Source organism: uncultured Aquimarina sp. (assembly GCF_947500065.1).
Lineage (GTDB): Bacteria > Bacteroidota > Bacteroidia > Flavobacteriales > Flavobacteriaceae > Aquimarina.
The window spans coordinates 1-52361 of the sequence record NZ_CANMQT010000019.1; the positions used below are offsets into that span (position 1 = coordinate 1).

Genomic DNA, 52361 nt, shown 5'->3' on the forward strand with positions numbered 1-52361 from the left:
GTTTACTTTTCTTCCTTTTCTCTTTCTAAAATTAATCCTTTTTATTTATTTGCTAATCTAAAGGAGCGGAGTCGAGACCTATCGAGCTAACTAGTAAGCAACCTCTCGACTCCGCTCGAGGTAACAGGAAAAAATTAAAAGCCCTCACCTTAGTCCTCTCCCAGAGGGAGAGGAAACGATACTATTCACTTGATTAATTAAAAGTATATTTTACAACAATCCTAAATCCTTTACGATTGCTACTAAATGGGTAGTGTTTTTAGCTTTGAAATCATCAAAAAGTTTACTGACTCTTTTGTCAATGGTGCTTTCGCTATTAGGAGAGATTTTTTGTTTTTTTAATTTCTGTACGATCTCTTTTTTGGTAAACCCAAGAGCCAGCTCTTCTAAAAGCATGATATCAAAATCATCGAGATTGATGATGTTATCTTGATTAGCATCTTTTACTTCTGGAGGAAGTACGGTATTTCCTTTGTATACTCCTTGTATGCAGTCTACTAATTCTTTTATGGCATGTTGACCTTTACATACATAGCCATTTATATTGAGTTTTTGGAATAACATATTTATTTTATCAGGTCGGCTTTCTTGAGAGTATACGATCACGTTGATATCGGGTTGTATGTTTCGAATATCCTGAATGAGTTCAATACCAGAAGTTCTGGTTTGTACTTTATGATTTTCTTTAAAAGAAAGATCTGTGATTAGCAACTCAAACGGTTCTTCATCCTGATGTGCTTTTCTAAATTTTAAATACGCATCATCACAATACTGAGCTTCGTGAATGTTGTAAATTCCAACTTCATCGTTCAGTACTTTTACAATACCTTGATTGGCGATTTCATAATCCTCTGCTACCAATACTTTTGTAAACATATTTGATCCTTTTTAACACGGGATTTTAATCTCAGCTTTAAAGCCTTTGTCTATTTCTGAGTCAAAGATAATGGTTCCGTTAATAGCTTGAATACGCTTTTCCGTATTGCGGAGTCCATTTTTTGATTTTATATCATCTTTTTGGATACCCACACCATTGTCGGAGTACTTTATGATCATTTTGTTCTTTTCATTTTTGAACACAACCGCTACCAGATCTGCTTGACTATGTTTCTGCATATTGGTCATGAGTTCTTGTAACACTCTGTAGATGGTGATTTTTAGATTTTTGTCTACGGTATCCCAGCTAATTTTTTCTAGACCTCTAAGAATGAGTTTGATATTGTTTTTGGTGTAATTGGTTAACATATCCGTCAATTCTTCTAGATAGGTTTCATCTACCTCGAATTCACTATTTTCTCTAGAGATGTCTCTAGCTTTGGTATAGGCGATATTAAGTTTCTTGGTGATTTGTGGATCGTGTGGATCATGCTGATACTGCATCATCACCTGAAAAATATCATTTCCTAACTCATCGTGTAATCGTTTAGAAATCCGAGTTTCTGTTTCATAAGCCGCTTGGAATTCTACAATTTTGTTTTGCTGCGCCAGATATCGATTACGTTGCCTAGAAAAGTAAATCAGAAACCCAATAAATGTAACTAGTAATAATAGTCCAAGAAGGTAGATAGTGTTTTGGTTTTGGACCTCGACGATTTCTTTATTTTTCTGTTCATTTTCTTTTTGTAAGTTGTCACTTTCGAAACGTATTCTGGCAAATTTATCTCTAAAAAGATTGTCTCTTTTAGTAAGGCTATCGCTTAACTTAATATATTTCATGGCATATTCCCTACCTTCCTCGGGTGGAGAAACTTGTGTGAGCAATTGATAGGATCTGAGTAATTCTATATTTTCATAGGTTGCCCTAGCGGCTAATCTTGCTTTTTCAGCAAAAACTCTAGATAAACTATCGTTTCCTTTAGATAGGTAGTATTCTGCTAGATGAAGAGAATTTGTGGAAAGACCGACGACATCGTTTATACTATCCCGTATTTTGTATGCTTTATTAAATAGATGTAAAGCACTATCATTATTTTTTTCTGAAAGAAACTTCACGTAGCCTAAATTATCAATATAGCGAGCGTATCTCTTAGGTTTGTCTCGTAAAAAATCTTTGTATGATAAGGCTTTATTGTAGTATTCTTTAGCTTTAATATATTCTTTTTGAGATTTATAAGCTGTACCTATATTATTATAGGAAATGACTTTGTAAAGTGTGTCTCTATCAGTGTTTTCGGCATATTCCATAGCTTTAAAGTGATACTTTATTGCATCGTCCAGTAGCTCTAACTGTTTGGCTATCATTCCTAAATTGCTATAAGATAAAGGTATATAGGTTGTATTGCCTGCTACTTTGAATTGCTGAATAGCTTGTATTGTTAGGTCTTCACTATTGCTATAATCTTTTACTTTTCTGGATAATTTTGCTAAATCTAATAATGTTCTACCATGGTCAAATGCGTATTCAAGTGGATCAACACTTTTATTTTTGTCTAAGCTTTTATATATTTTAGCAGCTTTATAAAAATATTTATACGTACTATCCAGCTTTTTATTTCTATATGGTATAGCTTTATAACCATAGGATCTTGCCATTCCAACCGAATCAAATAAAGATTCTGATAACTTTAAAGCTTTTTTATTTACATTTTTTAATTGTTCATAATTGTTTAAATAATAATATGCTTTTGCTATTTCCAGCAACTTATCAACTTTAATTAAGGAATCATCAAATGTGTTAACAAGCTCTAAGGCTTTTGTCAGGTCTAGTTCACGTTCTTGATTAGTTAATGTTTTAATTCCAGCTTTAGTTATTAGACTATCAACTATATTAGGTGTTGAGGTTTTATTTTTTATGATTTTTTTATCTTCATTACAATTGATAAAAATACCAAAAACACATATAAATAAAGTCTTCCACTTTAAAAGCCTCATATAGGAATTATTTAAGTATCTAAATTAAAGATTATCTAGGATAAGTATAAAAAAGGAGGGACTTATTTTATAAAATTCCCTCCTCAAATTATTATAATGATATTTAGATAGTATTAGTGATTGATTTAATTATTATCAAATCCAAATCGTTAAGCACCTACTTCCTCATCATCATCTTCAGTAAAACCTAAAGTTTCAACTTCTTCGACTCCAAGCTCTTCATTGACAGAAGGTGGGTCGCAAGAAACGAAGTTTAGACTTAATAAGACGGTTAATAGTAAAAATTTTAAAGTTTTCATGTCGTTAGTTGTTTGATATTCCAATTGTTGGGGTACGCCCATAGGTTGCAACCCCAGCTGGTATGTGCCCACATACCTAGTACCTATGGGAAATGATCGGTTAGTTCGGGAAAGTGATCCTCGTACAGTCGTGATACCCTACTTTCCCTTTTTTGGGTAGCAGCGAGCTGTGGTTTGGATTGTATGCAGATCAGTTTGTCTTCGACTACGCTCAGACGCCACTTCGACTATGCTCAGACGCCACTTCGACAACACTTCGACAAGCTCAGTGTGACATCTCAGTGTGACATCTCAGACTAACAGTTTAGATCTGCTCGATATAAGCAGACGTACAAAACATGTTTTGTAGCTGTTTTTCAATAAGCATCATAGAAAATAATGACTGGTAATACTCGATAAGTAGTTATTGTACTCTGACAATAAGTGATTGATTAAGTAGCTAGTTGTTTTAAAAAGTTTTTAGAGTTCCTTCTCCTTGGACGACAACGCCACTGCGATGGGCGAGATGACGCTTAGGAGTTAGGATGAAGGCATTAAAGCCCTCACCTTAATCCTCTCCCAAAGGAGAGGAAACTATTACTTTGATAAAATTGTAACTAATTTTTGGCTTTCACCATCACTCTTTACAGCTTACAAAATCTAAACTATATGAGAAGTATAGCTGTCTGTTACTAGCACTTCACAAATGTTCATGCTAATTAATTTCAGCGCTTTTTCCAGTGCTATGTTACCGTTTACAGTTGGCATTTTTCCTGGAGTAGAATTAACAACCGAAGTGTGTAACCCTAATCCGTAGAAGCCTGCAAATGCATCGGCTAACAGATAATTTCTGGTCTCCTGCTCCTTTTTAGAAAATTGATTAAACTTCATTGTTGTATTTTTTTAATTGTTAATTGAATGATACGCTATACAAAAACCTTGCTATGCGTATTCGAAATCTTTATTTGTTTATTATTTATAGTACAAATGTCTGGGATCAGTACGCATTCTTTTTGCGTAGTTGAAATTATTTATTATTTTTTCCAAAATTTTTAAAATGGCTTCTAATAAAAATGCATTAATCCGGTATAAAACGATTGATCAATGTCTTCGTAATAAGTTTAAACAGTGGGTTTTAGATGATCTTATTGAAGCTTGTTCTGATGCTTTATATGAATATGAAGGAAAAGATGTATATGTAAGTAAAAGAACCGTGCAGTTGGATATCCAGATGATGCGTAGTGATAAATTGGGCTATAATGCGCCGATAGAAGTGTATCAGCGTAAATATTATCGATATGCAGAAGAGGATTACAGTATTATGAATATTCCGGTGACGGATCATGATATTAAAATCATGAATGAATCCATACAGATATTGAGACAGTTTAAGGATTTTTCTCTTTTTAAGGAGATGAATGGTGTATTAGAGCGGTTAGAAGATTCTGTATATGCAACTCAGAAAGATAATATCCCGATTATTCATCTTGAAAAAAATGAACAACTAAAGGGTTTAGAGCATATTGATACCTTATATCATGCCATACAAAACAAACAGGTATTGAAGATTACGTATAAATCTTTTAAGGCAAGAGATGAAACAGAAATTACTATTCATCCTCAGTTATTGAAAGAATTTAATAACCGATGGTTTTTATTGGCTATAGGACATAAACGGAAGTTGCTGACCACTTTTGCATTGGATAGAATCGTTAGTATCCACAATTCTGATGAAAGTATTTCATATATAGATCAGCATATTGATGGAGATGTGTATTATAAAGATGTAGTAGGAGTTACCGTTTCAGAAAATGTAACACCTGAGTTGATATTATTTAGAGTTGATAGTCAGAATGCACCTTATGTAACCACAAAACCATTTCATACTTCACAAGAGGTTGTATCACAGGATGAAAGAAGTGCTACGTTTAGTATTAGGGTTCAAATGAATTTTGAGTTAGAACGATTGATTCTTGGTTTTGGAGATAGTATAGAAGTGTTACAACCAGAACGTTTACGCTCCAGAATCCATAGAAAATTAAAAAGAGCTTTAGGAAAGTATGAATAGTTAGAAGTGGTTTAAATAAAGGTAAGAATCTGAGTTCATAGTAAATAAATCAGTATGACTACTATGAATTTTCTTAGTTCTATTCTGGTTTAGATTTCCTGATAAAAAAGTACTATAAAATGAAAAGTAGCATAAAGATTGATCAATTTATAATCTGATTAAAATCATAATTGGAGTTGATTTATATATAGGTTGGTGTCATTGTTAATGAATAATTTTGACCCATTCTAACATATAAATTCATATAAAAATGAAACTTAAAACTTTTAAAACCCTAACAATTTTAACGCTAAGTATTGCAGTAACCTCCTGTAATATTGATCAAAACGAACAGATAGGAGATCAGGATATAAAAAGAGTTTCTGAAAATGACGAAATGACACTAGGATATAAATTTAAAAATCGTTCTCCTTCATCTGATTGTAATTTTGAATATGAAGGCTTCCAAGGTCCTGAGTTCTGGGGAGACCTTTGTAATGGCGATTGGGTAGACTGTAATGGGAATTCACAATCTCCAATTGATATTGTAACAGGCGTTGTTCATGAAAACGACAATCTTAATAATATCAATATGAATTATACAACTAGTGCTACTGAAATTTTTAATAACGGGCATACGATTCAGTTTGATTATGAGGCCGGAAGTTCTGCTTCGTTAAACAATATTGATTATAATCTATTACAATTTCATTTTCATACAGGTAGTGAGCATACCATAGATGGTAAAAGATATCCTATGGAGATGCATTTAGTACATCAGGATCCTGTTACAAAATTGCTAGCGGTGATCGGAGTTTTCTTTAAAGAAGGAAAAGAAAATGAAGTGCTAGCTCAATTTATGAATAATCTTCCTCAACAAAAAGGGGATTATTATAAGAATACTGAAGAATACCATATTGTAGATATATTACCAAATGAAATGGAGTTCTATACCTACAATGGATCATTGACAACTCCTGCTTGTTCAGAAATTGTAACTTGGTATGTATTGAAGAAACCTGTTCAGGCGTCTCATAATCAGCTAAAAAGGTTTAAAGAGATCATGCATGAAAATTATAGACCTACTCAGCCACTAAACGGGAGAATTGTAAGTAAGGCTGATGATTAATTAAGAATTTCTTAATTTAATTTTTTAGACCATGAATGCCCCAAAAGATAGGAGTTGTCGTTTGACAGCTCCTTTTTTTTGAAAATAATTTAAGACTAGAGGGTAGGGAGTTTTGGAGCATAGCGGTTATATGCTTTGAAACACAAACCTATACTCATCTTATTATGATTAATACACTTTTTTCTCAAAACCGATACTCTTTTTTTAATATTGATATTTTTAAAGAATTCCCAAGTGATATTTCATCTTTGATAGAAGAAAATAAAATTCAGTTGAGATTAAAAAAAGGCCAGATATTATTTCACGAAGACACTATTCCAAATGGAGTATACATATTAAAAATTGGGAAACTAAAAAAATATACGAAAGGGTTAAATGGTAAAGAACATATCTTTTATCTGATGAAAGAAAATGAAATTTTGGGTCATCATACCATATTATGTGATGAAAAATATTCTCATTCTGCAGCATGTTTAACGGACTGTCTATTGTATTTGCTTCCCAAAGATTTTTTTCTTTCCATTATTAAAAATAATAATGCAATAGCATATTGTTTCCTAAAGAACATAAGTCATGAATTTGGCGTATTTATTAATAATTCTAAAATTTTAGCGCAATATAATGTGAGAGAAAGAACAGCATTGTCTATTATAAAATTGCACGAGTTTTTTGATACTAATATTCAATTATCAAGAAAAGATCATAGCAATATAGTAGGCACATCTGTGGAATCTTTAATCAGAGTGTTACATGATTTTAAAGAAGAAGCAATTATAGAAATTAATAAGAATATCATTTCTATCATAAACATGGATAAACTAATAAAAGCTACTAATTTTTCATAACTCTCAGTAATTAGAAAACATAACACAATTATACAAAAGTGATGAAATAGTCTTGTTTTTAATTGGTTTAATAGTTGATAAAAAAACTTTTGAAAGAGCCCGTTTTACTCAATATTTTATTATATGAGTAGTGTTTACTTGCTAAATATCAATATAATAGTTGATATATATCAATCATTGGTTTGACAAATACCCAAATCTAGATACTTCAAATTTAATTATTTTTGAAGTGCTTAACACAAATCTACATAATTATGGAATTAAGGAAGAACCTATTGCTTTTCTTTACGTTGCTTTTTATAACGATAGCATGGAGTAATACCGACAAATACCGTCTTACCTGGAGAGAAGATCCATCAACTACTATGGTGATAGGATGGAATCAGATAAGTGGTAGTAATGCTGTAGTTCATTTTGGTGCGCAAGACTTTGGGACTGATTATAACTTATATCCATCCAGTAAAACTGTGGATAGGACTGTTAGCCGTAAAGGGATGAATAATAATTACGCCAGATTAACCGGTTTACAGCCTGATACCGCATATTATTTTGTAATCAGAGATAGCGAAGGTGTTTCTGAAAGATTTTGGTTTATGACTGCACCCAATGATCCCACTACAAGATTATCAATTGTTGCAGGCGGAGATTCCAGAAATAATCGTACGCCCAGGCAAAATGCAAATAGATTGGTGGCTAAATTAAGACCACACGCAGTGTTATTTGGTGGAGATATGACAGATGATTCTACAAGTTCTCAATGGCAAAATTGGTTTAATGACTGGCAATTAACTATTGGTTCTGATGGGAGAATGATTCCTGTTGTAGCCGCAAGAGGGAACCATGAAAGCTCTAACGATATTAGAGATTTATTTGATATCCCAACAGCAGCTGGAGGAGAATTTTATGCCTTAAGTTTTGGAGGAAATCTAATAAGAACTTATACTTTAAATACTGAGGTTACTCCTGGAGGTACGCAGGGAACGTGGCTAGCAAATGATCTGGCTGCGAATTCAGAAAATCATATTTGGGCAGTGGCACAATATCACAGAGCAACCAGGCCTCATCAATCAGGTAAATCAGAACAGAACGACCAGTACGAAGCTTGGTCAAAACCATTCTATACTCATGCTGTACAGTTAGTAATGGAAAGCGACTCTCATGTAGTGAAACGTACCTGGCCAATCAAGCCATCTACTGATTCTGGAAACGATGAAGGTTTTATAAGAGTAGATACTGATCCTAATAGAGCAATATATGTCGGAGAAGGATGTTGGGGCGCTCCTATAAGAAGTGCAAATGATTCTAAAAGCTGGACAAGAGCGGCCGGGTCATTCAACCAGTTTAAATGGTTATGGATAGATCAGAGTAAAATAGAACTTAGAACTGTTAAAGTGGATAATGCCAGTAGTGTCGGTCAACTAAGTGATAATAACTTGTTTACATTACCATCTAATATTGATCTATGGAACCCATCAGGAGGAACTGTGGTTACCATAGATAATCCACATGGCGGAGGTGTCTTGAGTGTAACAGATGTAGATGCGCCAGCTAGATTTACAGTATATCCAAATCCAATACAATCTGGCGCACTAACCATTTCCAATCTTAATTCGAAAGAAGTAGTAGGATCAAAGGTGATCATTAGAGATATACTTGGAAAAGTTATTAATGAAGTAGTTATTACACCCGAAATAACTACATATAATATCGATAATTTAAAATCAGGTATTTACTTTATCAATATTGAAACTAAAAAAGGTAAAGTAACTCAAAGATTTATTAAGACATAATCTTTTAGGTATTTGTTGATAGATTACCCCAGAAAAATTTTCGAATTTTTAGGCTGCTTGGAAATGTATTTCAAGTGGCTTTTTTTATGTGCTTTCTTTATTAAAAATTTACATTGTAAAGAAATGATAATGATCAACGAATTTGTTGATTATTATCATTATTTGACTTGATCAATACGGGGATTTAAATCATAACAAGTGAGTATTTTTGGAATACAATCTAACACAAATAAATATAAACTAATCACAAACTCATGAAATCAAAACTCCTTGCTTCTTATTGTTTTTATCAGTAAAGGATTTTAAACATATTGATACAAATCAATTATGTAACCCTCATTTGTAATATTACTTTGCGTTTTAAAGCCTATTAATCAAAACAGGTTGTTCTCATTTATACTTAAAAATGAAAGTAGGTTAACGTTTTATTTTTTATTTATAAATGGATTTAACCTTCCTTTCTTATTTAGGAAGAGAACAACTATTTTCTAAAGATTGTAAGCGATAGTGTATTAAAAACTAATTACTCTAACGTTTTAAAATTAAAAAATAACTAATCCCCAAGACTACTAAAAATTCAGAAAATACTATAAATAAAACTACAACTTGATATAAATCAAAACGATAATTGATAAATGTCAAGACTTATATTGATAGATATCAAATCCAGATACTTATAATCGATTTTTTTGAAAGATTTAAAGTGTTAACTTATTGAAAATGAGTACTTAACATTAGTTTCTGATAAAAGTAATAATCAACTAGGGGCAATCAAGTTTTTATACGTCTTAATTAATAGGTACCATATCATTTTAATTATTAACCAACTTATAAATATGAAAACTCAAAAAACCTAAAACAAAAAAAACAAAATTACATTTCCTCGACCCCAATGTCATTTCAGACATAAAAGATTTTCTTATTAAAATCTTAAAACCAATTTTCTAACACAAAAATTTAATACTTAAAACTCAACTTATGAATTCAAGAAAGAACTTATTCTTTCTAGTCACTGTTTTGTTGTTTTCGATATTCGTAAACGCACGAAATAATAAAGACGGAGAGAATTTAAAAATGACACCTGGTACTACTAATATTATTACCAATGTTAAATTACTGGAGCAATCAGCTCCATTGTCTACAGTAGGAATAACAACTGTAGGAGATCGAACTATTGCAAATACCAACCGAAGAGCAATGCCATATACCATGACAGAGAATGGAGTATTGCAAAGTATTGCTGTACATATTACTGCAGGTGGTGGTGATATGCAACTAGGAGTATACTCTGATAATAACGGAGTACCAGGACCTAAATTAGGACAAACAGCAGAAACAACTGCCAACTCCAGTGCAGGATGGCAAACCATTGCTCTAGAAAGTCCAGTTGTCGTAAATAATGGACAAAAAATATGGTTGGCTTGGATTTTTTCTGGTGGTGGGACTAGTATTTCTTACATCGTTGGAGGAGGCTTGGAAAATGGAAGGTATAGTGCTTCTGGAACAAGCTGGTCTGTAGGTGGTGATAATATGCCTACAAACATAGGTAACGGATCACAAGGTGATTGGAGTTATTCTATATATGCAAACTATTCTACAGGTCAAGGCCCTACCACTTTTACACTAACAACCAATACAGTAGGTCAAGGTGCTGTAAACGGTGGAGGGATCTATAATGAAGGAAGTTCTGTTAGCATTACAGCGATACCTGTCTCTGGCTGGCAATTCGATGGATGGAGTGGAGCACTCTCTGGATCCACTAATCCTGATACAGTGGTTCTTAATGCAGATAAAAGTGTAACAGCTACTTTTAGCGAAATTGTTGATAATGAAGCACCATCTGTTCCTTCTGGACTTACTGCTTCTAGTACCACATCTAACAGTACTAATTTATCTTGGATAGCTTCTACCGATAATATCGGAGTAAGTGGATATGATATTTCCCAAAATGGAACTGTAATTGGAACATCTACTGCTGCTAACTTTAATGTTACAGGACTTTCTGCAGAAACTACATATAGCTTTGCAGTAAGAGCTAAGGATGCTTCAGGAAATATATCTAGTAATAGTGCTTCAATAAATGTAACAACAATAGCTATTCCTACTCAATTGTTTACCGTAGGAATTACAACCATAGGAACCAGTACATCTACTCACGCTGACCGAAGAGCAATGCCTTATACTATGCCCGAAAATGGAACACTGCAAAGCATTGCTATCCATGTTGTAGGAGGTTCTGGAGATATACAACTAGGCGTCTATGCTGATAATAATGGAGTGCCTAGTAACAAACTAGGACAAACTACTGTAACATCTGTTAACACAACCACAGGTTGGCAGACTATTGCTTTAGAAAATCCTATTACTATTAGTAACGGCGATACTATATGGCTAGCTTGGATGCTTTCAACCAATCCAGGTGTTGCTTATGTTACCGGAAGCCCTGGAAGGTATAGTGCTGCAGGAACAACTTGGTCCACAAGTGGAAATAATATACCCTCAAGTTATGGAAGCGGAAGTCAGGCGAATTTTAGATATTCTATATATGCCAATTATACACAATTTGTTGATACACAGGCTCCTTCTGCGCCTGCCAATTTAACTTCTTCAAATGTAAGAAACACTTCAGTAGATTTAAGTTGGAACGCTTCTACGGATGATATTGGTGTTTCAGGATATGATGTATATCAAGGCAATACAATTATTGGTACACCTACAACTGCTAGTTATAGTGTGAATGGTCTTACGGCAAATACAGGATATAGTTTTAGTGTAAGAGCCAAAGATGCTGCTGGTAATGTTTCTGCCAATAGTAGTGTAATTAATGTTACCACTACTAATGTTGCAGAATATACATTGACTATCAATACAGTAGGTCAGGGAACCGTAAGCGGTGGCGGAAGTTACAATAATGGAGAAACAGCTACCGTTACAGCAACTGCTGCTGCAGGTTGGGAATTTACAGGATGGTCTGGTGCCTTATCTGGAACTGTAAACCCATCATCTGTGACTATGAACGCTAACAAATCTGTAACGGCAACATTTACAGAGGCTATTGTAATTAGTACTTCTACAGAGAAGTATCGTTTGACCTGGAGAACAGACCCTTCTACAACTATGGTTATAGGATGGAATCAAGTACGAGGAACAAACCCTGTGGTACATTATGGAACTACTGATTTTGGGTCTAGCTCAAGTTCATACCCTTTAAGTAAAACTGTCGACAGAACAGTTTCTAGTAAAGGGATGAATAATAATTATGCTAGATTAACAGGGCTTCAACCCGATACAGCATACTATTTTGTAATTAGAGATAGTGAAGGCGTTTCAGAACGGTATTGGTTTAAGACAGCACCTAATGATCCTACAACGAGATTATCAATTGTTGCCGGAGGAGATTCTAGAAATAATCGTACCCCAAGACAGAATGCCAATAGACTAGTTGCTAAGATTAGACCTCATGTGGTACTGTTTGGAGGAGATATGACGAGTTCTAGTAATAGCTCACAATGGCAAAACTGGTTTAATGATTGGCAGTTAACTATTGGATCTGACGGAAGAATGATTCCTGTTGTTGCAGCGAGAGGAAACCATGAGAGCTCTAACGATATTAGAGATTTATTTGACATCCCAACGGGAGCAGGAGGAGAGTACTATGCCCTTAGTTTTGGTGGAAATCTAATGAGAACGTATACCTTAAATACTGAGGTTACTCCAGCTGGTACACAAGGTACTTGGTTAGCCAATGATCTGGCAGCTAATTCAGCTAGTCATACATGGGCAGTTGCTCAGTACCATAGATCGACCCGACCACATGAGCCAGGTAAATCTGAACAAAATGATCAATATGAGGCGTGGTCAAAACCATTTTATACACATGCTGTACAATTGGTAATGGAGAGTGATTCTCACGTAGTGAAACGTACTTGGCCAATCAAACCCTCTACAGATACCGGAAGTGATGAAGGTTTTGTAAGGGTTGATAACGATCCTAAACGAGCGGTATATGTTGGAGAAGGATGTTGGGGTGCTCCTTTAAGAGGTGCTTCAGATACAAAAAACTGGACTAGAGCCGCAGGATCATTTAACCAGTTTAAATGGTTATGGGTTGATCAAAACCAAATCATAATGAGAACGATCAAAGTTGATAATGCAAGTAGTGTTGGTCAGGTGAATGATAACAATTTATTTTCTCTGCCTTCAAATATTGATGTATGGAATCCAGCCGGAGGTAGTGTTGTTACTATTGATAATCCTCATAGCTTGGTAGTGCGTAGTAACGTAACTACTAGTAATATTAAAAGTTCTGAATTTGATTTGAATGTTCATCCTAATCCAGTTAAATCAGGACTGTTACATATTACATATCCTAGTCATACTACAGGGCAAGAGTCAAAAGCAATCATTAGAGATATGTTTGGTAGATTGGTGGATCAAATTACTCTTAGATCAAAGACCGAAACGTATAAAATAGATAAACTAAACACAGGAGTATATTTTGTTTGCATTAAGGAAGGAAAACGTAAAATAAGTATAAAGTTCATTAAGAAATAGAGCTTTAATTTTTAAAACTGCTTGGAATCTATTCCAGACAGTTTTTCATACTAACTTTCGTAAAATCTCAGAATTTAATTTTATTCATATAAAATATATTTCTCTTACCCTTATTTATTGTTTTCTGTATTTCTCACTATACACAACAGTAATGATTGAGAGAATGTAGAGCAAACAATTATCTTTTTAATGAATAAATTATTCGATGTTTTGCTTTAGCAATCTCGAGTATAATTTAAAACCCAAAGGTTTTCCTAAAGTTAAATATTTTTTCTTCTAAATCTCTTGATGACTTGCATTAAAGCAATTTACTAAAACCAAAAAATATGTATCACTATAAAAATAATAACAAGCCAAAATTAAGTAGCCTGTTTCTTGTTGTTCTAGGTTGTTTCCTAGTATTTCAAAGTTATGCTCAAGATGTTAATGATAGGACTTATATTAAACAACGTACTAATATAAAAGCTTTAAAAGAAATAGAAAGTAAAGCTACTATTTTAGAGAAGCAAATTCTTGTTAAAGTAGAGTCCTTAAAAACTTCTTATAAAAAGAATTCGAAAGGGCAAATGGTTAATTCAAAAGGATTAATTATAAACAGTCAAGGACAGGCTATAAATAAAGAAGGCCAAGTAGGTGTTCCTACAGGAATTGATGAGAATGGAAACCTGGTTTATTCATTTGATAGTAATGTTGATGCAGCAACCTCAGGTCGTACAAATCGAATCTGGCAAGGTGGATTATCTGGACTTAATTTATCCGGTGCGGGTATAGAAATTGGTGTATGGGAAAGCGGATATGCCAGAGCAACGCATAGGGAATTCGACGGTGCGGGTGGATCGAACAGAGTGTCAAATGCTGGTGATGGAGGATCAAACACAAGTCATGCAGCTCATACGGCCGGAACTTTAATTGCTAGTGGTGTTGATCCTTCAGCCCGAGGAATGGCTTCCGGTGCAACCGTAAAAAATTACACAGCTTCTGGTTGGATAGGGGAAGTAGCATCCTTTGCAGCAGCAGGAGGTATCTTAGGAAATAATTCGAATAGTAACAAGGATACTTCATCAGGAACTTATGTCACTATATCGAGAGATGTTGATGATGTGCTTTATAATGCACCATTTTATTTACATTGTAAAGCAGCCGCAAACCAAGGCAATACTTATGGCATAATTAAAGCAGGTACTTTGGCAAAAAATGTTTTTACCGTAGCAAATGCTAGCGATGTTCCAAATTATACTGGACCATCTTCTGTAAGTGTATGGACAAGTAGTTCTTATGGTCCTACTAATGATTGGAGGATTAAACCCGATATCATTAATAATGGTCGTAATGTATATTCTTGTGATAGTGGTAGTGATACAGATTATGGTACAAAAACAGGTACTTCAATGTCTACACCGGCAACTGCAGGTACCATAGCATTACTACAAGAGCATTATAAAAATTTAAATGGTGTATATATGAGAGCGGCCACGGCAAAAGCTTTAATAATAGATACTGCTGATGAGGTAGGTGCAAATGATGGTCCTGATTTTAGTGCAGGTTGGGGATTAGTTAATGCTGAACGTGCAGCTCAAGTGATTAGTAATAATGGCAGTTCATCTATTATGGATGAACTAACTTTAAATAATGGAGGTACATATACTAAAACAGTCACTTCGGATGGGTCAAATCCTCTGGCATTAACGATCGCTTGGCAGGATCCCGCAGGTACGGTACAATCATCATCATCATCAACCCCTGTGTTGGTAAATGATTTGGATGTTAGAGTAACAGGAAATGGTACTACCTATTCGCCATGGGTAATGGTTCCTAATGCAAACTTCAATAATTATACAGATCCAGCTCAAAGAGGCGATAACTTTAGAGATAATGTAGAAAAAATAGATGCTGTTTTGGCCGCAGGAACTTATACCATAACAGTAACTCATAAAGGATCATTAACTAATGGTTCTCAAGATTTTTCTTTGATAGCTAATGGAGTGAATGCTAATGTAGTTCCTGATAATGAGGTGCCCAGTACACCAGCGAATTTGACGGCTTCTAATACAACATCAAGTAGTACAGACTTGTCTTGGACAGCTTCTACAGATAATATAGGTGTTAGTGCTTATGAAATATTTCAAAATGGGACTAGTATAGGGACATCTCCTACTAACAATTTTAGTATCACTGGACTTACTGCCGAAACTACTTATAGTTTTACTGTGAATGCTAAGGATGCCGCTGGTAATGTGTCTGGAGATAGTACTGCAATAAATATAACGACAACAGCTCCACCCGCTTGTGCAGGAATTACAAGTTTTCCATATACTGAAAGCTTTGAATCTGGTGTTGGTGTTTGGATACAGGAAACCGACGACGATTTTGACTGGATTGTAGATAGTGGAGGAACTCCTTCAAATAATACAGGGCCAACAGCCGCTAATGACGGTACGAATTACATCTACACGGAAGCCACTGGAAATGGTACAGGATTCCCCAACAAAATAGCATTGCTTACAAGTCCTTGTATTGATCTTACCAATCAACCAAACCCTGAACTCAATTTTGATTATCATATGTTTGGTGCCGCGATGGGGACTTTGGAGATAAGGATATCTACGGATAACGGAGTTAACTGGGGAACCATCTGGAGTCTATCAGGTGATCAGGGAAATAACTGGAATTCTCAAACTGTAAGTTTAGTAGCCTATAGTGGTAACGTGATAAAATTACAAATAAAAGGAACTACAGGTGATAATTTTACAAGTGATATGACAATAGACAACCTTAGTATCATTTCATCAGTTCCAGATAATGAGGCACCAAGTGCTCCAACAAATCTGATCGCTTCTAATACCACATCTAACAGTACTAATTTATCATGGACAGCTTCTACAGATAATGTAGCTGTAACTATATACGAAGTATTTCGGGACGGAATTAGTATAGGAACATCTGCTAGCACTAACTTTAATGTTACAGGACTTTCTGCTGAAACAATATATAGCTTTGTAGTAAGAGCCAAAGACACAGCAGGTAATGTATCGGGTAATAGTACTGTAATAAATGTAACAACAACTGCTATTCCAACCCAATTGTTTACAGTGGGAACTATAACTATAGGAGATAGAAATATAGCCACAACTAATCGAAGAGCAATGCCATATATTATGCCAGAGAATGGGGTGTTACAAAGTATGGTTATACATCTTGCTGCTAGTGGTGGCGATATGCAATTAGGGGTGTATTCTGATAATAATGGAGAGCCAGGTGCTAAATTGGGACAGACCTCGGAAGTAACGGCAGATTCATCTGCAGGATGGCAAACTGTTTCTTTAGAAAGCCCTATCAATGTTAATAACGGAGAGAGAATATGGTTAGCTTGGATTTTTTCCGGAAATACCACTAGTATTTCATACGTAACTGGAGGAGGATTAACTAATGGAAGATATAGTGCTAGTGGAACGAGCTGGTCTACCAGTGGTAATAATATGCCTACAAATATGGGTAGCGGATCTCAAGCCGATTTTAACTATTCTATATATGCTAACTATACACCTACCAATTTAACTTCTTCTAATGTAAGCAATGATGCTTCTACAGATGATAATGATACTTTAGGATTTGATTTGAGCGTTCATCCTAATCCAGTTAAATCAGGGTTGTTATACATTACTTATCCTAATTATGACAAAGTACAAGAATCAAAAGCAATTATTAGAGATATGTTTGGAAGCGTAGTGGGGCAAATTACTCTTAGATCAAAAACTGAAATTTATAGTATAGATAAACTAAGCGCAGGAGTTTATTTTGTTAGTATTAAGGATAGAAAAGGTAAAATAAGTAGTATAAAGTTCATTAAGCAATAGAGCTTTAGTTTTTAGTTATTTTAAACTGCCTGGAATAGATTTCAGGCAGTTTTTTAGATTTAATTTGAGATGTTTTATAATGATTTTTTAAATTAAATAGTTTGTGTTTTTTTCTTAACAGAAAGTCTTTCCCATAGACGTATTTCTGGTCGATCAGCAATCATTATAAATAAAGGAATTAATGCATGCGGAAGTCTAATAAGCATTTCCCAGGTCCATTGACTGAAAGTATTTCCTAGAAACTCAATATGAAAATGTCCTACCAAACGAGCTATAGCAGTTAGTCCTCCCCAGATAAATGCATAAATTAATGCCGCATATGATATTCTAGGAATAAAAATAGCGATAGCTACTACAAAATCTAGAATCCCTGCTATTTTAAGCATTAAGTGTGCACTAGGTTCGGTAATAGGTAGTGTATTTAATGTCATATCTATAAATGTCCCTGGTCTAGGGTAGTATCCTATAGCGTATAAGCCATGACAACTAAAGGTAAGTGCTATAGCAATTAGAGCAATTAATCGTATCTTTTTAAACTCAGTAGCTGTGAACATAACCATATAAAGTAATACAGGACTGATAAATTGAATAGTATATTCAAAAAACTGGCCTACGTGAAAAAACTTCTCTTTACAATATAAAAGTGCCAGAATAAAAAGGCCTATACTTCCTCCTAGTAAAAACAATTTACCAAGTTTTTTCATATTAGGTTTTATGAATAAGGTAGCTATGGCACAAAAAAGGTAAAACAAACCAATTATTTTGATAGAAAAAGAAATTGAACTGGCCGCAGAGAGACTAGTTACATAGTCATTCCAGCTAACTCCAAAAATATTTTCGACAACACCTTTTAGAATGCTTTCATCCCACAAAAGAGCTCTATACGGTGCATCCCATACGATATGCTGATAGGCTCTTCCTAAAAAAATCAGGAAAGTAGACGTCTTTAAAATTAAGATTAATTTTTGCTGTGAATTAAACGATGATTTCATTTGATTATATGATAAAATGTTTGTCTAAAACTAAGTACTTATTTTGATTGTCCTCACTACATTTATCAATTAATTAGTTGATAAATGTCAATTGTAGCAAAGATGAAAAAATAAAAAGATAAGTAAATTTGTATTATTAATTTGCCATTTAGGATACTATTCTATTGCAATATTCGATTTTTGCAAAACCAATATTTTATTGCGATCTAAAGAAATACCTATGATTTTTACTCTAAAAGTTTATATGTACTTTCTTTGTAAATTGAGTACGTCAGGTATTAGTTAAAAAACAGGTTTTTACGTGATTAAATGAAATTTATTTACATATTCATCGTTAATTAAATAGTTATTTGGGGAAATATTTTTTTAAATTTAGAAAAATTAACTCCATACTGTATTATGATAAATATTCTTTTCCCTCATAAAAGATATTCATTTATCAGTGAATCTTTTTTACAAAACTTCCCTCAGGAAATCATTAATCGATTTGATGAAAACAAGTCTGTTATAAAGCTTACAAAAGGTCAGGTGCTTTTTCATGAAGGCGCTATTCCGACAGGAGTTTATATTTTAAAATCAGGTAAGGTAAAAAAATACTGTACCGGACTAAACGGCAAGGAACATATTTTTCATTTGATTAAAGAAAATGGTCTGTTTGGACATCATAATTTATTATGCGAAGAAACATATTCTCATTCTACAGCTTGTTTAACAGATTGTGTTTTTCATTTAATTCCTAAAGATGTTTTTATTTCTACTGTAGAAAATAATCGAGAGATGCTTCATTGTCTTTTAAAAATTATTAGTCATGAATTTGGAGTTTTTTCTAATAATTCTAGGATTTTGGCACAACATAATGTTAGAGAAAGAACGGCTTTGTCTATTATTAAATTAGAAGAATTTTTTAATGAAAATGGCAATATTAGGTTATCTAGAAAAGATCATAGTAATATTGTTGGTACATCAATAGAATCGTTAGTTAGAGTTTTACATGATTTTAAAGAAGAGAAACTTATAGAAATTAAAGAAAATATCATTAAAATTATTGATATAAAAAGGTTAGCTAATATCACTAATTTTATATAATTCTATATTCTTTTAATCTACCCAAAATATCCTCCGAAAAGTAAATGACATAGCATAAAGGCAACTACAGAGAGTATAATACCAATAAGGAAAACATTAAATGATTTGCGCAGTAATTTAAACTTTCGATCCATTGTTTTTCCGAGATGGAAGGTGTCTTTGGCGATGGTTTTATATAGTTCATCTCCTTGATTCATCAAGTCTGTCAGCTCTTTTACATAGGTTTCTTCTTCCATCTCATGAAAATTACCATAAAACATTAGATTGTTAGATTTTCTATCGCCGTGTTTTAATTCTGGTCTTGTTGCTATTACGGCATATGTAATAGAGGCTAGATTGGTAAACAGTATGAGCATAGCTGGATAAATAAGATGAGGGTCTCTATCTAATTGATCCAGCACAGTTCCTAAAACAATGGAAAGTATCAACGCATTAATGGAAATCAAAATATTAGATTTCCTGTCGATCATGGAGTTTAGGGTATATTGATTTTTAGAAAGTAGCCTAAATAAAGTTTCTACTCCTTTTTCTGGTCTTGGTTCTATTTTAGCAAGTTTTTTCTTTAAAGCCTTCAATTCATCTTTATCCACCTCTAACTCCTTCATTAGATCCTTATCCTGTAACTTCTCTAATTGTTTGATTTGCTTTTTATCTGTTATCTCTTGATTAGTATCTTCCATATATTGAATACGATTATGAATATAGTTTTTTAACTAGTTTCCCAATACTAAGTCCTTGCACGATTATCGAAAAGAACACAACTACATAGGTTATATATAATATGACTTCAGAAGAAGGGTTGTCTGCTAAGCTTAGTGCCAATGCTAGAGAGATACCACCTCGTAAACCACCCCAAGTTAATATAGTTACCGTTTTTATAGGGCTCATTTCCGAATGCTTAAGTAGAGAATAAGGTATAAAAACCGAAATAAATCTGGAGAAAAGCACAATAAAGATTGCGATAATACCTAAGGTTAAATGACTAGCATCAAATTTTAATAGATGTATGGCTAAACCAATTAATACAAATAGAATACCATTAAAAACATCATCAAGTACTTCCCAGATATCATTGATCAGTTTTCTTGTTGCTCCTTGATTGGATGCCACATTTAATTTATTACCAATTATCATTCCTGCAACTACCATTGCTAATGGTCCAGATACGTGTATTAAGGAAGCAAATGCATATCCTCCCATTACAATAGCAAGACTGATCATGACTGATAATTGAGGATTTTCTCTTACAGATTTTATACTTTGATATCCTAAAAAGCCTAATAGCATACCATATACGATTCCTCCAACAGCTTCTTCCAGAAATAGTTTACCAATCTCTAAACCAACCGAACCTTCTCCATGATGTTCTCCCATTCCTGTAAGGATTAGTATTCCAGAAAACACAACAACTCCGATTCCATCATTAAACAAAGATTCGCCTTCAATTTTAATTCCTAAACTCTTAGCAATGTTTGCTTTTTTTAGAATAGCCATAACAGCAATCGGATCTGTTGGAGATATTAATGCTCCAAAAAGAAGCGCATGTAAAAAAGGTAATTCAATACCAATTAATTGTGCTGCTCCAAAAGTAAGTCCACCTACAATGAATGTAGAAATCAAAACTCCTAGTGTGGCAAATAAGATGATAGGCCATTTCTCTTTTGCTAGCTCATCAATATTTACATGAAGTGCTCCTGCAAACAAAAGGAAACTTAAAATACCATCCAATAGTAAACTTCTAAAATCAGAATTAGCAACAATATCACAAAAGAATTGATAGAAATCAGGTGCAATACTCTTACTTAAAGTAATGATTACAACCGTTACTAAGCTCATCAGCATAAGTGCTATGGTAGCAGGCATTTTTAGCCACTTATAGTTTACAAAACTAAAAAAAGCGGCAATCGAAAAAATAATACTGAAGGACTGTAGCATAGTTATTTAGATTTTACATTAATATATTTTCCAACAAAAACAGCAATAACAATGGCCAAATAAAACTGGCCAATAATATTCATGACTAAGGTAATGGATTGTGCTTGTGGAGTAAGAGGAGTAATATCACCATAACCCACTGTAGTGATGCTAATAAAACTAAAGTAATAAAATATATATCCTGAATAATCTCCTCTTAAATGAAATGATCCAGGATCAATAAAGTGGATAGTTTCAAATAGGATTCCACCGATGATTCCTAAATAAATGAATCCCAAAATAGGACCAAGAATAAACTGAAGGTTTATTGTATCTATTTTCCTTAGCTGTTGTAATAATAAAAAGCAGAAGTACGAAAACAAAAGAAATGAAGATAATAACCGGAATACATTGATCATATGCATATCTGGATTAGAAAACTCTAACCATATAAATACTAATGCCGTAATACCTAGGACATACGTTCTTATTCTGGTTTTGGTATTAGAAGCGATCAATGAACTAGCAAGAATTACTAATGTATAATTGAGAACTACTGCATGAGCAGGATACATTTCAGATATACTAGCGTGAATTGGAGTTAATAGAAAATTAAACACACTGATGAGTGCTATTAAATATTTATAAGTATCTAATATTTCTATTATTTTACGCATATTTAATATATCCTGGAAGGTAAATTCAGCTCTTTTATACTACTAACATCAATTCTTAATTGATACCAGTCTTCAATTTTCACGACATTACCTGTTACTAATGAAGGTTTCCCAACGTACGGTAGTATTTCTTTATTAATAGGATTTCCTTTCTGATCCGTAATCAAATAATATTCAGAGATATTATTCTCATCGGTAGTTGCTAATACAGGCGGAATTCCTCCAGAAATACATAATACAGCACAACTTCTATGAATCTTTCCTTTTCCAGGTTTCATTACCCCAAAATAACACTTGGGATCTACAATTTCACCAGTTAATTCCATATCATTTACCAATGATTTGGTTTTAGGTAATCGTTTCGTATTAGCTTTTTCGATGAGCGTAACTTTTTCATCGCTAGTGATCTGTAATAATGTTTTTCCGTTGTAATAGATGAGGTTACCTTCTATACTAAGCATACTTCCTGATAACTCAGAGGCTTCTTCTCGTATCTTTTTTAGAAATGGATTAGCACTATATTTTCCAAAACCGATTAATAATATATTTTTAAAAGTGTTTTCAGCAGTTTTAACTTTCAACATAGGATATGGCATCTCATGATAGACTCCCATAATCTTTGTATTCGTAGTTAACTCAAAAGAACTGTTCTTAAAGGTATTTTGTGTAAAAGCAAAAACAGCTGCTATCGTTATAAGCGTTAATATCCCTATTAACACAAAGTTTTTCACTGTCTTTTTTGTTTTAGAGGAAACGTTATCTAAGTAACCAACAAAAAAATCATCTTCATTATTATTCATAGTGATTGCTATTTAATAAGTGACAGGTGCTACTTCAGTTCCTTCCGCTAGAGCTTCTGGTAGCACATATATTTTGTTATTATTATTTTTCAGACGGTATGTAGCCACTTTTTCGGTAAATGGAGGAGGAGACTGCCCATTATGAGGCAGGTATTGATATCCGTGCCACGGACAGGTAACGCAGCCATCTATAACTTTTCCTTCACCCAAAGGACCTCCTTGATGCTTACATACGTTATGGATTGCCGACAATTTATTATCATATTTAAATACAGCAATTCGTTCGTTGTCTACAATAAATATTTTAGCTCTATCCTCGGGAATTTCATCAATATCACAAACATATTCCCAACCATCCTCAATCAGTTGTGTTTTCGCTTTGTCAGCCTTCGTTTCTTTTAGTCCAGTAACCAAGTGTAAGGAAGCGATCGTTATAAATCCTAGTCCTAACACCAGGATTGAAGCAATAGATGGTTGCTGTTGAAATGCTCCAAGGAATACATGTAAGATGATCAATACATATGCAAAATAAACCATCATATGCAGACGTTTCCATGTTTTAGGAGATAGGTTTTTTAACCAGAAATCGTGACTCGTAGCAGCCATCAGAAATAAAATAATTAAAGCAAAAAAACCTAATACCTGAAAAGGAAAATTGGTTAGAGAACCGTAATCCATATTCGAAGTAAAAATAGCATAGATGGGATTCGTATTTCCCAGCGCATGAAATTGAAACATAGAAAATCCACCGTGAACCAGAGCTGCCAAAAACATACTCACACCAAGATGTCGACGATTATATAATAAGGGCAGAAATCTTGTATTGAGCCTTGCTAAAGGTCCAATAGCTAAAATAATATGCAATAAAGCAATAGCTAATGTTCCAAAAGCACGTATGATCAACGTTTCTGGACTTGTTTCACCGTTAGTGATTATGGTAATTCCTATAAAACAGAGAAGATAAATGAGCATGCTGAATCCTATCCATTTGTCATAGATTTTTTTGTTTCTATTCCAAAGTACTGGTTGATAATTTACTCCCATTATAGTGCTATATTAATAATGTTATTTTTCTTGATATCATCATAGATCCTGATGCTTTTGGTTGATTTATCAACTTCGAACTGATATATTCCTTTCTTACTCAATGTACCTAGATAGTTACCATCTCCATTACTTGGTGTTATACCATACAAAATTGATGAGGCAGTTTTTAGCGGTTTTTTTAGAATAACCTGAAGTGCATTTGATGAGTTTTGTTCTTTGATACTGATATAAAAGGTATCGTTTTCTAATACAGTACGTTGCCCCGAAACCTTTTCGGAAATTAGTACATCACTATCTGTAAGTAAGGGCTCTTTAATACTATGAATTGAAAACATGAGCAATACAGGTACTGCAATAAGTAACAGGATCCATATGATTTTATGAGTTTTTCGTAATCCTGAAGTCATGATTTTGTTCTTGATTTATTAATTATTTTCAAAAGAAGAACAGGCCAAAGTCCTATTGCTCCTGGAACCAATAATAATCGGACGGTCCATTTACTATCTGCAATCAATTCATCTATTTTAAAAGCTCCTTTGATAAAAAAGTAAATACCAAATAAAAAACCAATTCCGAAATAGAGTCCTAAAAAGCTTGTTATAATTTTAATTGCTATTTCCATATTTATATAAGATTTACATCTGTAATTATTTCTAGCAATGCCGGACCATCGTGATCTCTGAGTTTTTCTAAGGCAGGAATCAGGTCTTCTTTTTTCGTGACTTTAATTCCCAGAGCACCACAGTTTTCTGCATATTTTGCAAAACTCACATTGTGTAATGATGTTTGCCATACGTCTACTTCTGCGGCTTTTTGTTCTTTAGAAATCTTTCCTAATTCAGAGTTGTTTAGCAATACATGTTTGATATTCATATTGTATTTAACCAATGTCATCATTTCTCCTAAATACTGACCAAAACCACCATCACCAGATACTGACCAAATAGGTCTTTCTTTTCCTTGTGCAGCCCAAGCTCCCATTGCAGCGGGTAATGAAAAACCAATGGATCCTAAATATCCAGACATCAAAATGGATTGATTTTTAGGTTCGAAATATCTTCCAAAAGAATAGGTGTTGTTCCCTACATCTACAGCGATAACGGCATTAGCAGGAGTGACTTTATTCATCGCCTCGAATACAGCTATGGAGCTTATTCCTTTATCGCTTTGATCTTTTAATCTATTTGCTTTTTCTTCTTTCCATATGTTCCATCGCTCTGCAATCTCTGATCTTCTATCTATAGTATTGATGCTGTTCTCTGTTTGTTCCTCTATCAGCGATAGTGTTTCTGAAATTTCTCCCCAAAGAGCTGCATCTACTTTATGAAATTTACTCAAGGCTGTAGGATCAAAGTCAACCTGAATTATGGGTTTCTTTGGAGTGATTCCCGTATGGTTAGAAAAAGAAGCTCCAAATACAATCAATAAATCACTTTCATTCATAAACCAAGATGCAATTGGAGTTCCACTACGACCTAATACACCACATCCTAATTCGTGAGCATCAGCAATTAACCCTTTTCCTTTAAAGGTGGTAATTACTGGGCATTTTAGTTTATCGGCAAAGGCAGTAATAGCTTCCATATGAAATCTTGCTCCGTGTCCTACGATAATAGCTGGTTTTTTTGATTCCGAAATCATCGAAACTGCTTTTGCAACCATTTGTTTTGGAGGTGAAATATTCATAGGAGTTATTCTATCCTCAGGAGTTTGCGCTTGCTCTCCTTCTGTTTTTGGCATAAAAGCGACTTCATCAGGAAATGTAATATGTGATACATTCCTATTTAGTAAAGCACTTTTGATAGCCAAACTCATTAATTCGCTATGTTTTGAATTTTGCTGTACTGCGTGATTAAAATCTGCCACGGTCTGGAAAGCTTTGACTAAATCTACTTCTTGAAACGCACCAGTACCCATCACTTGTGTATTTACTTGCCCAGAAAATGCTAGTAGTGGTGCTCTATCTACTTTAGCATCCCACATACCTGTGAACATATTAGTAGAACCGGGTCCTGCAATACCAAAACATACTGCTGGTTTTCCCATTAATTTCCCATACGCTGATGCGGCAAATGCTGCTGCTCCTTCATGACGAATTCCGAAATATTGTAATTTTCCTTGCTCTTCTAATCGCATCATAGCATCTGCAACACCAAGATTAGAGTGTCCTACCATTCCAAAAACGGTATCAACATCCCAGTTAACCATGGTTTGGATCATGACATCAGAAATGGTATCTTCATGTTTAGGTTCTTCGGGAATACCAACTAAGATGGCATCTCCTTCTTCTTTTACTTCAAAAGTAGTAACACCATCATCATAACCTCCTGGAGGTAATCCTGTACAAGGATCAAAATCCCATCCGTGCCATGGACAACGCAATAAACCATTTTCTATAGAACCTTCTCCTAGAGGACCTCCTTGATGCGGGCATCTATTATCTAAAGCAGAAAATTTACCTTCATAATGAGTTAGACAAACACCTTGATGACCAGCGGTCACAGTCTGCACTCTTCCTTCTGGAAGTCTGTCTTTGTTATCTAGTACTTTATACCAAACAGTTTCTTTTTTTGAAGTCATGATTATTTTTTAAGATGTTAGCATTTATTGTGATATTGATCCTGTCTGATTTTTACAGCTCTAAACGAATATAAAATGAGAGCTATTAAACCTAATAGGGCGCTAATAATACCAGCGATGGTGATATAAATTGTAGCATTAAAATCGATTTTGATACTTTTATAAATCCCTGAAACTAAAGCAGAAATCACAAAACTAGCAACCGCGACATATAAGAAAACCATTGCACTATTTAGTAGCTTAAGTTGTCTTAGTTTTCGTTCAATCAGTTTTTCTTTTGTTGAGTCTTCTGTGATCAATGTTTTAATTTCTGTGCTTAGATTAACTAAAAGATTAGAAGTGGATAATATCAACAGTCCAATACCTGGTATGATAGTCGCCGGTAGATACCAATGCTCCATAATTTTTTAGTTTTTATATATAGAAAGAGCTTCTTCAAAAAAAGTAACTCCATTGTCTTTATTTACACCTGTAACAGGTAAAATAGCACCTTTAAAACCTTCATTTTTCCATTCGCCAAGAGATAGCGATTTAAAGTTTGCTGTATCTACACCATCGTGACCTTGATACGCACTTATATAGAAGTAATATTCATTGTGAGCTTCATCAGGAATTGCCAAACCTAATCCGATTGCAAGACCTGCTTCGTCTTCTAAAGGAGCAAAAGCTCCTGTATCGAAATGATGAGGCCATATTCTAATTTCAGAATCTAGTTTATTACGATCCAAAAATTCTCTTATGATTTCATATGCCAATACTCGATGTTTTTTTAATTGCTGAAGTGCTGAAACATCTTGTAATTTGAACACATAGTCATCTTTGATTTGATAAGGTAGTTCATAGTGAATATCGTAAGAATATGGAACAGAGATATTACTATTAGTCGCCATTCTATTGATCCATTGCATAACTTCAGCGTGTGTTGTACCGTCTAATCGCAAGGTGCTTTTAGAACTGGCGTCATTCCATTCTAATGTAAAAAGATCATAGCTGAGCGAAAGTACAATTGGTTTATTGTCTAATTTCCTTGTATAGAGTGTTCCTTTTTCTACTGAAAACCCAAGATTTGTATGACTATCGTCATCTTTTTTATCTACAAAACTTATTCCAGCTGCAGCGAGATATTGAGCCGCTAAGTGCATTTGAGTTGTCATATTGTTGGTTTAGTTAGTATGTGTTAATTCTCGTGTTTTAAAGCACACCGGCATAATTGATGCCAGTTAGTTTATGCATATCCCGATCAAAAGTTGATAAATCATCTTGATTAAATTTAGATACGTCATCATATCCACAAGCTCTTGCAATAACTTTAATTAAGTTATTGGTTGCGTCAAAATAATTGTGTAATTGCTTTGCTGAAGATTCAATAATCAACCTACTTCTCAATGATTCTTTTTGCGTAGCAATACCTACTGGACAATTGTTACTTCCACAAGCTCGCATTCCTAAACAACCGATAGCTTGTAAGGCTGAATTAGATACAGCAATAGCATCAGCGCCAAGCATCATTGCTTTTGCAAAATCCTCTGCTATTCTTAATCCTCCAGTGATAATTAAGGTAACATCTGTAGCACCCACTTTGTCAAGATATTTTCTAGCTCTTGCTAAAGCTGGAATTGTAGGTACATTAATATTGTCACGTAAAATAGTAGGAGCGGATCCTGTTCCACCACCGCGTCCGTCTAAGATGATATAGTCTACACCAACATCTAAAGCAAACTGGATATCTTTCTCGATATGACTGGCTGCAATTTTAAAACCAATTGGGATCCCACCAGTTCGTTCACGCACCTGTTCAGCAAATGCTTTGAAATCTTTCACACCGTGAAAATCAGGAAAAGTAGCAGGTGAAATAGCGGTTTCCCCTTGATTTAATCCTCTAACTTCCGCAATTTCTTTACTTACTTTGCTACCCGGTAAGTGACCACCTGTACCTGTTTTTGCTCCTTGTCCACCTTTAAAATGAAAGGCTTGTACTTTATCTAATTTATCCCAGGAAAATCCAAATTGAGCTGATGCTAGTTCATAAAAATATTTGGTATTGCTTTCTTGTTCTTGTGGTAACATTCCTCCTTCTCCAGAACAAATTCCTGTTCCAGCCATTTCTGCACCTCTGGATAAAGCAATTTTAGCTTCTCTAGACAAAGCTCCAAAACTCATATCACTTACAAATAAAGGAATATCCAGACTTAAAGGCTTCTTTGATTTAGGACCAATCACCACTTTGGTAGCTACTTCCTCGTGATCTAATAAAGGTCTACTAGCTAATTGAGCTGGTAAGAATTGAATATCATTCCATTTAGGCAATGTATTTCTATCTACACCCATAGAAGCAGAAAAACCGTGATGCCCTAGATTTTTTAATCCATTTTTAGCAAGCTCTTTAATGTATCCAGTATAAGGTTCTGTATCTTCTGGATGTGTATCTGCATAAGCTCCCAGATATTCATCTCTATTAAAAGGTTGTGGTTGATTTGTTAAATATGCATCGATTTCTATTTCATCTACATATAAGCTATCACCTTCTATTTTTGTATTGAACTTATGTAAAACCTCTTTGTTGTTATATTCAGAAACACCAGTATCTACTCTATAATCCCAACCATGTACTCCACAAATTAAATTGTGCCCATCGACATGTCCATCAGCCATTAACGCGCCTCTATGCAGGCATCTTCCATATAGTACAGAAATTTCTTCATCAAACTTGACAATAACAAGATCTAATCCATTCACTAAGGCGTGAGTAGGTTGTTTATTTTCTAAATCACTGATTTGGGCAATTACTACAGGTTTTTTCATGTGTTGTTTCAGTTTTTTTTGATGTTAGTTATATGAAGTTTATTTTGTTATTGATCAGAACAAATATGTTATTTGGTCTTAAAATTTAACAAAACTTTCATTAAATGTTATAATTATCTAAAAAGCAAATCCAAGCACGAATGCTATTCTTCCTCCATCAGAACTTGCGTAGTACCCTAGATTAGCCGTGAAAGAATCTAATCCGCTAATCCAGAAAGATCCTCCTACACTGTTATGCCATTTATCTGAGTTGTCATTCTCTAACCATACTCGACCATAATCAAAGCCTCCCGTTATTCCATATTTAAGAGGAATAAAGCTTGTCTTAAATTTACCAAGTTTAAGTCGTAAATCGGTGTTTTGATATAAAGAATATTTACCTACAAATCTCTCATTTCTAAAACCGCGTAAACCTTTTATACCTCCAATCTGCGCACCGTGATAAAATTCGAAATCATCACCTAAAAGCACTTCTCCTCCGATTTCTGTAGCAAACACAAGATTTCCTTTTTTATTTAATTTATGGTCGATATCAATTCTTGGTTCGATATAGCCAAAACTATTATCGTTATCTCCTCCGTCAATTGACGTTTTATATCCTGCAGTAATTCCTATTTCCATCCCCAGCGTTGGAAATGCAATATCATTTTTGTTTTCAAAAGCATAGGTAACTTCTGCGCCTGCATAGGTTTGTTGATCAAAAACATCATTAGTGATGGGTATATTATTAACAAAGCGACCATTTGTGTTTTCTAATTCGAAGGATTCTATGAGAGGTCTAAATTGAAAATATCCACCATCTCTTCCTCTCCAGATTAAGGAGATAGCTGCGTTCCATTTTCTAAGTCGAACTCGATTAAAATCTAAATCAACAATGTCTTTATCATAATCCGTTTCATTACCAAAACCAAAGAAGTTTTGAGCAAAGCTCGGGCTGGTGTACAAACCTTCTACACCAAAATTCCAATTATGGAAAATATGAGAAAATTCGCCTTTATAGGACACATCAAAACCTCCGGAACCCGTATAGAAGGAAGCACTAATAGAATGTTTCTGAGTGAACGGATTTCTTTGTAATCCGTAATATGTGAAATTATCTAATACACCAACTCGTAGTCCATCATCTGGATTATACGCTATTAATGGGAGTATTTGATTAAAAGAGTATTTCCTTTTTTTGTAGTCATAATTATTGACATCATAATCGTCTACAAGCCACTTTTTAGAACGTTTATTTACAATAGTGTTATTTTTATTTTTATAATCATATAACTTTATTTTTTTTGTGTTTTTGAAGTCATATGTGTCATTTTTCTTACCTCCAATTACTTTAATATTGATGAGGTCATTTCCTTTTCCTTCTACATTAAAGGTATCATTACCATCTAATCCATATAACCAAATTTCTTTAGTTTCTTCTTTATTAAAGGTTCTATTCAGGATGCCAATATCTTTTCTTTGGATTTCAATATTGGTCTGGCCATTAGGTAATCTTTTTATATTAAAAACATCATCTTTTAACGTACCTGCTATTACTTCAAAATTGTTGAGGTGCTTATAATATTCCTGAGCAATATCAACGATATTAGACCTTCTTCCTTTCAGTTTCTTTTTAATATCATCAATGGTTTCACCTTTCATTTCCTCAGGAACATTCTCAAAAGCATTTTCTATTACTTCATCCGTAAGATTTTTCTGAATATAAGTAGCTTGTTTTTTCCATTTAGACCAGTCTGAACCATTAATAAAGGTCATATCTAATGGATATGGAGTTTGACTAAACCATTTGGGACTGCGTAAGTGGTCATCATAAGATTGCATTTTTCGTAATCCTGGTATTGCATGTGTTAGGAAGGTAACAATAGTCCCATCAAAAACAGAGAATGCCTGATCTCGATCTCTGGGAATGGGTTTACAAATTTCTGTTCCATCTTCTTTTTCGAATAAAGCCCATCGCCATTGATCGGGATGTCGATCCCAGTCACCAATTAGCATATCAAATAATCGTGCTCGGATATATGAGGGTTCATCAACAACAGATTTACCACTTTTATGTATTTCTTGTAATACATCATTAGAACTTAGAATCTTTTTAGGTTTCCCAAAAGATGCCAGGTCACTATGACTAGATTCTGCTCGTTCTTCTACTAAATATAGTTCATCCCCAAAACTGTTATTGAATTCACCAAGAGCTTCTTGTTTTGGAATATAATATAAACTTGGGTTGGTATGAAATACATCAACAGCATCTGATAATGTTCCTATAGCAAAAGGAGTATAAGGATGTGCAGTAGTATAGAAATCTAATAAAAATCGATCGGCATAACTATCTTGTAGATCTTCTTCTACATATTTGTCAAGAAAGGCTGTAGACTGGATGAATTTTGTAGCACTTTTTCGTAGTGCACGCATTACATATTGTTTACCATCTTTATCGACTAATCTAAGTGAATTGGATTGATGCCCTCCTCCTTTTCTAACTGGTGTTAAACCTCCTTTAAGAGTATCTAAAAAAGCGACTTTAGCTTGTACTGGTTTACTATAATATTTTCTGTAATGTTGCCCCCATAATCCTTTGTATAATTTACTTCTTTTAGTTTCATCAGGACTATAAACAGATGAACTCTTAGTTGCTGAAAAACTATTCGCAGGTTTTAGTGTGTATGAAGTTTCTGCTTTTTCGTTTCGTAATACTGTTGCGTTAAATAGGGGAGTTGTGCTTCCATTTTCCAAAGAATAATAATGAACAGTGGCTTTGCCATCAGTGTAAATGTCTAATTTGGCATATCCTTTTTGTGTACTTACAAAATCTCCTTCAAGAGCATTTTTAACACGTTCTGTTTTTTCAATAGCACCACTTATGATTTGTGGGACTCCATACCTATTTATGTATTGTAGATTTTTGCCCTTTCCAGAAACAAAAATTATGTTTTCATTTTGTCGCGCCATCGTGGTAATTCTGTTTCTAAAATTACGATACTGCTTGTTCTGAAAATCCTGAGTAGACGTTCCGGCTGTATTTGCTAATAAACCTTGTTTAGAATAGCTGTGTATTGGATGATGTATGGCTACAATCTTAATTTTGTCTTGAGATTTTTTTAAGATGCTTTCTAATTCTAGAAAGAATAACGTTCTGTTTTTTATATCGCATTCTTCATTAAGATAAATATGATCATTCCAGTTTTCTAGATACCATTGGGAATCAATGGTAATTAATACTACATTTTCGCTAATTTCTTTTTTCTTTATTGGACATCCATCATCTGGATAGAATTTGGCATTGCTATTCTTTTGGATAAACTTTTCTAACTTTCTTATACTTTTATTACCTCTTTTAATCCAATCATTAGCGCCTGGAATATAAATGGTATTTTGATCATAAGTAGATAAAGTTTCTAATTGAGTTTTTAATTTTTGTTCTGAACTTTCATTTATAAAACCATCTTTTGATGCTGCATTTCCTACAATAAGTAATTTAGAATTAGAAGTTTTTTGGGCTTCTGTAATGATTTTAGATAAATTGCTTTGATTCGTTACATCACCTGTGTTTGAAGTTATAAAAATGGAAGTTTCGATTTCTTGCCCGTATGTTATTAGTGTACATAAAAAGGTACATAATAACCATACATTTTTTGTTAGTTTAATTTGCATGATATAAGTTTTAATACAATCAATTTTCTGAAGAATTGTTCTTCAGCTGATACATTTTTAATATTATAAGCCCCGTAAAAAGTAACAATGAATAATAGCATCATGTTTTGTGTTCTATTGGGATTGAGAGAAATTGAGAATCGTAGTCAATTAAAGAATCTTTTCTTAAAGAACTCATTACATTACTAACTGTTTGCCGAGATGTATTAGTTAGGTTAGCAATGTCTTTGTGGGACAAAAGGTTTTTAGCGATTATTCTCGTATTTTCTTCTTCTCCAAACTCCTTGATATAGTCGGTGATAAACTCTTTTATTCTTGTGGTGCTATCTTTGTACAACAAGTCTTGTAGGCGTCGTTCTAATTTTTTAATTCGCAAACCGTATACTTTTAAAACACCATTTTTAAGGGATTTGTGTTTCTCCATGATTTGATTCATTCTGGAAGATTCTATATAACAGACAATACAGTCTTCTAATGCAATAGCTCGTTCTTCTGACGCCGCTTGCTCGTTATAAAGTGATAACTCACCAAAAATGTGCCCTTTTTTTACAATATACTTTACGTTATTATTTTTAGCATCTATAATTTTAACGGTTCCTTTTTTAAGGAAAAAGATGCTTTTTTCATCATCATTGAGTAATTCAATAGTGGTTCCTTTATCTATATTATCCATTTCTAGGATCTCGCACATGCGCATCATGGTGATTCTACCTAGTTTGTTAAACAGATTGAAACCTTCTAAAAACCAATATTTTGTATATGTATTCAATGTAGGGTATGGATGATTATGTTAAAAGTACTGAATTTTAATAATACTAATATTGGACAAATTTCCGAAAGTTACTTCAAACGACACTTGAGGTATTTTTTTAGAGGTTTTTAGAAGTTATACGTTTTGAAACCATATAGATTATATATAACCGGTAAGAATTGTATTTCCGTTTAATTTATAAATGAAGGTGATTGAGTACTAGGAGTGTTAACAGAAAATGGTGTAAGCGATATAATCTCTTAATGGAACATCGATCCATAAATGTTTATTAAGATATTGCGACTTGTTTATCTACATTGATTAGATATAAGGATATTGTATGTTTGTCATAATCTATAATCCCTTGTTTTCTAAGAGAGCTTAATACATTACTTACTGTTTGCCTCGAGGTATTAGTAAGATTAGCAATATCTTTATGAGACAAAAGATTTCTAGCAGTTATCATATTGTCTTTTTGTTCTCCAAACTCTGAGACATAGTCGTTTATGAAATTATGGATCCGAGTTGCGCTATCCTTGGATAATATCTCACTTAATCGTTGTTCTAATTTTTTTATCCTTGCTCCATAAGCTTTAATAATATTATTTTTCAGGAAAGGATATTTTTTCATAGTGTCCAACATTTTATCAGCTGCCATTGCACAAAGGATACTGTCTTCCAATGCAACAGCCTGTTCATGTTGATCTGAATATAAATCAAACAATGCCAGTTCTCCAAAAATACTGCCTTTATTTACAACGTACTTTATAGTATTGGTTCTGGTGTCTATTATTTTGACAGTTCCCTGTTTCAGAAAAAATATGTGTTTCTTTTCTGCTTTGTTAAGTTCAATTATTTGACCTTTATCTACATTAAACATATCAAGAACCTTCGCCATTCGGATCATTAACATTTTTCCAAGGTTGTTGAATAAGATAAAATCTTCTAAAAACCAAAGTTTAGTAAATGTATTCAATAGATAGGGGTTTGATTCATATTGTTAAATGTACTGAATTTTAGAAACGCTGTTACGAATTAATTAACAGAAGTTACTTCATACGACAACTAGAAGATATTTTGTTTTCCAGAAAGAGGGAAGGTATTGTTGAATTAATTTCTATTCCATAGAAACCAGTAATTTTATTAAATTGTTTAAGGCAAGTTAACTTTTAAACGCTTTATAGAAAGAGGATTGATTCGAAAATCACTAGTATTTTATTTATAATAACGCTCCATCTGTTAATTCTATAGCCTATCACAATTAGAGGCAAACCTTCCAATAATTAATAGATTGAATAAGAAATATTTGTTCAGTAGATTTTAAGAGTTGAGGTATCCTTATTTAAGGGTGATTTTTTTTCGGTATGGTGAAGCAGTTGGGTTTTAAGTTTGCAAATTTTGTCTTTTATTGACATAATTCATTCAAGCTAATAATCAAAGATATTTTTGGATATGCAGATATCTTTGGAATACCTGTCATCTGAATAAAACTTTAGAAAATATTCATTGCATATTTAATGTTATTTATAACAAATTCTGCCTCATTCAAAACATACTATCAAGAATGTCTTATTAAATTTCAGAATTTACAAGCTTATCAAGTTGAATAAATATTTGAATGTATTAGATGAAGCCAGTTATCGCATCCTTCTTTTTAGTATTTGTTATTTTAAGTAGTATGGATCCAGTACAAGCTCAGAACGAGAATTCTGACCATTATTTATATGCTATAAACAAAAAGGACCAGTTATATTTTGGAGAAGGGATAGATTGGATTCTTAGTAAGCAGGATAATACTCAGTTTTATTTATTTGGAGAGCAACATGGTATTAGTGGTATTCCTAGATTGGTTCATTTTATACATACAAAACTTAACGAAAAAGAATCTTTTAATTTGGCATTAGAAATAGATGGCTGGAGTGCTCGAAAAATTTCGGAAGAAGGTATTGACAAAATAATTTCCAAATACCCACACGCTATCGCATTTGATTATGATGAGGAAATTAAACTTATAAAGTCTGTTGAAAAATCTTCTGAGATTTGGGGCTTAGATCAAATGATTACAGCAATTCATCCATATCAACGTTTAATAGAATTAGCTCCAAATGAAAATGCTAGAAGGCTTGCGCAAGGAATTTTTTTAAAGGCATCCTTAAAAATGGGAAGGTATTTAAATCAACCAAATCAAAGCGATTTTGAAGCGATTAAGGAGGCATTTGGAGATAATTTATCAGAAGAAGTTATGGAGATTTTAGATCACCTTGAAACTTCCATGAATATCTATGTTTCCTGGCACGCTGGACAACGAGGAGAACTATCTAAACAAATTTCAGTTGAGTTGAGAGAACAATTTATGAAAAACCAATTTGACGCATATATTCATAAAAAGCCACAACAAAAAGCGGTTTTTAAAATGGGAGGTGCCCATATAATTAAAGGTATAGGTCCCAATGGCGTTGAAACACTAGGAAATCATATTGTAAAAAAAACAAAATCCGATGTACAATCTATTGCACTTTTCAACTATCATAAGAATGTACAATTCGTAACGGAATATGTTTTTGAACGGTCTAACATCGTTTTACTGGATTGTGAAAAATATGTAACGAGTATATCTGATAGTGTATTTGCCAGTATCTCGGATTCAAATAAGTCATTGTTAAAAGGATATGATGCAATCATTCTTTTTAACAATTCAGAAAGATCAAAAAAGAGTTTTGTTACTCCTTATAAAAACGAATTTAAGTCCGATTTCATAAAAAAGCTGTCAATAGGAGGGATTTTACTAATACTTTGCCTTTCTGGAATAATACCGCTGATTTTGTTCAAGTTTTCAAAATCTAATAAAACAGACAGTTACTATACGTATGGTAGGATCTTAACTCAGGTTTTTATTATTAGTACTATTTCTGCAGGAATTGTTGGTTATCAAATCTATACGATCATAAAGGATATAGATAGATCAATAATTAACTCGGGTTCGACTAGTATTTGGTTGTTTGTTATTTTGTTTCTGATAGCTGGATATTTTATTTTTAAAATGAGTTTGTTTTTAAAAAATAAAGGAAGAAAAAAACATAAAATATATATAACGCTGATAACCATATCTTATCTATGTTTATCATACTTTATGTATTATTGGAACATTGGAGGAATGTTTTCTTTTTAAAAATAGATTATGAAGGAAGCTTTCAAAAAAATAAACCATTTACAGTTAATTTTAGATCTGATCATAGTTTTTATTGGTGTTAGCTTAGCTTTTTTGTTTACAAACTATCGAGAACAAAAAATGGAAGAAAAAGAAATGACCCAGGTTCTTTCATTAATGCACATAGGTTTAGAAACATACGATGAGTTGTTTGAAGGGTTTATTTCGTATCATACAAAGTTCAATACAGATTTTAGGAATACATTAAATAATGACCAGATTCCAAAAATAGAAGGAGTTACTTTTTTATCTCCTGCCTATCCTATAAATGCTATATCCTTATTGACAGATCAAGGTTACGAAGTACTTAATCCCGAGATTTATGTTGCGTTAACAGGGTTTTATAATGGTATAAAACGCTTGATGTATATTGAACAGAAATTGGTTAATATTTCAGAAAAATCAATGAGTTTAATTAAAAGTAATTTCCAGTCCATTAAGGATTATCAATTCGAACAAAAGAAGTGGGCTAAACAATATTTAATATATTTAGAAAGAAGAAAACATACTTTACAAGAGTTACAAAGTAAAAATCATAATTTAAGAACACTTTTAATGGAGTTATCGATAAGCAATTAGATATGTAACACCTTTATGCATTATAAATATTCACTTTTAACATATGAGAATTAAAAATACACTTAAATATCATGTTATAGTAGGTGTTATTATAGTCCTCATGGGTATTTTTAGTAGTTATGTGTATTTAGGGTCAGAAAGGTTTTTGAACAATTTGAAACCGGGAAGAATTTTACTTAAGATTACATTTTTCATTACTTTTTTTAGTGTATATACGATAAACTACAATGTAATTTGCCCCAGAACACTTCCTAAAAAGAATCTAGTTGCCTTTTTTATTGCTATTGTTGGAATGCTTCTTGTTTTTGCTGGGATGCGGTATACATTAGAAGAAATAATCGTATACAATATTTTTGGATTTCATAATTATTATGAAGATAAACGAGTGTTTTGGTTCTACGTTTTTGATAATTCTTATTATGCCATACAGGCACTTTTGTTTAGTACACTTATATACTTATTCTTTATGTATATAAAAAATAAGGATAAAGCGCATACTGAGGAAATAGAGCGTAAAACTTCCATATTTGAGAATCAATTACGTACACTCTTAAGTCATGTAAAGGATGAAACCATCGGGCATAGTATTATCTCTCAGTTTAATAAAAAACTAATTATTAAAGTAGGAAAAGAAGCTACTCTAGTTCCTATAGATACTATCCAGTACATTACAGCTTCAGGTAGTTATGTTGATATTAAAACAATTGATAAATCATATGTTTTGCGCACATCCTTAGATGGTGTACTTAAGGATATTGATGATAAAAAATTTATTAGAATTCATCGATCTACAATTATCAACATCGACTACATAGATAAATTGATCTACTCTAACCACGGAGAAATCGATACTAAAATGAAAGATGAGACTCTATTTAGAGTAAGTAATAGTTATAAAAAAGAATACCTTAAACTTATAGGTGCTTAAAACACGAAGTATTCATTACGCTAAATACAAGGTTTATAACAAATCTACCGCTATCTAAAACATATTTGTTTTTTATAATGTTTCGTTTTTCGAAATTAGATTTCTGAAATTAAAATAATAAAAAAGTATTGATTCTTGGCGGAAGAGGCTTTTTGGGGCCTAGTATTGTTGAAACATTTTTGAAATCAGGTTATGATGTTACATTATTAAATAGAGGTAAGACGAATATCCATTTGTTTAGTAATTTACCTATTACCATTTGTGATAGGGAGCAAGAAAACAAACAAGGGCTTAAAAATATAGATAAAATATACAAGGAATCGTATTGGGACATTGTTGTTGATACCTGGCAGAAATCCCCAAAAGCGGTCTCTGATTTTCTAGAAGAATTTAAAGGACGTTTTGGACATTATCATTACATATCTACTGTTTCTGTCTATGATAAATGGGATAAAAAATTTATAGAAGAAACAGAGCCGTTAAACCCGCTACCAAAATCACCTAAAACGATCAGCGAAGATTTTAGGTATGCAATACGAAAGACCTTTGCGGAAGAAGCAATTAGAGAACGGATAAGTAATTTTACAATATACAGATCACATGGAATGAAAGATTTTAGGATTACGAGACCTAATGATCCAAATGCAGAGCCATTTTGGCCTATTAGATTTTATAAAGGAGGAGAAATCATGGTGCCTAATGTTCATAACCATCATATGCAGGTTACGGATGTTAAAAGCTTAACGAATTTTATAGTTCATTGCTCGGAAACTGCAACATTTGGTTCCTTTAATGTCGCCTATAATCCAACTCCTTTTAAGGATTATGTGTCTAGTCTTATCCATGTTACAGGTATGCCTAAAAAAATACATTGGATTAATGGTGACTTTCTAATAAAACACGGATTACTCCCATATAAAATAATACCCTTATGGAAGCCAAAACCTGTAGGTTCGTATTATTTTAATGTTCAGAAAGCCGTTCAGGCTGGTTTAGTAAATCGTCCAATGGTAGAAATGATAACAGATCAATTAGAGGGATATAAAATCAGACACCCAAAGGATGATGTTAGTTTTGGAGAGGTTATGGAAGGAAAACAAATTAAATATTATTCTATTAATAAAGAAAAAGAAGTGATTAATAAATGGCTTGAAATAAGTAAATAATTGTATTTAAAAATAATTAAAATTTCATTTTTTTGAATTATTCAAAAAAGTAATACAAGATGTTACCATAACTATTTAGCAACATCTTGTATTTGTATTAAAACAGATATCAATATTACTTCCCCAACATCAAAAATTCGCTACATACTACTTCTGTAATATATCTTTTATTGCCTTCATTGTCATCATAACTGCGTGATGTAAGTTTACCTTCTATAGCTACTTCTTGTCCTTTGTTTACATATTTCTCAATGATTTCTGCAGTTTTTCCCCAAGCCACAATATTGTGCCATTGAGTATCGGTAATTTTATCACCAGCTTTATTATAATAGTAATCGTTAGTAGCAATAGAAAATTTTGCCAATTTCTTTCCAGAATCAAGGTTTACGATTTCTGGTTCTTGTCCTAAATTTCCGATTAGTTGTACTTTGTTTTTAAGTGTGTTCATAATTGTAATTTTAGTGCCTGTCTACTACAGGCAGATTAAATGATTAATTAATAGTATCGAGTTCTAATATTTCGACACTGCAAACATAGAACCGGACTAGAATGCGATTCGGTTAGGAAGTGTTTATTTTCGGTTGTAAACGTTTGTAGTCGTTTGTTTTTGTTTTGAAATTGATTTTATTCAATTGTGAAATATGGTTTTAAAAAGTTATTTTTAAATAATTATTAATTCATATCATATTGTAGTTGTTTTTCGATGAAAAAGATGAATAGATCAAAACAGATAGCAAATCGATTTAGAGAAGTAATGTTAGATGGTATTTGGATTGCCAATACCAATTATAAAGACCAATTATCTAGTGTAGATTGGAAGCAGGCTAATTCTAAAATAGAATCTTTAAATACTATTGCGGTGCTTGCTTTTCATATCAATTACTATATAGAAGGAGTATTGAACGTGTTAAAAGGTGGTCCTTTAGAAATAAAAGATACATATAGTTTTGATGCTCCGGCAATTACATCTGAGGATGACTGGAAGGCTTTATTAAATACGTTATGGAATAATTCGGAAAGTTTTGCCAATCTACTAGATAATATGTCTGATGAACAATGGGATGAAGTTTTTGTAGATAAAAAATATGGAACGTATCAAAGAAATATAGACGCAATGATTGAACATAGTTATTATCATTTAGGTCAAATTACTCTAATAAAAAAAATGATATCCAATGAATGATTCAATCATAGAAATATTAAAAACAATATTTGATAGAGATTTAACCAAATTACGAGTAGAAATAGCCTCCTATTCTAAAGAAGAAAATTTATGGATCGAAACAGATGATATTAGTAATTCTGCAGGTAATCTTTGCTTACATCTTGTAGGTAACCTAAATACATATATAGGTGCAGAATTTGGAAATACCGGATATATAAGACAAAGAGATCAAGAATTCTCTTTAAAAAATGTTCCCAGAACTGAGTTAATATCTATGGTTAATGAAACCATGAAGATTGTAAAAGATTCATTGGATATGATAACTAAAGAAGATTTACAAAAAGAATATCCTAGAATATTAATGGACGCAAATCCTAGTACAGAGCGTTTTTTGGTGCATTTAACAACTCATTTGACATATCACTTGGGGCAAATAAACTATCACAGAAGAATATTAGATGTTTAAATTAAAAAAGTAAGTAACCATAATATGAAAACTATTCTCTCTTGATATAACCAATTATGCTAAAAAAGCTACTGAAAATAATACTTGTTTTGATAATTCTTGTAGCGATTGGTGCAGGGTATCTTTATTTTAGACTACATAATACTATAGATAATGTTCTCGAAGCAAAAAGTGATTGGCGAAGCGAAGTTCTGGAGTTTCCATTGATATTTGCGGGAGATTTAGAATACAATGGAGAAGAGCATATTCGATTTGCACCGGGTTGGGGTGACACCAATAGTGAAGATTATTTTTCTTACGTTTTTTTATGGGTTTTAGAAGATAATCCAAAATTGAATGCTACGGAACTGGAAAATATTATGAATATCTATTTTGATGGACTTATGAATACAGGAGCTATTACCAATTTTAATTTCTTTAAAGATATTCCAGAAACTCAATCTTCAATAAAACAATTAAGTGATCATAAGTATACAGGTTCTATAAAAATGTATGATGAGTTTTTTGCTAATGATATAACTACTTTGAATGCTAATATCCAATATGAATATTGTCCTGCTAAGAAAAAACATTTTGTATGGTTCTATCTATCTCCTAAAGATATAAATCATCCAATTTGGAAACGCCTTCAAGAAGTTCATTTAAATATTAATTGTCAATAATAATAAGTTTTTCTATGAGATATACATTTTTATAAAAATCCATTAATACAAAAGCGTGAATTCAAAAGCAGACTTTCAAAAATATTATGAGTCCTATTTCAAAACATTTCCTGATTTAAATTCAGAAGAACTGTCTTTTTTACGCTCATATCTTACAATAGAAGCATATGAAAAGAAAGAGTTCTTATTTAAAAGTGGAGAGGTTCAGAAAGAAGTTGGATTTGTATGTAAAGGTCTTTTAAGACGATATTATATTAATGAAAAAGGAAATAAGATAACTACTGGTTTTGTTAACGAAAATAATTATGCCACAGATTATCCAGCTTTTATTAGACAGATACCATCTAAGTATTTTATTGAATGCCTGGAACCATCGGTAATCATAAAATTGCCATATGATAAAATTCAGGAAGGTTATAAAAGGTATAAGACAAGTGAAATGTATGGAAGGCTAATTGCAGAATATGTATTGACTTTCCAAACAGATAGAGTAGAGAGTTTTTTATTTAAAAATGCTGAAGAAAGATACCTGGATTTCATAGCTCATAATAAAGATATTATCAATAGAATAAGCTTATCTCATTTATCTACTTATTTAGGTATCGAACGCCAATCATTAAGCAGAATACGGAGTAAAATTGCAAAAAGATAGTTTTTGTCACATATGTGTCAGGTACATCATTTAATTATATCACATTTTTACATTATAAATTTAAATACAGTAAAAATGATTACTCATAGAACAATATTGAACACAACAATTTCCATATTATTTCTTTTTTGTGGGTTAGTAAGTTTTGGACAAGAAACAACAGTTACATCTTCTATTCATAAAGCAATACAGCAACAAACAGATAGGATCTTTGACGATCTTGTGAAGGTTCGAAGAGATTTTCACATGAACCCTGAAGTTTCAGAACAGGAAAAAAGAACAGCTCAGAAAATCAAAGAATATTTGCTTGCTATTGGATTAGAGGTTACAACTGATATTGGAGGAAATGGGGTAGTTGGTATTTTAAAAGGAGCAAAAGAAGGAAAGAAAATTGCGTGGAGAGCGGATATTGATGCGATGCCTTCAGAAATACCTGATGTAGTGGATTTTCAATCAAAGACCAAAGGTGTTCGTCATATTTGTGGACATGATGTACACACAGCAATCGCATTAGGAATTGCCAATGTATTAGCAAGTCAAAAAGATCAATTAGAAGGGACTGTTTATTTTATTTTTCAACCTTCAGAAGAAAATTATAAAGGAGCTCAAGCGATGATCGCTGATGGTTTGTTTGATCTTATAAATCCAGATGAGATCTATGGAGCGCATATCGCACCATTACCAGCAACAATGATCTCAACCAAGCCAGAATGGTTATTTGCCGATTATAAAATGATAGAAGTGGTCTATAAAAAATCAGTTGATAATGATGCAATGATTGAGTATACTAAAATATTGCTTAAGAGTTTTCAGAATGTAGTTTCTGGTAGTGAGTTTTTTGATCCTCAAAGTTTATTAAGCCCTACTATTGGTTTAGGAAATCCGAATACCATTTTTAAAGATTATACAACAGTGAATGATAATTTTAATATTAAAAATACGGATGATCTAATATCAATTAAAACGTATGTAGGTTCTAGTATCTTTAATGAATTAGATAAAATTTTGGCTCAAGTAAAACAGAAAATTAAGTCATCAGAATATTCGGATAAGTTGGTTAATGTATCATATTCTGGGGATCGAGCGAACCTTATGAATGATAAAAAGTTAACAAATGAGGTTATGAATTCTATTTCTACAGTTTATGGACAGCAAAATGTAATCAGGCTATATGGAGAAATGCCAGATGGGCGTGGTGATGATTTTGCGTATTTTCAAAAACGAGTACCTGGAGTATATTTTTTCTTAGGAGGCTCTAACTTTGAAAAAGGAATTATCTCGATGCCTCATGCTCCAAATTTTGCCATTGATGAGAACTGTATTAAAACAGGAGTGAATTATTTCTCTTCCATGATTGTAGAAAGGTTAAACGATTGATATCATATATTAATTATCAAACTGGAGAGAGAATTTTATATACGTATTAGCGTAATTTTATAAAAAGTATTTTTGTGATAAAATTGCCTCTATGATACGACCATACAACGTAAGTGATAAAAAAGAACTAGTTGAGATTTTTAAACTCAATACACCAATATATTTTGATCCAAAAGAGGTGAATGATTTTGAAGAATATTTAGAACATAAAAGTGCTACTTATTTGATAATTGAATATGAAAACAAAATCGTTGGAGGAGCAGGATATGATTTTCAGGAAAAAGATAATACCGGTAGAATAACATGGATATTTTTTCATCCTAACTATACTGGATTGGGATTAGGAAAAAAGATGGTAGAACATTGCTTGTCCATTTTGAAACTAAATTTGACATTAGAAAAAGTACTTGTCACTACATCGCAATTGGCATATAAGTTTTTTGAAAGGTTTGGATTTTTATTAAAAAAAACAGAAAAAGATTATTGGGGACCAGAACTAGATTTGTATTTAATGGAACTGCCTGTAGATAATAATTCTTAAGTGACCAAAACTATCGAAATTTATAATGGATTCTTTTCGTGATTGCAGGTTGGATACAGTATATTTATCATAGGTTTCTAAAATAGATATCCAAAGAACATTTTTCTCATTCACACGATGATAGATAAACTCTTAGAATCTGAATTTTCTTTTCGTCAGCCCGAAGTTAAAAGATTAAATGGCTACGATAATGTCAATTATATTGCCAAAACTAAATCTTCGCAGTATATTTTTAAAACGTATTCTTATAATAAAGAATTACTCGCTATTCTCGAAGCAGAAAACGAGGCACTTCTCCACCTTGAGAAAAAAAATACAGATACATTTCCGAAGCCAATTCCTTTTACGGATGGCAATTTTATAAAAGTGTTAGAGATCGATGGATCTAAAACTATCTGTAGATTGCTTTCGTTTTTGGATGGTAAGTTTTTAGGTGATATAGAAGCTACAGAAGAGCTATTCTATTCTTTAGGAATTTTTCTTGCAGAAATGAATCGTGAATTTCAAAAATTTGATAGTTATATACTCAGAGCTAGACAATGGGAATGGGATATTCAATATGTACACTTAAACAAAAAATATTTAGAGGATATTCCTGATCCCCATAATAGGAGTGTGGTTCAGTATTTTTTTCAACAATTTGAAGAAAATGTAGTTCCATTATTACCTGAGTTGAGGAAACAGGTCATTCATAATGACGCAAATGAATGGAATATACTGACCAAAAACGGAGAAGTTTCAGGAATTATTGATTTTGGAGATTTAGCCTATTCACAGATGATAAATGAATTGGCAATTGTAATTACCTATGCGTGTTATGATAAAGAGAACCCTTTGGATTGGGCACCTTCTATTCTAAAAGCGTATCACACTATTCTTCCTTTAGAAGAAAAAGAAATTAAGGTGTTGTACTATCTAATCGCTGCAAGACTTTGTACAAGTGTATGTAATTCTGCACATTCTCGAAAAATAAACCCGGATAATACATATGCTACAGTAAGTGAAAAATCTGCTTGGCAAATGTTGTACAAATGGCTGAGAATTAATCCAATTGAAGCAGAGAATGTGTTTAGGAAAGCAATAGGATTATCGGTTCATAAAAAACCATTCACAGAAGAGGAGATAAAAAGAAGATATAAATATATAAGTCCGATTCTGTCTTTAAGCTATAAGAAGCCCATTTTTATGACACGTTCAGCTTTTCAATATATGTATGATGCTGATGGGAATACTTTTTTGGATGCTTATAATAATATACCACACGTCGGGCATTCTCATCCAAAAGTAGTGGAAGCAGGACAGAAACAAATGGCAATATTGAATACCAATACAAGGTATCTATATGATTTGCTACCTACCTATGCAGAAAAATTACTATCGAAATTCCCTGATTCACTTAACAAAGTGTTTTTTGTAAACTCAGGAAGTGCAGCCAGTGACTTGGCAATGCGAATGGCATACGCCCATACAGGACATAAAAAAGCAATGATCATGGAGCATGGATATCATGGCAATACACAGATCTCCATTGATATTAGCGATTATAAGTTTAATAGTCCAAAAGGCCAAGGACAAAAAGAATATATTCTAAAGACTAAAATTCCGGATACCTATAGAGGTAAATATACAAATCAAAACGCGGGTGAGTTATATGCAAAAGAAGCAGTGAAGCAAATAGAAAACACCGATCATCCTATAGCAGCTTTTATTACAGAACCTATTGTAGGATGTGGAGGACAAGTTCCTCTTGCAGAAGGATATTTAAAAGAAGTGTATCCAGCGATCAGAAAACAAGGCGGTATTTGCATTAGCGATGAAGTACAAACCGGTTTTGGTCGTTTAGGAGATCATTTTTGGGGATTCGAAGCGCAAGATGTGATTCCGGATTTGGTAATTGTGGGGAAACCGATTGCGAATGGACATCCAATGGGAGCTGTTATTACTACTGAAGAAATAGCAGCATCTTTTAGTAAAGGCGTTGAGTTTTTTAGTTCTTTTGGTGGAAACCCTGTTTCGTGTGCCATAGGATTATCCGTATTAGAAGTGATTGAAGAAGAAGAATTACAAGAGAATGCTAAAGAGGTTGGTGATTATTATAAATCAATCTTATCAAAACTTCAGCAGAAATATGATTGTATTGGTGATGTTAGAGGATCTGGTTTGTTTTTAGGAATCGAAATCATAAAAGGAAAGAATCGTGAGACCAATAGAGTATTAGCGCATCATATTAAAAATGAGCTGCGTAATAAATTTATTCTCATTAGCACAGATGGCCCTGATGATAATGTATTGAAAACGAAACCACCTCTATGTTTTACAAAAGAAAATGCCAAAGAAGTGGTGGATGCTATCGATAGTGTATTAGAAACATATTATGAAAACGTATAAAATAGTAGTAATAATATGTCTGTAATAGAGGGGAAATTGAAAGGAGTATTTGGCATTATAATGCTGCTATTGATTTTGGGATGCAGTTCATCTAAAGAAGATGTAATTACGATTGCAGCATCAGCTAACATGCAGTTTGCGATTGAAGAAGTGTCTAAAGTATTTACAAAGCGAACTGGAGTACAATGTGAACTTGTGATTAGTTCTTCCGGTAAATTGACTGCGCAGATTAAAGAAGGTGCTCCTTATGATATTTTCGTTTCAGCGAATATGAAATACCCTATGGAAATTTACGAGAATGATTTAGCCGTTCATGCTCCTAAAATTTATGCCTATGGTCAATTGGTATTATGGTCTATGTATGATGATATAAAACCTTCTGTAGAAATGCTAAAAGATAAAAATATAACACACATTGCCATAGCAAACCCTAAAACAGCACCATATGGTCAGGCAGCAATTGAAGTGTTAGAGAATTATAGTTTATATGATGAGGTGAAGGATAAATTAGTATATGGTGAGAGTATTGCACAGACGAATCAGTTTATAACTTCGAAGTCTTCAGAAGTTGGTTTTACGGCAAAATCTGTAGTGCTATCAGCTAAAATGAAAGGTAAAGGGCATTGGATAACATTGGATGAAAACCAATATTCGTCCATTGAACAAGGTGTAATAATGGTTAAATCAAAAAAAGAGAACACTAGAAACACGCAACAATTTTATGATTTTCTTTTTTCTGAAGAAGCGAAAGAAATACTAGAAGATTTCGGATATTTAGTAGCACAATAATGAATACTTTCTCAGGACACATATCAGATATACAGGTAAACGAAAGTTTATCAATGGTTTCTATTCGAATAAATGAGCATATTGTATTCAAAACTATTTTGGTAGAAACTCCCGAAACTGCTTCTTACCTAAAGAATGGAAGTATCGTAGATGTCTTATTTAAAGAAACAGAAGTGATTATTAGTACAGAAGATACTCTTTTGATTAGTGTGCAGAATAAAATTAAAGGGACTATAAAGAAGATAAAAAGAGGAGTGTTGTTAAGTAGGTTAATAGTAACTACAGAGATCGGGGATATAGTCGCTATAATTGCTACAGAAGCTCTCGATACATTATTATTGAAAGAAAATTCAACGGTAATTGCTATGATTAAGGTGAACGAAATTATGCTTTCCAGATGATAGATTGGGCTCCGATTATATTGACAGCAAAGCTCGCTTTGGTAACTACAATTATTCTATTGGTGGTTTCAATCCCGTTAGCATATTGGTTAGCACATTCTAAATCAAGAATCAAACCAGTCATAGAAACTTTGGTGAGTATGCCTTTGGTATTACCTCCAACAGTTTTAGGGTTTTATTTATTAATGACTTTTAGTCCAGGAAATACTTTTGGAAGTTGGTTACAAGATTGGTTTGGAATCCGATTAATTTTTTCATTCTCTGGATTAGTGATAGGGTCCGTTATTTATAGTTTGCCATTTATGGTTAATCCGATTCAATCGGGTTTGGCTAGTTTACCTGCTTCGCTTACCGAAGCTTCCTATGTGTTGGGTAAATCGAAAATGAAAACACTTTTTAAAGTATTATTACCTAATATAAAACCTTCACTTTTAACAGGGATTGTACTAGCTTTTGCACATACTGTTGGAGAATTTGGAGTGGTTCTTATGATTGGTGGAAATATTCCAGAAAAGACTAAAGTAGTCTCTATTGCAATTTATGATGAGGTAGAAGCTTTAAATTATAGTAACGCAAATACCTATTCGCTGATTTTATTCATTATTACATTTGTGGTGTTATTATCAGTGTATTTGATTAATGGAGGATATCTAAAACGGTTTTGGAAATGATAGAAGCTGACATTCATAAAACGCTTAGTACTGCGAACGGAAAAATGTTACTTGATATTCAATTGAGTATTGAGAAGGGAGAATTCGTTACTTTATATGGATCTTCTGGTGCAGGAAAAACATCGACTCTTAGAATATTGGCTGGATTACTATCCGCAGATGAAGGGAAAATTGCAGTAGACAACACAATTTGGTTAGATACCGTAAAAAAAATCAATTATACTCCACAACAGCGTAAGATAGGATATGTATTTCAGGATTATGCATTGTTTCCTAATATGACGGTACGAAAAAACCTAGAGTTTGCGTTAGAAAAAGGTCAGGATAAAAGTATTATTGAAGAATTGATTACTATAGTAGAGTTAAAAGAATTAGAAAATAGAAAACCTAAAACCTTGTCAGGAGGTCAGCAGCAAAGAGTGGCTTTAGCACGTGCTTTAGTTCGTAAACCGAAAGTTTTATTATTAGATGAACCACTTTCTGCTTTGGATATAACAATGCGAGCTAAACTACAGGATTATATTCTAAAAGTACATCGTGAGTATGAACTCACAACAATTTTAGTAAGTCATGATATTGGAGAGATCATAAAAATGTCAGACAAAATATATTGCCTTGAGGACGGAAAAATAGATAAAGAAGGTAATCCAATCTCAATATTTACCAATGATAAACTTAGTGGTAAATTTCAGTTTACAGGAGAAGTGATTGCTATAAAACAAGAAGAGGTTGTTTATATAGTGACTGTCCTTATTGGTAATAATGTGGTAAAAATTATAGCGCAGGAGTCAGAAATTATCAATCTAGGAATTGGAGACAAAGTAGTTGTTGCTTCTAAAGCTTTTAACCCAGTACTTTTAAAAATTGGCAAATAATATGAAAGTCGAAAAGGTCAAAATGACTAATGAATCTTTACTAGTGGAAAAGGATTATGATTATTCAGATAGTTTTAAAACTGATTTTATAGATAAAGACAACAAAATTGATATTATGGTTGTTTCTAAAGCTTTCTTTTCTTCTTCCCCAGAATGGATTGGAAAGTTATTTACATTAAGAAATAAGATTGTTTCGGTTTTTGGCCTAAAAACAGGTGGTAAGACCAAGAGTAAAAAGGAATTGTTAACTAATTTTAAGGGACAGATAGGAGAACAAGTTGGGATTTTTAAAGTATTTGATAGATCAGATAATGAAATAATTTTAGGAGAAGATGATCGTCATCTTAATTTTAGAGTTTCTCTTTTATTGAAACCAGAAAAAGAAGATGAAAAAAGCTTAACGATTTCTACTACAGTAAACTTTAATAATAGTTTTGGGAAACTATATTTCCTACCAGTGAAGCCATTTCATAAAATAATAGTTCCTGTGATGCTAAAAAGTACAATTAAAGAAGCAGTTGCTCAGAGTTCGTAATTGAGTTGCCCTTATACACTAATTTCCAACCTAAAGAATTGGTGAGAATATATATCTTCTGTAGTTCACTAATTAAACGATTCTCTGCATTTGATTTTAAGGTAGAGGCTTCGATTTTTTCATTAAGCTGACGTATTACTTCTTTTCGAATAAGATTATGATCTTCAGGATTAAACTGGTTGAAAAAGTCTTCTTCCAGATCATGATATTTTATATCCGGATTGATATTAATCTCTGCTTCCGGAATATTAGTAATCGTTAGGGTTTTTGTAGTTTGGTCAATGGCATGCTCAATTTTACTTAAATCATAGGAAACCGTTACACCTGCATTCACTACTACAATTGCTTTTTTCTCTGCTGTGAGTATATCCAGATAATATTTTTTGGCATCTTTATAAGTGATAACTTCGGAAAAATGTCCTTCTGTAACTACTAGTTTGCCAACATTTTTAATCTGGTCCAAAATAAGATCAGAAGATTGTATTTCAGTTTTCTGAGTATTAAATCGATCAACAAAATAAATAATGCCTAAAGCAATGAATGCGGCAAGTAATGCACCTAGAAGAAAATTACGCATACCTTTTATGGGTCAAGTTTCTATAAATGTACATAAAAAAATTAAACCCGGATTATGCATTAGAACTTTGTGATGAGAATTGAAAGTACCATAAAATATGACATTTTCTAAGTTTTAGCATAGCGGCGCTATGGGTATACTTAAAAATGTAATGAAACGATATATTTTGCAGTGATTTCAAGATGTAATAAATTTTCTAATTCATAATTCGGGTTAAACCTTTTTGCTTTTCAATAGTCTTAGGTTTATGAGAAAAATCCACCAGATATTATTTGCTTGCATCATATCCATATTATCTTGTAAAAATGATGATACAATTTCAGAAGAAACTGTTAATCCTGAAACGAATCAACCCAATATCTTATTAATCATAGCAGATGATATGGGATTGGATGCTACTCCTGGATTTGACGAAGGGGTTATAAAACCAAATATGCCAAATCTTGAATCTTTTATAGCCAATGGAATAAAATTTAATAATCTTTGGTCGGCGCCAACGTGTACACCAACCAGAGCAACAATATTGACAGGAAAATATGGTGTAAAGACCGGAGTATTGGCTGTAGGCGATGAAATGCCAACTTCAGAAACGTCTATTCAATCATATTTAGATAATAACACTTCCCAGACCTATAGTCATGCTGTAATTGGTAAGTGGCACTTATCTAACGATGCTATGAGTCCTACCAATATGGGGATCGATTATTATGCTGGTTTACTTAATGGTGGTGTACAATCGTATTGGAACTGGAATCTTACTGAAAATGGTGTAACAACAATATCTACCGAGTATACAACCACAAAGTTTACTGATTTGGCCATTGATTGGGTTGGAGCACAAGAAAAACCTTGGTTTTTGTGGTTGGCTTATAATGCGCCGCATACTCCTTTTCATTTGCCGCCAGCAACGTTGCACTCTCAAGGAGATTTACCCACAGATCAGGCATCTATAGATTCGAACCCTTTGCCATATTATATGGCAGCTTTAGAAGCTATGGATACAGAAATTGGTCGTTTATTAAGTTCGTTTTCTGAAGAAGCACGAGCGAATACCACAATAATTTTTATTGGCGATAACGGAACTCCAAATCAAGTTGCGCAATCTCCATATAATTCTAATCGCGTTAAAGGAAGCCTCTATCAAGGAGGTATAAATGTGCCTATGGTGGTTTCGGGCTATGGAGTGAATAGAAGTAATCAAGTAGAAAATGCAATGATTAATACTGCAGATGTATTTGCTACCGTTGCGGATATTGCAAATACAGGTACTACAAGTATACATAATAGTATAAGTTTTAAACCTTTATTGATAGATGCAAACGAAGAAGAAAGAACTTTTATTTATAGTGAGGTAGAAGGACAAAACGGCAATGGATATACGGTACGGAATGAAACCTATAAATTAATTGTTTTTAATGATGGAACAGAAGGAATGTATAATTTAGTAGAAGACCCATATGAAAATACAAATCTATTAAATGAAATTTTATCCAATACTGAATCAATTGCTAAATCTGACTTAGAACAAAGAGTGGAAGAAATAAGACAATGAAAAAGAGGCTGTCCGAAAAGCACAATATTTACTATACTGTCACATTGAGCGGAGTCGAAATATACTGAAAGCCAAGGGTAGTTGTTTCTCGACTCCGCTCCTTTAGATTAGCAAATAAATAAAAAGGATTAATTTTAGAAAGAGAAAAGGAAGAAAAGTAA

Annotated in this window: 45 protein-coding genes; 24 read left to right on the plus strand and 21 right to left on the minus strand. The window is 33.0% G+C overall.

Features of this window, described 5'->3' with window-relative positions; translation table 11 throughout:
• Positions 1-210: 210 nt before the first annotated feature.
• The 4 genes from Q0975_RS26990 to Q0975_RS27005 form a co-directional block, all read right to left on the minus strand.
• Positions 211-876 (minus strand): response regulator transcription factor, encoded by a 666-nt coding sequence (locus Q0975_RS26990; RefSeq protein WP_299443622.1) that lies wholly within the window; start codon positions 874-876, stop codon positions 211-213.
• A gap of 12 nt (positions 877-888) precedes the next feature.
• Positions 889-2871, minus strand: coding sequence for a tetratricopeptide repeat protein (locus tag Q0975_RS26995; protein WP_299443625.1), 1983 nt, complete (start codon positions 2869-2871; stop codon positions 889-891).
• Between the two features lie 149 nt (positions 2872-3020).
• A complete protein-coding gene (locus tag Q0975_RS27000) occupies positions 3021-3212 on the minus strand; it encodes a hypothetical protein (RefSeq protein ID WP_299443628.1) in 192 nt (63 codons plus the stop codon).
• A gap of 597 nt (positions 3213-3809) precedes the next feature.
• A complete protein-coding gene (locus Q0975_RS27005; protein WP_299443631.1) occupies positions 3810-4040 on the minus strand; it encodes a hypothetical protein in 231 nt (76 codons plus the stop codon).
• A 166-nt stretch (positions 4041-4206) separates the two neighbouring features.
• Between Q0975_RS27005 and Q0975_RS27010 the strand changes: the two genes are divergently transcribed.
• The 6 genes from Q0975_RS27010 (at position 4207) to Q0975_RS27035 (ending at position 17368) form a co-directional block, all read left to right on the plus strand.
• Complete coding sequence (locus Q0975_RS27010) at positions 4207-5217, plus strand: WYL domain-containing protein (protein WP_299443634.1); 1011 nt, start codon at positions 4207-4209, stop codon at positions 5215-5217.
• Positions 5218-5467: 250 nt separating this feature from the next.
• A complete protein-coding gene (locus Q0975_RS27015) occupies positions 5468-6325 on the plus strand; it encodes a carbonic anhydrase (RefSeq protein ID WP_299443636.1) in 858 nt (285 codons plus the stop codon).
• A gap of 164 nt (positions 6326-6489) precedes the next feature.
• Positions 6490-7170, plus strand: coding sequence for a Crp/Fnr family transcriptional regulator (locus Q0975_RS27020; protein ID WP_299443639.1), 681 nt, complete (start codon positions 6490-6492; stop codon positions 7168-7170).
• A gap of 254 nt (positions 7171-7424) precedes the next feature.
• On the plus strand, positions 7425-8960 hold the full coding sequence (locus tag Q0975_RS27025; RefSeq protein ID WP_299443642.1) for a fibronectin type III domain-containing protein: 1536 nt from the start codon (positions 7425-7427) through the stop codon (positions 8958-8960).
• A 978-nt stretch (positions 8961-9938) separates the two neighbouring features.
• Positions 9939-13514 (plus strand): fibronectin type III domain-containing protein, encoded by a 3576-nt coding sequence (locus Q0975_RS27030; protein WP_299443644.1) that lies wholly within the window; start codon positions 9939-9941, stop codon positions 13512-13514.
• Positions 13515-13840: 326 nt separating this feature from the next.
• Positions 13841-17368, plus strand: a complete 3528-nt coding sequence (locus Q0975_RS27035; RefSeq protein WP_299443646.1) for a S8 family serine peptidase — start codon at positions 13841-13843, stop codon at positions 17366-17368.
• A 92-nt stretch (positions 17369-17460) separates the two neighbouring features.
• Here the strand turns inward: Q0975_RS27035 and Q0975_RS27040 are convergent, their stop codons facing one another.
• On the minus strand, positions 17461-18360 hold the full coding sequence (locus Q0975_RS27040; RefSeq protein ID WP_299443648.1) for a hypothetical protein: 900 nt from the start codon (positions 18358-18360) through the stop codon (positions 17461-17463).
• Between the two features lie 399 nt (positions 18361-18759).
• On the opposite strand from Q0975_RS27040, the gene Q0975_RS27045 reads away from it, so the two are divergent.
• Complete coding sequence (locus Q0975_RS27045) at positions 18760-19446, plus strand: Crp/Fnr family transcriptional regulator (protein ID WP_299443650.1); 687 nt, start codon at positions 18760-18762, stop codon at positions 19444-19446.
• Between the two features lie 17 nt (positions 19447-19463).
• Here the strand turns inward: Q0975_RS27045 and Q0975_RS27050 are convergent, their stop codons facing one another.
• From Q0975_RS27050 to Q0975_RS27115, 14 genes are all read right to left on the minus strand, one after another.
• A complete protein-coding gene (locus Q0975_RS27050; RefSeq protein WP_299443652.1) occupies positions 19464-20126 on the minus strand; it encodes a Pycsar system effector family protein in 663 nt (220 codons plus the stop codon).
• A 13-nt stretch (positions 20127-20139) separates the two neighbouring features.
• Positions 20140-21381 (minus strand): sodium:proton antiporter, encoded by a 1242-nt coding sequence (locus tag Q0975_RS27055; RefSeq protein WP_299443654.1) that lies wholly within the window; start codon positions 21379-21381, stop codon positions 20140-20142.
• A gap of 2 nt (positions 21382-21383) precedes the next feature.
• Positions 21384-22037, minus strand: a complete 654-nt coding sequence (locus Q0975_RS27060) for an ion channel (RefSeq protein ID WP_299443657.1) — start codon at positions 22035-22037, stop codon at positions 21384-21386.
• A gap of 2 nt (positions 22038-22039) precedes the next feature.
• Positions 22040-22837, minus strand: coding sequence for a hypothetical protein (locus Q0975_RS27065; protein ID WP_299443660.1), 798 nt, complete (start codon positions 22835-22837; stop codon positions 22040-22042).
• Between the two features lie 12 nt (positions 22838-22849).
• Positions 22850-23881 carry a Rieske 2Fe-2S domain-containing protein gene (locus Q0975_RS27070; RefSeq protein ID WP_299443663.1) on the minus strand — a complete coding sequence of 344 codons (1032 nt, stop codon included), beginning with the start codon at positions 23879-23881 and terminating at the stop codon, positions 22850-22852.
• On the minus strand, positions 23881-24291 hold the full coding sequence (locus Q0975_RS27075; protein WP_299443666.1) for a hypothetical protein: 411 nt from the start codon (positions 24289-24291) through the stop codon (positions 23881-23883). Before Q0975_RS27075 ends, Q0975_RS27070 begins: the two co-directional genes overlap by 1 nt.
• Positions 24288-24506, minus strand: coding sequence for a hypothetical protein (locus Q0975_RS27080; RefSeq protein ID WP_299443669.1), 219 nt, complete (start codon positions 24504-24506; stop codon positions 24288-24290). The genes Q0975_RS27075 and Q0975_RS27080 overlap by 4 nt, the downstream gene beginning before the upstream one ends.
• A 2-nt stretch (positions 24507-24508) precedes the next feature.
• Positions 24509-26464 (minus strand): thiamine pyrophosphate-dependent enzyme, encoded by a 1956-nt coding sequence (locus tag Q0975_RS27085; RefSeq protein ID WP_299443672.1) that lies wholly within the window; start codon positions 26462-26464, stop codon positions 24509-24511.
• A gap of 17 nt (positions 26465-26481) precedes the next feature.
• A complete protein-coding gene (locus Q0975_RS27090) occupies positions 26482-26865 on the minus strand; it encodes a DUF2721 domain-containing protein (RefSeq protein WP_299443675.1) in 384 nt (127 codons plus the stop codon).
• Between the two features lie 6 nt (positions 26866-26871).
• Positions 26872-27618 (minus strand): hypothetical protein, encoded by a 747-nt coding sequence (locus Q0975_RS27095; protein ID WP_299443678.1) that lies wholly within the window; start codon positions 27616-27618, stop codon positions 26872-26874.
• Positions 27619-27655: 37 nt separating this feature from the next.
• Positions 27656-29266, minus strand: a complete 1611-nt coding sequence (locus Q0975_RS27100; RefSeq protein WP_299443680.1) for a glutamate synthase-related protein — start codon at positions 29264-29266, stop codon at positions 27656-27658.
• A 117-nt stretch (positions 29267-29383) separates the two neighbouring features.
• Positions 29384-32917: a metallophosphatase gene (locus Q0975_RS27105; RefSeq protein ID WP_299443683.1), complete on the minus strand. Its 3534-nt coding sequence runs from the start codon at positions 32915-32917 to the stop codon at positions 29384-29386.
• A gap of 100 nt (positions 32918-33017) precedes the next feature.
• Positions 33018-33686, minus strand: coding sequence for a Crp/Fnr family transcriptional regulator (locus tag Q0975_RS27110; protein ID WP_299443686.1), 669 nt, complete (start codon positions 33684-33686; stop codon positions 33018-33020).
• Positions 33687-33957: 271 nt separating this feature from the next.
• On the minus strand, positions 33958-34644 hold the full coding sequence (locus Q0975_RS27115; protein ID WP_299443689.1) for a Crp/Fnr family transcriptional regulator: 687 nt from the start codon (positions 34642-34644) through the stop codon (positions 33958-33960).
• A gap of 651 nt (positions 34645-35295) precedes the next feature.
• Here Q0975_RS27115 and Q0975_RS27120 point away from each other — a divergent pair.
• From Q0975_RS27120 to Q0975_RS27135, 4 genes are all read left to right on the plus strand, one after another.
• Positions 35296-36837 (plus strand): hypothetical protein, encoded by a 1542-nt coding sequence (locus Q0975_RS27120; RefSeq protein WP_299443692.1) that lies wholly within the window; start codon positions 35296-35298, stop codon positions 36835-36837.
• Positions 36838-36846: 9 nt separating this feature from the next.
• The gene (locus Q0975_RS27125) at positions 36847-37455 is read left to right on the plus strand and encodes a hypothetical protein (RefSeq protein ID WP_299443695.1); all 609 of its coding nucleotides are present in this window, start codon (positions 36847-36849) and stop codon (positions 37453-37455) included.
• Between the two features lie 43 nt (positions 37456-37498).
• Positions 37499-38383, plus strand: coding sequence for a LytTR family DNA-binding domain-containing protein (locus Q0975_RS27130; RefSeq protein ID WP_299443698.1), 885 nt, complete (start codon positions 37499-37501; stop codon positions 38381-38383).
• Positions 38384-38511: 128 nt separating this feature from the next.
• Positions 38512-39549, plus strand: a complete 1038-nt coding sequence (locus tag Q0975_RS27135; protein WP_299443701.1) for an NAD-dependent epimerase/dehydratase family protein — start codon at positions 38512-38514, stop codon at positions 39547-39549.
• Positions 39550-39664: 115 nt separating this feature from the next.
• On the opposite strand, the gene ssb is transcribed toward Q0975_RS27135, so the two are convergent.
• Positions 39665-39997 (minus strand): single-stranded DNA-binding protein, encoded by a 333-nt coding sequence (gene ssb, locus Q0975_RS27140; protein WP_299443704.1) that lies wholly within the window; start codon positions 39995-39997, stop codon positions 39665-39667.
• Between the two features lie 264 nt (positions 39998-40261).
• On the opposite strand from ssb, the gene Q0975_RS27145 reads away from it, so the two are divergent.
• The 12 genes from Q0975_RS27145 to Q0975_RS27200 all read left to right on the plus strand — a co-directional run bounded on the left by Q0975_RS27145 (position 40262) and on the right by Q0975_RS27200 (position 50071).
• On the plus strand, positions 40262-40732 hold the full coding sequence (locus tag Q0975_RS27145; RefSeq protein ID WP_299443707.1) for a DinB family protein: 471 nt from the start codon (positions 40262-40264) through the stop codon (positions 40730-40732).
• The gene (locus Q0975_RS27150; RefSeq protein ID WP_299443710.1) at positions 40725-41180 is read left to right on the plus strand and encodes a DUF1572 family protein; all 456 of its coding nucleotides are present in this window, start codon (positions 40725-40727) and stop codon (positions 41178-41180) included. Before Q0975_RS27145 ends, Q0975_RS27150 begins: the two co-directional genes overlap by 8 nt.
• Before the next feature lie 56 nt (positions 41181-41236).
• Complete coding sequence (locus tag Q0975_RS27155) at positions 41237-41842, plus strand: hypothetical protein (RefSeq protein WP_299443713.1); 606 nt, start codon at positions 41237-41239, stop codon at positions 41840-41842.
• 55 nt (positions 41843-41897) lie between these two features.
• The gene (locus Q0975_RS27160) at positions 41898-42494 is read left to right on the plus strand and encodes a Crp/Fnr family transcriptional regulator (protein WP_299443716.1); all 597 of its coding nucleotides are present in this window, start codon (positions 41898-41900) and stop codon (positions 42492-42494) included.
• A 75-nt stretch (positions 42495-42569) separates the two neighbouring features.
• The gene (locus tag Q0975_RS27165) at positions 42570-43871 is read left to right on the plus strand and encodes a M20 family metallopeptidase (protein ID WP_299443719.1); all 1302 of its coding nucleotides are present in this window, start codon (positions 42570-42572) and stop codon (positions 43869-43871) included.
• 91 nt (positions 43872-43962) lie between these two features.
• Positions 43963-44412 carry a GNAT family N-acetyltransferase gene (locus tag Q0975_RS27170; protein WP_299443722.1) on the plus strand — a complete coding sequence of 150 codons (450 nt, stop codon included), beginning with the start codon at positions 43963-43965 and terminating at the stop codon, positions 44410-44412.
• Between the two features lie 117 nt (positions 44413-44529).
• Entirely contained in the window at positions 44530-46800 is a 2271-nt protein-coding gene (locus tag Q0975_RS27175) for an aminotransferase class III-fold pyridoxal phosphate-dependent enzyme (RefSeq protein WP_299443725.1), read from the plus strand.
• A gap of 15 nt (positions 46801-46815) precedes the next feature.
• Positions 46816-47589, plus strand: a complete 774-nt coding sequence (gene modA / locus Q0975_RS27180; protein WP_299443728.1) for a molybdate ABC transporter substrate-binding protein — start codon at positions 46816-46818, stop codon at positions 47587-47589.
• A complete protein-coding gene (locus Q0975_RS27185; protein WP_299443731.1) occupies positions 47589-47990 on the plus strand; it encodes a TOBE domain-containing protein in 402 nt (133 codons plus the stop codon). Before modA ends, Q0975_RS27185 begins: the two co-directional genes overlap by 1 nt.
• The gene (gene modB / locus Q0975_RS27190; protein WP_299443746.1) at positions 47990-48661 is read left to right on the plus strand and encodes a molybdate ABC transporter permease subunit; all 672 of its coding nucleotides are present in this window, start codon (positions 47990-47992) and stop codon (positions 48659-48661) included. The genes Q0975_RS27185 and modB overlap by 1 nt, the downstream gene beginning before the upstream one ends.
• Positions 48658-49536, plus strand: a complete 879-nt coding sequence (locus Q0975_RS27195) for an ATP-binding cassette domain-containing protein (RefSeq protein ID WP_299443734.1) — start codon at positions 48658-48660, stop codon at positions 49534-49536. The genes modB and Q0975_RS27195 overlap by 4 nt, the downstream gene beginning before the upstream one ends.
• 1 nt (position 49537) lies before the next feature.
• Positions 49538-50071, plus strand: a complete 534-nt coding sequence (locus tag Q0975_RS27200; RefSeq protein WP_299443737.1) for a DUF2867 domain-containing protein — start codon at positions 49538-49540, stop codon at positions 50069-50071.
• Here the strand turns inward: Q0975_RS27200 and Q0975_RS27205 are convergent.
• Positions 50043-50648, minus strand: coding sequence for a DUF4230 domain-containing protein (locus tag Q0975_RS27205; protein WP_299443740.1), 606 nt, complete (start codon positions 50646-50648; stop codon positions 50043-50045). The two genes, Q0975_RS27200 and Q0975_RS27205, sit on opposite strands and share 29 nt — an antisense overlap.
• Positions 50649-50895: 247 nt before the next feature.
• Here Q0975_RS27205 and Q0975_RS27210 point away from each other — a divergent pair, with 247 nt between their 5' ends.
• Positions 50896-52200, plus strand: a complete 1305-nt coding sequence (locus Q0975_RS27210; RefSeq protein WP_299443743.1) for a sulfatase-like hydrolase/transferase — start codon at positions 50896-50898, stop codon at positions 52198-52200.
• Positions 52201-52361 lie beyond the last annotated feature (161 nt).

Bases quoted from the DNA above. Each gene is read 5' to 3' on its own strand.
- Q0975_RS26990 (WP_299443622.1), bottom strand. From the start codon at position 876: ATGTTTACAAAAGTATTGGTAGCAGAGGATTATGAAATCGCCAATCAA.
- Q0975_RS26995 (WP_299443625.1), bottom strand. From the start codon at position 2,871: ATGAGGCTTTTAAAGTGGAAGACTTTATTTATATGTGTTTTTGGTATT.
- Q0975_RS27000 (WP_299443628.1), bottom strand. From the start codon at position 3,212: ATGGGCGTACCCCAACAATTGGAATATCAAACAACTAACGACATGAAA.
- Q0975_RS27005 (WP_299443631.1), bottom strand. From the start codon at position 4,040: ATGAAGTTTAATCAATTTTCTAAAAAGGAGCAGGAGACCAGAAATTAT.
- Q0975_RS27010 (WP_299443634.1), top strand. From the start codon at position 4,207: ATGGCTTCTAATAAAAATGCATTAATCCGGTATAAAACGATTGATCAA.
- Q0975_RS27015 (WP_299443636.1), top strand. From the start codon at position 5,468: ATGAAACTTAAAACTTTTAAAACCCTAACAATTTTAACGCTAAGTATT.
- Q0975_RS27020 (WP_299443639.1), top strand. From the start codon at position 6,490: ATGATTAATACACTTTTTTCTCAAAACCGATACTCTTTTTTTAATATT.
- Q0975_RS27025 (WP_299443642.1), top strand. From the start codon at position 7,425: ATGGAATTAAGGAAGAACCTATTGCTTTTCTTTACGTTGCTTTTTATA.
- Q0975_RS27030 (WP_299443644.1), top strand. From the start codon at position 9,939: ATGAATTCAAGAAAGAACTTATTCTTTCTAGTCACTGTTTTGTTGTTT.
- Q0975_RS27035 (WP_299443646.1), top strand. From the start codon at position 13,841: ATGTATCACTATAAAAATAATAACAAGCCAAAATTAAGTAGCCTGTTT.
- Q0975_RS27040 (WP_299443648.1), bottom strand. From the start codon at position 18,360: ATGAAATCATCGTTTAATTCACAGCAAAAATTAATCTTAATTTTAAAG.
- Q0975_RS27045 (WP_299443650.1), top strand. From the start codon at position 18,760: ATGATAAATATTCTTTTCCCTCATAAAAGATATTCATTTATCAGTGAA.
- Q0975_RS27050 (WP_299443652.1), bottom strand. From the start codon at position 20,126: ATGGAAGATACTAATCAAGAGATAACAGATAAAAAGCAAATCAAACAA.
- Q0975_RS27055 (WP_299443654.1), bottom strand. From the start codon at position 21,381: ATGCTACAGTCCTTCAGTATTATTTTTTCGATTGCCGCTTTTTTTAGT.
- Q0975_RS27060 (WP_299443657.1), bottom strand. From the start codon at position 22,037: ATGCGTAAAATAATAGAAATATTAGATACTTATAAATATTTAATAGCA.
- Q0975_RS27065 (WP_299443660.1), bottom strand. From the start codon at position 22,837: ATGAATAATAATGAAGATGATTTTTTTGTTGGTTACTTAGATAACGTT.
- Q0975_RS27070 (WP_299443663.1), bottom strand. From the start codon at position 23,881: ATGGGAGTAAATTATCAACCAGTACTTTGGAATAGAAACAAAAAAATC.
- Q0975_RS27075 (WP_299443666.1), bottom strand. From the start codon at position 24,291: ATGACTTCAGGATTACGAAAAACTCATAAAATCATATGGATCCTGTTA.
- Q0975_RS27080 (WP_299443669.1), bottom strand. From the start codon at position 24,506: ATGGAAATAGCAATTAAAATTATAACAAGCTTTTTAGGACTCTATTTC.
- Q0975_RS27085 (WP_299443672.1), bottom strand. From the start codon at position 26,464: ATGACTTCAAAAAAAGAAACTGTTTGGTATAAAGTACTAGATAACAAA.
- Q0975_RS27090 (WP_299443675.1), bottom strand. From the start codon at position 26,865: ATGGAGCATTGGTATCTACCGGCGACTATCATACCAGGTATTGGACTG.
- Q0975_RS27095 (WP_299443678.1), bottom strand. From the start codon at position 27,618: ATGACAACTCAAATGCACTTAGCGGCTCAATATCTCGCTGCAGCTGGA.
- Q0975_RS27100 (WP_299443680.1), bottom strand. From the start codon at position 29,266: ATGAAAAAACCTGTAGTAATTGCCCAAATCAGTGATTTAGAAAATAAA.
- Q0975_RS27105 (WP_299443683.1), bottom strand. From the start codon at position 32,917: ATGCAAATTAAACTAACAAAAAATGTATGGTTATTATGTACCTTTTTA.
- Q0975_RS27120 (WP_299443692.1), top strand. From the start codon at position 35,296: ATGAAGCCAGTTATCGCATCCTTCTTTTTAGTATTTGTTATTTTAAGT.
- Q0975_RS27125 (WP_299443695.1), top strand. From the start codon at position 36,847: ATGAAGGAAGCTTTCAAAAAAATAAACCATTTACAGTTAATTTTAGAT.
- Q0975_RS27130 (WP_299443698.1), top strand. From the start codon at position 37,499: ATGAGAATTAAAAATACACTTAAATATCATGTTATAGTAGGTGTTATT.
- ssb (WP_299443704.1), bottom strand. From the start codon at position 39,997: ATGAACACACTTAAAAACAAAGTACAACTAATCGGAAATTTAGGACAA.
- Q0975_RS27145 (WP_299443707.1), top strand. From the start codon at position 40,262: ATGAATAGATCAAAACAGATAGCAAATCGATTTAGAGAAGTAATGTTA.
- Q0975_RS27150 (WP_299443710.1), top strand. From the start codon at position 40,725: ATGAATGATTCAATCATAGAAATATTAAAAACAATATTTGATAGAGAT.
- Q0975_RS27155 (WP_299443713.1), top strand. From the start codon at position 41,237: ATGCTAAAAAAGCTACTGAAAATAATACTTGTTTTGATAATTCTTGTA.
- Q0975_RS27165 (WP_299443719.1), top strand. From the start codon at position 42,570: ATGATTACTCATAGAACAATATTGAACACAACAATTTCCATATTATTT.
- Q0975_RS27170 (WP_299443722.1), top strand. From the start codon at position 43,963: ATGATACGACCATACAACGTAAGTGATAAAAAAGAACTAGTTGAGATT.
- Q0975_RS27175 (WP_299443725.1), top strand. From the start codon at position 44,530: ATGATAGATAAACTCTTAGAATCTGAATTTTCTTTTCGTCAGCCCGAA.
- modA (WP_299443728.1), top strand. From the start codon at position 46,816: ATGTCTGTAATAGAGGGGAAATTGAAAGGAGTATTTGGCATTATAATG.
- Q0975_RS27185 (WP_299443731.1), top strand. From the start codon at position 47,589: ATGAATACTTTCTCAGGACACATATCAGATATACAGGTAAACGAAAGT.
- Q0975_RS27195 (WP_299443734.1), top strand. From the start codon at position 48,658: ATGATAGAAGCTGACATTCATAAAACGCTTAGTACTGCGAACGGAAAA.
- Q0975_RS27200 (WP_299443737.1), top strand. From the start codon at position 49,538: ATGAAAGTCGAAAAGGTCAAAATGACTAATGAATCTTTACTAGTGGAA.
- Q0975_RS27205 (WP_299443740.1), bottom strand. From the start codon at position 50,648: ATGCGTAATTTTCTTCTAGGTGCATTACTTGCCGCATTCATTGCTTTA.
- Q0975_RS27210 (WP_299443743.1), top strand. From the start codon at position 50,896: ATGAGAAAAATCCACCAGATATTATTTGCTTGCATCATATCCATATTA.